The sequence below is a fragment of the Pseudomonas sp. RL_5y_Pfl2_73 genome (genome assembly GCF_963970515.1).
In the GTDB taxonomy this organism is placed as follows: Bacteria; Pseudomonadota; Gammaproteobacteria; order Pseudomonadales; family Pseudomonadaceae; genus Aquipseudomonas.
On record NZ_CAXAPD010000030.1, the window covers coordinates 1 to 56,461 of the forward strand.

53 protein-coding genes and 3 pseudogenes (1 of these 56 cut by a window edge) are annotated in these 56,461 nt (G+C 60.5%); 21 read left to right on the forward strand and 35 right to left on the reverse strand.

Annotated elements, in window-relative coordinates; translation table 11 throughout:
- Positions 1–165 precede the first annotated feature (165 nt).
- Positions 166–441 (forward strand): hypothetical protein, encoded by a 276-nt coding sequence (locus AACY42_RS23495; RefSeq protein ID WP_339482651.1) that lies wholly within the window; start codon positions 166–168, stop codon positions 439–441.
- 224 nt (positions 442–665) lie between these two features.
- Here the strand turns inward: AACY42_RS23495 and AACY42_RS23500 are convergent, their stop codons facing one another.
- Positions 666–2,012: a DEAD/DEAH box helicase gene (locus AACY42_RS23500; RefSeq protein WP_339482652.1), complete on the reverse strand. Its 1,347-nt coding sequence runs from the start codon at positions 2,010–2,012 to the stop codon at positions 666–668.
- Positions 2,013–2,205: 193 nt separating this feature from the next.
- On the opposite strand from AACY42_RS23500, the gene AACY42_RS23505 reads away from it, so the two are divergent.
- On the forward strand, positions 2,206–3,504 hold the full coding sequence (locus tag AACY42_RS23505) for a mechanosensitive ion channel family protein (RefSeq protein WP_339482653.1): 1,299 nt from the start codon (positions 2,206–2,208) through the stop codon (positions 3,502–3,504).
- 140 nt (positions 3,505–3,644) lie between these two features.
- Here AACY42_RS23505 and AACY42_RS23510 read toward each other — a convergent pair whose 3' ends face one another.
- From AACY42_RS23510 to AACY42_RS23525, 4 genes are all read right to left on the reverse strand, one after another.
- Positions 3,645–4,511 carry a carboxylate/amino acid/amine transporter gene (locus AACY42_RS23510; RefSeq protein WP_339482654.1) on the reverse strand — a complete coding sequence of 289 codons (867 nt, stop codon included), beginning with the start codon at positions 4,509–4,511 and terminating at the stop codon, positions 3,645–3,647.
- Positions 4,512–4,591: 80 nt separating this feature from the next.
- Positions 4,592–6,460: an ATP-binding protein gene (locus tag AACY42_RS23515; protein ID WP_339482655.1), complete on the reverse strand. Its 1,869-nt coding sequence runs from the start codon at positions 6,458–6,460 to the stop codon at positions 4,592–4,594.
- Positions 6,461–6,759: 299 nt separating this feature from the next.
- Positions 6,760–7,359, reverse strand: coding sequence for an FMN-dependent NADH-azoreductase (locus AACY42_RS23520; protein ID WP_339482656.1), 600 nt, complete (start codon positions 7,357–7,359; stop codon positions 6,760–6,762).
- Between the two features lie 150 nt (positions 7,360–7,509).
- Positions 7,510–7,824, reverse strand: coding sequence for a 3-phosphoglycerate kinase (locus tag AACY42_RS23525; RefSeq protein ID WP_339482657.1), 315 nt, complete (start codon positions 7,822–7,824; stop codon positions 7,510–7,512).
- 50 nt (positions 7,825–7,874) lie between these two features.
- Here AACY42_RS23525 and AACY42_RS23530 point away from each other — a divergent pair, with 50 nt between their 5' ends.
- The 5 genes from AACY42_RS23530 (at position 7,875) to aqpZ (ending at position 13,207) form a co-directional block, all read left to right on the forward strand.
- Positions 7,875–8,798, forward strand: coding sequence for a LysR family transcriptional regulator (locus AACY42_RS23530; RefSeq protein WP_339482658.1), 924 nt, complete (start codon positions 7,875–7,877; stop codon positions 8,796–8,798).
- A 14-nt stretch (positions 8,799–8,812) separates the two neighbouring features.
- Positions 8,813–9,616 (forward strand): alpha/beta fold hydrolase, encoded by an 804-nt coding sequence (locus AACY42_RS23535; protein WP_339482659.1) that lies wholly within the window; start codon positions 8,813–8,815, stop codon positions 9,614–9,616.
- Positions 9,617–9,620: 4 nt separating this feature from the next.
- A complete protein-coding gene (locus AACY42_RS23540) occupies positions 9,621–10,184 on the forward strand; it encodes a peptidylprolyl isomerase (protein ID WP_339482660.1) in 564 nt (187 codons plus the stop codon).
- An 83-nt stretch (positions 10,185–10,267) separates the two neighbouring features.
- Positions 10,268–12,100 (forward strand): ABC transporter ATP-binding protein, encoded by a 1,833-nt coding sequence (locus tag AACY42_RS23545; protein WP_339482662.1) that lies wholly within the window; start codon positions 10,268–10,270, stop codon positions 12,098–12,100.
- Positions 12,101–12,517: 417 nt separating this feature from the next.
- Positions 12,518–13,207 (forward strand): aquaporin Z, encoded by a 690-nt coding sequence (gene aqpZ, locus AACY42_RS23550; RefSeq protein ID WP_339482664.1) that lies wholly within the window; start codon positions 12,518–12,520, stop codon positions 13,205–13,207.
- A gap of 16 nt (positions 13,208–13,223) precedes the next feature.
- Here aqpZ and AACY42_RS23555 read toward each other — a convergent pair whose 3' ends face one another.
- The 7 genes from AACY42_RS23555 to aceK all read right to left on the reverse strand — a co-directional run bounded on the left by AACY42_RS23555 (position 13,224) and on the right by aceK (position 24,335).
- Entirely contained in the window at positions 13,224–14,348 is a 1,125-nt protein-coding gene (locus tag AACY42_RS23555; protein ID WP_339482666.1) for a GNAT family N-acetyltransferase, read from the reverse strand.
- A 143-nt stretch (positions 14,349–14,491) separates the two neighbouring features.
- Positions 14,492–15,802, reverse strand: coding sequence for an OprO/OprP family phosphate-selective porin (locus AACY42_RS23560; protein WP_339482668.1), 1,311 nt, complete (start codon positions 15,800–15,802; stop codon positions 14,492–14,494).
- Positions 15,803–16,062: 260 nt separating this feature from the next.
- The gene (locus AACY42_RS23565; RefSeq protein WP_339482670.1) at positions 16,063–16,308 is read right to left on the reverse strand and encodes an anti-sigma factor family protein; all 246 of its coding nucleotides are present in this window, start codon (positions 16,306–16,308) and stop codon (positions 16,063–16,065) included.
- Entirely contained in the window at positions 16,302–16,913 is a 612-nt protein-coding gene (locus AACY42_RS23570) for an RNA polymerase sigma factor (protein ID WP_339482671.1), read from the reverse strand. The genes AACY42_RS23565 and AACY42_RS23570 overlap by 7 nt, the downstream gene beginning before the upstream one ends.
- Positions 16,914–17,094: 181 nt before the next feature.
- Positions 17,095–18,216 (reverse strand): beta-ketoacyl-ACP synthase III, encoded by a 1,122-nt coding sequence (locus AACY42_RS23575; RefSeq protein WP_339482673.1) that lies wholly within the window; start codon positions 18,214–18,216, stop codon positions 17,095–17,097.
- Between the two features lie 337 nt (positions 18,217–18,553).
- Positions 18,554–22,465 (reverse strand): ATP-dependent RNA helicase HrpA, encoded by a 3,912-nt coding sequence (hrpA, locus tag AACY42_RS23580; protein ID WP_339482675.1) that lies wholly within the window; start codon positions 22,463–22,465, stop codon positions 18,554–18,556.
- A 148-nt stretch (positions 22,466–22,613) separates the two neighbouring features.
- Positions 22,614–24,335 carry a bifunctional isocitrate dehydrogenase kinase/phosphatase gene (gene aceK / locus AACY42_RS23585; protein WP_339482677.1) on the reverse strand — a complete coding sequence of 574 codons (1,722 nt, stop codon included), beginning with the start codon at positions 24,333–24,335 and terminating at the stop codon, positions 22,614–22,616.
- A gap of 130 nt (positions 24,336–24,465) precedes the next feature.
- Here aceK and AACY42_RS23590 point away from each other — a divergent pair, with 130 nt between their 5' ends.
- A complete protein-coding gene (locus tag AACY42_RS23590) occupies positions 24,466–25,374 on the forward strand; it encodes a DMT family transporter (protein ID WP_339482678.1) in 909 nt (302 codons plus the stop codon).
- Between the two features lie 118 nt (positions 25,375–25,492).
- Here AACY42_RS23590 and AACY42_RS23595 read toward each other — a convergent pair whose 3' ends face one another.
- The 4 genes from AACY42_RS23595 to cysK all read right to left on the reverse strand — a co-directional run bounded on the left by AACY42_RS23595 (position 25,493) and on the right by cysK (position 29,033).
- Complete coding sequence (locus tag AACY42_RS23595; protein ID WP_339482680.1) at positions 25,493–26,356, reverse strand: DMT family transporter; 864 nt, start codon at positions 26,354–26,356, stop codon at positions 25,493–25,495.
- A 95-nt stretch (positions 26,357–26,451) separates the two neighbouring features.
- On the reverse strand, positions 26,452–26,616 hold the full coding sequence (locus tag AACY42_RS23600; protein WP_339482681.1) for a hypothetical protein: 165 nt from the start codon (positions 26,614–26,616) through the stop codon (positions 26,452–26,454).
- 79 nt (positions 26,617–26,695) lie between these two features.
- Positions 26,696–27,634 carry an aspartyl/asparaginyl beta-hydroxylase domain-containing protein gene (locus tag AACY42_RS23605; RefSeq protein ID WP_339482682.1) on the reverse strand — a complete coding sequence of 313 codons (939 nt, stop codon included), beginning with the start codon at positions 27,632–27,634 and terminating at the stop codon, positions 26,696–26,698.
- Between the two features lie 424 nt (positions 27,635–28,058).
- Complete coding sequence (cysK, locus tag AACY42_RS23610) at positions 28,059–29,033, reverse strand: cysteine synthase A (RefSeq protein ID WP_339482683.1); 975 nt, start codon at positions 29,031–29,033, stop codon at positions 28,059–28,061.
- A gap of 147 nt (positions 29,034–29,180) precedes the next feature.
- Here cysK and AACY42_RS23615 point away from each other — a divergent pair, with 147 nt between their 5' ends.
- From AACY42_RS23615 to AACY42_RS23625, 3 genes are all read left to right on the forward strand, one after another.
- Entirely contained in the window at positions 29,181–30,257 is a 1,077-nt protein-coding gene (locus AACY42_RS23615) for a DUF748 domain-containing protein (RefSeq protein WP_339482684.1), read from the forward strand.
- Between the two features lie 396 nt (positions 30,258–30,653).
- Entirely contained in the window at positions 30,654–31,499 is an 846-nt protein-coding gene (locus AACY42_RS23620; protein ID WP_003184225.1) for an AAA family ATPase, read from the forward strand.
- Between the two features lie 34 nt (positions 31,500–31,533).
- Positions 31,534–32,712 (forward strand): vWA domain-containing protein, encoded by a 1,179-nt coding sequence (locus AACY42_RS23625; RefSeq protein WP_003198888.1) that lies wholly within the window; start codon positions 31,534–31,536, stop codon positions 32,710–32,712.
- Between the two features lie 105 nt (positions 32,713–32,817).
- Here AACY42_RS23625 and AACY42_RS23630 read toward each other — a convergent pair whose 3' ends face one another.
- From AACY42_RS23630 to AACY42_RS23660, 7 genes are all read right to left on the reverse strand, one after another.
- Positions 32,818–33,738: a 5-oxoprolinase subunit C family protein gene (locus AACY42_RS23630; RefSeq protein ID WP_339482687.1), complete on the reverse strand. Its 921-nt coding sequence runs from the start codon at positions 33,736–33,738 to the stop codon at positions 32,818–32,820.
- On the reverse strand, positions 33,735–34,439 hold the full coding sequence (gene pxpB, locus AACY42_RS23635; protein WP_339482688.1) for a 5-oxoprolinase subunit PxpB: 705 nt from the start codon (positions 34,437–34,439) through the stop codon (positions 33,735–33,737). Before pxpB ends, AACY42_RS23630 begins: the two co-directional genes overlap by 4 nt.
- Positions 34,436–35,188 carry a 5-oxoprolinase subunit PxpA gene (locus AACY42_RS23640; protein ID WP_339482690.1) on the reverse strand — a complete coding sequence of 251 codons (753 nt, stop codon included), beginning with the start codon at positions 35,186–35,188 and terminating at the stop codon, positions 34,436–34,438. Before AACY42_RS23640 ends, pxpB begins: the two co-directional genes overlap by 4 nt.
- Positions 35,189–35,251: 63 nt before the next feature.
- A complete protein-coding gene (locus AACY42_RS23645) occupies positions 35,252–36,538 on the reverse strand; it encodes an MFS transporter (RefSeq protein ID WP_339482691.1) in 1,287 nt (428 codons plus the stop codon).
- Positions 36,539–36,895: 357 nt separating this feature from the next.
- Entirely contained in the window at positions 36,896–37,438 is a 543-nt protein-coding gene (locus AACY42_RS23650) for a DUF2937 family protein (RefSeq protein WP_339482693.1), read from the reverse strand.
- A 12-nt stretch (positions 37,439–37,450) separates the two neighbouring features.
- Positions 37,451–38,227 (reverse strand): class II glutamine amidotransferase, encoded by a 777-nt coding sequence (locus tag AACY42_RS23655; RefSeq protein WP_339482694.1) that lies wholly within the window; start codon positions 38,225–38,227, stop codon positions 37,451–37,453.
- Positions 38,228–38,259: 32 nt separating this feature from the next.
- Complete coding sequence (locus AACY42_RS23660; protein WP_339482695.1) at positions 38,260–38,757, reverse strand: MFS transporter; 498 nt, start codon at positions 38,755–38,757, stop codon at positions 38,260–38,262.
- A 135-nt stretch (positions 38,758–38,892) separates the two neighbouring features.
- On the opposite strand from AACY42_RS23660, the gene AACY42_RS23665 reads away from it, so the two are divergent.
- Together AACY42_RS23665 and AACY42_RS23670 are read left to right on the forward strand one after the other, a co-directional pair.
- Entirely contained in the window at positions 38,893–40,947 is a 2,055-nt protein-coding gene (locus AACY42_RS23665) for a S9 family peptidase (RefSeq protein WP_339482697.1), read from the forward strand.
- Between the two features lie 246 nt (positions 40,948–41,193).
- On the forward strand, positions 41,194–41,667 hold the full coding sequence (locus AACY42_RS23670; protein WP_014337065.1) for a cyclic nucleotide-binding domain-containing protein: 474 nt from the start codon (positions 41,194–41,196) through the stop codon (positions 41,665–41,667).
- Between the two features lie 108 nt (positions 41,668–41,775).
- Here the strand turns inward: AACY42_RS23670 and AACY42_RS23675 are convergent.
- Positions 41,776–42,060: pseudogene (locus AACY42_RS23675) on the reverse strand (hypothetical protein); the annotation flags it as partial.
- 72 nt (positions 42,061–42,132) lie between these two features.
- On the opposite strand from AACY42_RS23675, the gene AACY42_RS23680 reads away from it, so the two are divergent.
- The 4 genes from AACY42_RS23680 to AACY42_RS23695 all read left to right on the forward strand — a co-directional run bounded on the left by AACY42_RS23680 (position 42,133) and on the right by AACY42_RS23695 (position 44,365).
- Complete coding sequence (locus AACY42_RS23680; RefSeq protein WP_339482699.1) at positions 42,133–42,819, forward strand: spermidine synthase; 687 nt, start codon at positions 42,133–42,135, stop codon at positions 42,817–42,819.
- Between the two features lie 48 nt (positions 42,820–42,867).
- Positions 42,868–43,242 (forward strand): YajD family HNH nuclease, encoded by a 375-nt coding sequence (locus AACY42_RS23685; protein ID WP_003184246.1) that lies wholly within the window; start codon positions 42,868–42,870, stop codon positions 43,240–43,242.
- 197 nt (positions 43,243–43,439) lie between these two features.
- Positions 43,440–43,910 (forward strand): RNA methyltransferase, encoded by a 471-nt coding sequence (locus AACY42_RS23690; protein WP_339482700.1) that lies wholly within the window; start codon positions 43,440–43,442, stop codon positions 43,908–43,910.
- Between the two features lie 77 nt (positions 43,911–43,987).
- The gene (locus AACY42_RS23695; RefSeq protein ID WP_339482701.1) at positions 43,988–44,365 is read left to right on the forward strand and encodes a YgaP family membrane protein; all 378 of its coding nucleotides are present in this window, start codon (positions 43,988–43,990) and stop codon (positions 44,363–44,365) included.
- A gap of 123 nt (positions 44,366–44,488) precedes the next feature.
- Here the strand turns inward: AACY42_RS23695 and AACY42_RS23700 are convergent, their stop codons facing one another.
- Together AACY42_RS23700 and AACY42_RS23705 are read right to left on the reverse strand one after the other, a co-directional pair.
- Positions 44,489–45,718, reverse strand: a complete 1,230-nt coding sequence (locus AACY42_RS23700; protein ID WP_339482702.1) for a hypothetical protein — start codon at positions 45,716–45,718, stop codon at positions 44,489–44,491.
- Between the two features lie 31 nt (positions 45,719–45,749).
- Positions 45,750–46,199: a YcgN family cysteine cluster protein gene (locus AACY42_RS23705; RefSeq protein ID WP_339482703.1), complete on the reverse strand. Its 450-nt coding sequence runs from the start codon at positions 46,197–46,199 to the stop codon at positions 45,750–45,752.
- A 160-nt stretch (positions 46,200–46,359) separates the two neighbouring features.
- Here AACY42_RS23705 and AACY42_RS23710 point away from each other — a divergent pair, with 160 nt between their 5' ends.
- Entirely contained in the window at positions 46,360–46,953 is a 594-nt protein-coding gene (locus AACY42_RS23710) for a nitroreductase family protein (protein ID WP_339482704.1), read from the forward strand.
- A gap of 206 nt (positions 46,954–47,159) precedes the next feature.
- Here the strand turns inward: AACY42_RS23710 and AACY42_RS23715 are convergent, their stop codons facing one another.
- From AACY42_RS23715 to AACY42_RS28825, 7 genes and pseudogenes are all read right to left on the reverse strand, one after another.
- Positions 47,160–48,092, reverse strand: coding sequence for a D-2-hydroxyacid dehydrogenase (locus AACY42_RS23715; RefSeq protein WP_339482705.1), 933 nt, complete (start codon positions 48,090–48,092; stop codon positions 47,160–47,162).
- Positions 48,093–48,218: 126 nt separating this feature from the next.
- A complete protein-coding gene (locus AACY42_RS23720) occupies positions 48,219–48,512 on the reverse strand; it encodes a YcgL domain-containing protein (RefSeq protein ID WP_003198853.1) in 294 nt (97 codons plus the stop codon).
- Positions 48,509–49,642 carry a ribonuclease D gene (rnd, locus tag AACY42_RS23725; RefSeq protein WP_339482707.1) on the reverse strand — a complete coding sequence of 378 codons (1,134 nt, stop codon included), beginning with the start codon at positions 49,640–49,642 and terminating at the stop codon, positions 48,509–48,511. Before rnd ends, AACY42_RS23720 begins: the two co-directional genes overlap by 4 nt.
- 121 nt (positions 49,643–49,763) lie before the next feature.
- Positions 49,764–50,405 (reverse strand): class I SAM-dependent methyltransferase, encoded by a 642-nt coding sequence (locus tag AACY42_RS23730; RefSeq protein ID WP_339482708.1) that lies wholly within the window; start codon positions 50,403–50,405, stop codon positions 49,764–49,766.
- 68 nt (positions 50,406–50,473) lie between these two features.
- Complete coding sequence (locus tag AACY42_RS23735) at positions 50,474–52,123, reverse strand: phosphoethanolamine transferase (protein WP_339482709.1); 1,650 nt, start codon at positions 52,121–52,123, stop codon at positions 50,474–50,476.
- Positions 52,124–52,312: 189 nt separating this feature from the next.
- Positions 52,313–52,420 (reverse strand): annotated as a pseudogene (locus AACY42_RS28820) (hypothetical protein); the annotation flags it as partial.
- A pseudogene (locus AACY42_RS28825) lies at positions 52,420–52,542 on the reverse strand (hypothetical protein); the annotation flags it as partial. The pseudogenes AACY42_RS28825 and AACY42_RS28820, both read right to left, overlap by 1 nt.
- A gap of 139 nt (positions 52,543–52,681) precedes the next feature.
- Between AACY42_RS28825 and AACY42_RS23740 the strand changes: the two are divergent.
- Complete coding sequence (locus AACY42_RS23740; protein ID WP_339482710.1) at positions 52,682–53,614, forward strand: LysR family transcriptional regulator; 933 nt, start codon at positions 52,682–52,684, stop codon at positions 53,612–53,614.
- 3 nt (positions 53,615–53,617) lie between these two features.
- Here the strand turns inward: AACY42_RS23740 and AACY42_RS23745 are convergent, their stop codons facing one another.
- On the reverse strand, positions 53,618–53,983 hold the full coding sequence (locus AACY42_RS23745) for a 5-carboxymethyl-2-hydroxymuconate Delta-isomerase (protein WP_339482711.1): 366 nt from the start codon (positions 53,981–53,983) through the stop codon (positions 53,618–53,620).
- A gap of 102 nt (positions 53,984–54,085) precedes the next feature.
- Entirely contained in the window at positions 54,086–55,009 is a 924-nt protein-coding gene (locus AACY42_RS23750) for a LysR family transcriptional regulator (RefSeq protein WP_339482712.1), read from the reverse strand.
- Positions 55,010–55,292: 283 nt separating this feature from the next.
- Here AACY42_RS23750 and AACY42_RS23755 point away from each other — a divergent pair, with 283 nt between their 5' ends.
- Together AACY42_RS23755 and AACY42_RS23760 are read left to right on the forward strand one after the other, a co-directional pair.
- Positions 55,293–55,484 (forward strand): YegP family protein, encoded by a 192-nt coding sequence (locus tag AACY42_RS23755; protein WP_339482713.1) that lies wholly within the window; start codon positions 55,293–55,295, stop codon positions 55,482–55,484.
- A 190-nt stretch (positions 55,485–55,674) separates the two neighbouring features.
- Positions 55,675–56,461 carry the 5' portion of an AraC family transcriptional regulator gene (locus tag AACY42_RS23760; RefSeq protein ID WP_339482714.1) on the forward strand. Its footprint extends 23 nt past the window's final position, so 787 of the gene's 810 nt are visible here — the first part of the coding sequence; its start codon is at positions 55,675–55,677; its stop codon lies off the right edge, out of view.

Sequence of the window (56,461 nt, forward strand, 5' to 3'; positions counted from 1 at the left end):
GAGTACGAGGTCAGCAGCCTCGCGTTTGAATTCAGCAGAAAAGGAACGGCGTTGTTTGGTCATGAGACACCTCTATCTGGCGAGCATTCTCGCCTAAATGGGTGTCCGGATTCATTAAACCACTACAACCCATTACCTGCCCAACAAGGAATATGAGGCTCTGCCATGAAAACCCTCTTGAAACTCACCCTTGCAGCCACCCTCACCTGTGCCCTACCCGCCTGGGCCACTTGCACGCCAGAGGAAGCGACCGCCAAGCGCGAACAATTGGCAAATGAAGTGACCAAGCTCACCGAACAGAACCCGGCCAAGGCCAAGGAAATGAACGACGAGTTGCAGGCCATGGACCTGGAGACTGCCAGCAAGGATGTGCCGGACAAGTGCCAGTTGATCGATAAGCGTTTGGAAGAGCTGAAGAAGGCAGAAAAGAAAGCCGGTTGACTGCACAAGGCCGAGCACAACCCGCTTTTGTGGGAGGGGATCTGTGGGAGCAAGGCTTGCCCGCGATGAAGGTGATGCGGTCTTTCAGAAACCGAGGCGTCTGTGTCGCGAGCAAGCTTTGCTCCCACAAATCCCCCTCGCCACAGGGCTTTGCGTCAGATTCAGTTGCCCATAAAAAAACCGGGCTCAAGGTCCGGTTCTTTTTATAAAACGCTAACGCTGACTCACTCAGCCGCTGGCGCCTCTGGCTTGCGCCGCTTGAGCGGGGCCATGCCGTCCTTGCTGACCAGCGACGGAGTGTCGCTCTTCGGACGGTTGGCGGTCTTGCGCTTGGTCGGGGCCTTGGCGCCGGTTTTCTTCTTGTCGCCCTTGGCGTCGACCTTTTTCTTCTTCACTCCTACGGCCTTGCCCGAGGCCTTGACCTTCTTCGGCCCGCCGTAGGTGCCTTTGACTTCCTTGATGGTGCGGCGCTCGAAGCTCTGCTTGAGGTAGCGCTCGACGCTCGACATCAGGTTCCAGTCGCCGTGGCAGATCAGCGAGATCGCCAGGCCATCGTTGCCGGCCCGACCGGTACGACCGATGCGGTGCACGTACTCGTCGCCGCTGCGGGGCATGTCGAAATTGATGACCATGTCCAGGCCATCCACGTCCAGGCCGCGAGCGGCGACATCGGTGGCGACGAGGATTTTCACACCACCCTGCTTGAGGCGGTCGATGGCCAGCTTGCGGTCCTTCTGGTCCTTCTCGCCGTGCAGCACGAACGCCTTGTATTCCTGGGCCACCAGGCGACCGTAGATGCGGTCGGCCATGGCCCGGGTGTTGGTGAACACGATGGCTTTTTCGTAGGTCTCATTGGCCAGCAACCAGTTCACGATCTGCTCTTTGTGCTGGTTGTGGTCGGCAGTGATGATCTGCTGACGGGTGGTGGAGTTCAATTGGCTGACCGCGTTGAGCTGCAAGTGCTCTGGGTTGTTCAGCACCTTGGCGATCATCTCGCGCAGGCCCGAACCGCCGGTGGTGGCGGAGAACAGCATGGTCTGCTGGCGGTTGGTGCATTCATCCACCAGGCGTTGCACGTCTTCGGCAAAGCCCATGTCGAGCATACGGTCGGCTTCGTCCAGCACCAGCACTTCGACTTCCTTGAGGTCGAGGTTGCCGGCGTTCAACTGCTCGATCATCCGCCCGGGGGTGCCGATCAGGATGTCCGGCACCTTGCGCAGCATGGCGGCCTGGACCTTGAAGTCTTCGCCACCAGTGATCAGGCCGGACTTGATGAAGGTGAACTGCGAAAAGCGCTCCACTTCCTTCAAAGTCTGCTGGGCCAGTTCACGGGTCGGCAGCAGGATCAGGGTCTTGATGCTGACGCGGACCTTGGCCGGGCCGATCAGGCGGTTGAGGATCGGCAGCACGAACGCGGCGGTCTTGCCGCTGCCGGTTTGCGCCGTCACCCGCAGGTCACGCCCTTGGAGCGCGAGCGGAATAGCCGCTGCCTGCACCGGCGTTGGCTCGACAAATTTAAGCTCGGCCACGGCTTTGAGCAGGCGTTCGTGCAGGGCGAATTGGGAAAACACGGGTGCTACCTCGAAGAAATGCAAAAAAACAGCTGCATAGGGTAACGGTTTCGAGCGCGAAGGCCGAGTTTCTTTATACAAACGGCGGTAAATCAGTGCATTTTTATCAGCCGTTATTGCATCAACGGTCACTTGACCGGACTTAAATGCTCTAATCGCTCCGTCACGTCTTTAGAGAAGAACCGTTTCGTCCATGGACATCAAACAACTCTGGGTCAACATCCAAGACCTCTGGGGTGCCCTTGACCAGCACCCGATCCTGCATTCCAGCCTCACCCTGATGTTGCTGCTGGTCATCGCCCTGGTGCTCGGACGCGTAGCGCGCTACCTGATCCTCCACGCGGCCAAATTGCTCGGGCGGCAACCGGCCTTGAACTGGGTCAACGACCTGCGCCAGAACAAGGTCTTTCATCGCCTGGCGCAGATGACACCCTCGTTGATCATCCAGTTCGGCCTGCACCTGGTGCCGGAACTGAGCACCACCAGCATGACTTTCCTGAGCAATGTCGCCCTGGCTTTCACCATCCTGTTCATGGTGCTGAGCCTCAGTGCCCTGCTCAGCGCCATGCTGGATGTCTACGCCCGCACTGAGCATGCACGTACCCGCTCGATCAAAGGCTACGTGCAACTGGCGAAGATGATGCTGTATATCTTTGGCGCGATCATCATCGTTGCCACCCTGATCGACCGCTCGCCGCTGTTGCTGCTGTCAGGCCTGGGGGCGATGTCGGCAGTGATCCTGTTGGTCTACAAGGACACCCTGCTGTCGTTCGTCGCCAGCGTGCAACTGACCAGCAACGACATGCTGCGGGTCGGCGACTGGATCGAGATGCCCCAGGTCGGCGCCGACGGTGACGTGGTGGACATCACGCTGCACACCGTCAAGGTGCAGAACTTCGACAAGACCATTGTCTCGATCCCCACATGGCGCCTGATGTCCGAGTCGTTCAAGAACTGGCGCGGCATGCAGCAGTCCGGCGGGCGACGGATCAAGCGCAGCCTGTTCATCGACGCCGGCGGCGTACGTTTCCTGCACGACGAGGAAGAACAGCGCCTGACTCAGGTGCGCCTGTTGACCGACTACATCGGCCGCAAGCAGGCCGAACTCAAGGCCTGGAACGAGGCCCAAGGCAACGTCGCGGCGATGTCGGCCAACCGCAGGCGGATGACCAACCTGGGCACCTTCCGCGCCTATGCGCTGGCGTATTTGAAAAGCCACCCGGAGATCCAGCCGAACATGACCTGCATGGTCCGACAGATGCAGACCACCGCCCAGGGCATCCCGCTGGAAATCTACTGCTTCACCCGCACCACCGCATGGGCCGACTACGAGCGTATCCAAGGGGATATTTTCGATTACCTGCTGGCGGTGATGCCGGAGTTCGGGTTGAACCTGTACCAGCAGCCAAGCGGCACGGACCTGCGTTCGGGGCTGCTGCCGGCGGTGTTGGGGGCGAGCCAACTGCCGGAGCCGCAGAAGCAGCTGGTTTGAGGTGGTCTGCCCCCCCCCCCCTTCAAGTCTAAACATACAAGCGAGCTTGCTCGCGATGGCGGCGTATCAGTCAGCATCCCTGTTTCTGACACACCGCTATCGCGAGCAAGCTCGCTCCCACAGGGTTCAGGACTCAGGATTCAGGGTGAAGGCTGAGGTTGGCGTACCCCCAACCGACTGATCCACACCGCCGCCAATATCACCGACCCACCCAGCAGCAACCGCCCCAGTGCCTCGTGCTGGTTCCAGATCAGCAGGTTCACCAGTAGCCCCACCGGCACGTGCAGGTTGTTCATCACCGCCAGGGTCCCGCCATTGACCAGGCACGCGCCTTTGTTCCACCAGTACAGCCCCAGTGCGGTGGAGACCAGGCCCAGAAACACCAGCACGCCCCATTGCAGCGGCGCTTCGGGCCAGAAGTCGGCCTTACCGAACAGCAGGAATGCCGGCAACGCCACCATCAGCGCACCGAGATAGAAATAACCGAAACGCCGGTAATGCGGCAGGTCGCTCGGGTGGCGGGCCACCAGGTGTTTGTAGAGCACCTGCCCGGCCGCATAGGTGAAGTTGGCCAATTGCAGCAGCAAAAAACCCATGAAGAAATCCGGATTGATCCGGTCGATGCGAATCACCGCCGCACCGGCCACCGCCACCAGCGCCGCGATCAGCGCCCAGGGATTGAAGCGACGGTTCAGTGCGTCTTCGATCAAGGTCACGTGCAGGGGCGTCAGGATGGTGAAAAGCAGCACCTCGGGCACCGTCAGCACGCGAAAGCTCAGGTACAGGCAGACGTAGGTCACGCCAAACTGCAAAGCGCCGATCAACAGCATGCCGCGCATGAACGCCGGCTCCACCTGGCGCCAGCGCGTCAGCGGAATGAACACCAACCCGGCCAGCAGGACCCGCACCAGCACCGCGAAATAACTGTCCACATGCCCGGCCAGGTACTCGCCGATCAGGCTGAAGGAAAACGCCTGGATCAATGTCACAAAAAGTAGATAGCCCATGCCGCCCTCGTTTCGAATGGCGGCGAAGATAGCGGTTTTGAACGGTGGGAGCGAGCTTGCCCGCTCCCACCGTTATCCCATTAACTCGGAATTTCATCCACGACCCAAGAATTGGCCTGGCGCTGGTGCCGGTGGTTGGCGGCACGCTGGAGCACTCGGGTCAGCGCCTGGAAGTTGGCCGGTTTGGTCAAGATGTCATCGGCACCAGCGGCCCTGAAACGTTCTATCTCGCTGGAAAAAACACTCGCGGTGAAAGCAACGATGTAGCAAGTATCGCCCTGGGGTAACTCGCGGATTCTACGCACCGCCTCCATCCCATCCATCACGGGCATGTTGATATCCATCAGAATGATCTCTGGCGTCGAAACCATGCAACGATTGACCGCTTCCAGGCCATCTGACGCAAGGTCGGGTGCATAACCCAACTCGTGTAGCATCGCCATGGCCACTTTCTGGCTCACCGAATGGTTCTCCACCAGAAGGATATCGAGCGGATAATCCTCGGCAAAAGACGAGTCGAAGCCAACCGCCGCATGATCATCCCTGTCGGGTACTTCCGAGACTGAAAAAAGCGCCATGGGGAGAGAAAAGGAGAATGTCGAGCCGACACCTGGCTGGCTGGTGAACGATAAAGTCCCCTGCTGCGCCTCGAGCAGGTTCTTACAGATAGAAAGGCCCAGCCCACTCCCCGTGAAGCGTTGGCTAGCCGGCCCTTTGAACTGGGTAAAGGGCTTGAACAGATTGTCTTGCCGTTCGGCGGGGATACCGATGCCGGTATCACGTATGGAGAAGTCGAGCCACGCTTGAGCGCCGTAACCGCTGGTGGTGACCAGGAGCGATATTTTTCCGACTTCGGTAAATTTGACCGCATTGCCCAGCAAGTTGATCAATATCTGGCGAAGGCAGTCCATATCGGTTTTGACCAAAGGCGGTACGTCCGGGGAAAACTGCGCCTCCAGCACTATGAGTTTGTCCTGGATATTTTGCCGGATTAGCTCCATACAGGATGAAACCAGTGCTCTCACTTCGAAAACACGAGGTTTCAATTCAAGTTTGCCCGCTTCGATTTTTGCCAGGTCGAGAATGTTATCGATAAGAGACAGCAGGGTCCGTCCACTGGAATGAATCGTTGTGAGAAGACGGCGTTGCTCGGGATCGAGGGCGGACCGGGCCAATAACTCGGTCGCGCCAATGACACCGTACATCGGGGTGCGAATTTCATGACTCATGGTTGCCAGAAAGCTGGTTTTTGAACGATCAGCGTCTTCGGCGGCATTTTTTGCCTGATTCAATACCTGCTCATTGACTCGCAGGTGCTGGAGATGAGCGCGCATGCGTAACAGGAGGAAAGCGAGAAATACCAGGATGGCCAGGATGATGTGGTACAGGGAGTCATGATTAAGTTGTTGATAGTAGTCCGCCAAGGTAACTTCCGCCCCGACAACATACACCGTACCGTCTTGTGATTTTATTGGGACAAAGACTGCGCGAAAATCCCCCCAATGATCCGAATAATCAATCCAGGTTGGCTCGGTGCGCTCAAAACTGTCGAGTAAAGCCTGGCTGGCATCGGGATAAGGGTCGAAAAAACGCACGAAATTCTGCTCTTGAATTTCTTTTTTCGATGCGCTGGAACTGACCAAGTAGGCCTTTGCACCTCGCTTGATCACGCTATAGACAAACGCAGTGCCCATGGACTCGTTGAAGCCGGAGAGCCGCTGAATGGTATCCCAGTCCTGCGCTTGCGATTTGGATTGTTTATCGAGCAGGTTGTCATGGTAACGGTCGCCGAGGATGGCCGAAGCGCCCAGCGCGGCATGCAGCAATTTATTATTGATATTGTCGGTGAGGACGCTTTGCGTTTCGACATAGAGGTAGTAGATATAGCTACTCGCCCCCATGAGGTAGGCCAAAAATAAAACCCATGTTTTCCGTTTGACTTTGAACATATCACAGTCTCCCTACTGTAATTGCGCGCATAAATTACCACAGCAGGCGTCGGAAGACTTGCCCAATCCGGGTGAAGCTAGGGCCTGCACATTTTCCAGCCCTCAAGACTTGAAAGGCCGTCCATCTAAAAGGGCCGTTGTTTCCATTTCCCCAAAAAAAAGCCCGATTTCGCTAAAGCGTTCAATCGGGCTGATGCACTCAGGAGCAATAAGTGCAAAGGGAGGTTCGATGCGCAAAACGGTTTGAAGGGAAGCGCCAAGCCACTAGACCACTTGGCGATTACCTGAAGATTAACGGATCAGGCGACCTGGGACAGTTTGGCGTTGGCCTGATTCAAACCCTTCTCCTGGAAGTCGCCGCCCAGGTTCATGCCCTCGGCATGGATGAAGGTCACGTCGTGGATCCCGATAAAGCCCATAACCTGGCGCAGGTAGGGTTCCTGATGGTCAGTGCTGCCGCCGGCATGAATGCCACCACGGGCGGTCAGCACGAATGCGCGTTTGTCGGCCAGCAGGCCTTGGGGGCCGGTGGGGGTGTATTTGAACGTCACGCCGGCACGCAGCACGTGGTCGAGCCAGGCTTTCAGGGTGCTGGGGATGGCGAAGTTGTACATCGGTGCCGCCATTACCAGCACGTCGGCGGCCAGCAATTCATCGGTCAGTTGGTTGGAGCGTTCCAGCGAGGTGGTTTCAACGTCGTTGCGCTGCTCGGCAGGCTTCATCCAGCCACCCAGCAGATTGGCATCCAAGTGCGGCACCGGATCGATGGCCAGGTCGCGAACGCTGATTTCGTCGGCCGGGTGCGCCGCTTTCCACTGGCTGATAAAGGTCTGGGTCAGTTGACGGGACACCGAGTCTTGCTGGCGGGCACTGCTTTCGATGATCAGAACGCGGGACATGGCTTGTAGGCTCCATCTGAGAATGTTGTCAGTCGATGGAGTGAAGGTTAAACGCGAGCATATCGATGAAAAAGCGCAAATAACTGCTGCAAAGCATCGATAAATTCGTTTATAAGCAGGGCAAGCAATATTGCCTGCCCCACTGTCGGGCTATTTCGGCTGACAGGTCAGTTTGATGCGCAGCTTGATGATGTTGCGGTTGAACTTGGCCGTGGCGTTCTTGAACTTGCCGGCGGCGACTTCCAGCTTGCGGGTACGAGGTGCTTCAGGGCCATTTCTGAAGACCACGGTACAAGCTGCATCGGTGCTGCCGTAGTTGTTGACACGGATGGAACCGATATCGGCATCGGTGTCATAGGCGTTGTAGTCGATGCTCAGGCCATTGAGGTGTTTTTCCACATCAATCGGGTAGGCAAACGCAGTCAGTGGCAGCAAGGCCAGCACCGCACAACAGATTTTCTTCATTCGGCAGTCTCCACCAAGGGACTGTCAGCTTAGGACAAGAGGAGCCCGATATGAAAGCGCCCCGCGTGACCCTTGATCAATGGCGCACCTTGCAGGCCGTGGTGGACCACGGCGGTTTCGCCCAGGCCGCTGAAGTGCTGCATCGCTCCCAGTCGTCAGTGAGCTACACCGTGGCCCGCATGCAGGATCAGCTCGGCGTGCCGTTGCTGCGCATCGATGGGCGCAAGGCCGTGTTGACCGAAGCCGGTGGCGTGCTGCTGCGCCGCTCCCGGCAACTGGTGAAACAGGCCAGCCAACTGGAAGACCTGGCCCACCACATGGAGCAAGGCTGGGAAGCGGAAGTGCGCCTGGTGGTCGACGCGGCCTACCCCAACGCCCGCCTCGTTCGCGCCTTGACCGCGTTCATGCCGCAAAGCCGTGGCTGCCGGGTGCGGCTGCGCGAAGAAGTGCTGTCGGGGGTCGAAGAGGTGCTGCTCGAAGGCGTGGCCGACCTGGCCATCAGTAGCTTCAGCATTCCTGGTTATCTGGGGGCAGAGTTGAGCGACGTTGAATTCGTCGCGGTGGCGCATCCCGAACATGCCCTGCATCGCCTCAACCGCGAGCTGACTTTCCAGGATCTGGAAAGCCAGTTGCAAGTGGTGATCCGCGACTCCGGACGCCAGCAACCTCGCGACGTGGGTTGGCTCGGTGCCGAGCAACGCTGGACCGTCGGCAGTCTGGCCACCGCAGCGACTTTCGTGGGTAGCGGCCTGGGCTTCGCCTGGCTGCCCCGGCACATGATCGAGCGGGAAATCAAGGAAGGCACGCTTAAACAGCTACCCTTGGACCAGGGTGGCAGCCGCAACCCGAGCTTCTATTTGTATTCGAACAAGGAAAAAAACCTGGGCCCGGCCACGCAAATCCTGATCGAATTGCTGCGCACCTTCGATACTGCGCCGCTGGATGCACCGTTCGCCGCCCCTGAACAAGCCTGACAAGGACTTCGCTGATGGCCTATTTCGAACATGAAGGTTGCAACCTGCACTACGAGGAATACGGCCACGGCGCGCCCTTGCTGCTGGTCCACGGGCTGGGTTCCAGCACCCGGGACTGGGAAAAGCAGATCCCGGTGCTCTGCGCCCATTACCACCTGATCGTGGTGGATGTGCGCGGCCACGGTCGCTCCGACAAGCCGCAGGAGCGCTACAGCATCGAAGGTTTCAGCGCCGATCTGATCGCCTTGATCGAACACCTGGGCCTGGGCCCGGTGCATCTGGTGGGTTGGTCCATGGGGGGCATGATCGCTTTTCAGTTGGCGGTGGATGAGCCCCATAGGGTCAAGAGCTTGTGTATCGTCAACAGCGCGCCAGAGGTCAAGATCCGCACGCCCGACGATTGCTGGCAGTGGTTCAAGCGCTGGAGCCTGATGCGCCTGCTCAGCCTGGCGACCATCGGCAAAGCCCTCGGCGCCAAGTTATTCCCCAAGGCCGAGCAAACCGAGTTACGCCTGGAAATGGCCCGGCGCTGGGCAAAGAACGACAAACGTGCTTATCTCGCCAGCTTCGATGCGATCGTGGGCTGGGGCGTGCAGGAACGACTTTCGCAGGTTGCCTGTCCAACCCTCGTCATCTGCGCCGACCACGACTACACCCCCGTGGCGCTGAAAGAAGCCTATGTAAAACGGCTGCCCGATGCACGGCTGGTGGTCATCGCCGATTCACGGCACGCGACCCCGCTGGATCAACCCGAACGCTTCAACCAAACCCTGCTCGACTTTTTGACCGCAACCGACTCCACCACTCAGGATCACTGACCCCATGTTGAAAAAATTCGCCCTCGCCGCCGGCACCGTACTGTTTGCCGCCAACCTGATGGCCGCCACGCCAGCCAAGGCACCCCATGTATTGCTCGACACCACCAACGGTCAGATCGAAATCGAACTGGACCCGGTCAAGGCCCCCATCAGTACCAAGAACTTCCTTGAGTACGTAGACAGCGGTTTCTACACCAACACGATTTTTCACCGGGTGATCCCGGGCTTCATGGCCCAGGGCGGCGGGTTCACTCAAGCCATGCAACAAAAAGAAACCAAGGCGCCGATCAAGAACGAAGCCAGCAATGGCCTGCACAACGTTCGCGGCACCTTGTCGATGGCGCGCACCTCCAACCCGAACTCGGCCACCAGCCAGTTCTTCATCAACGTGGCCGACAACGCCTTCCTCGATCCGGGCCGTGACGCCGGTTACGCGGTGTTCGCCAAGGTGGTCAAGGGCATGGACGTGGTGGACATCATCGTCAACTCGCCAACCACCCAACGCGGCGGCATGAAAGACGTGCCGGCCGATCCTGTGATCATCAAGTCGGCCAAGCGCATCGACTGAAGAGGCACACGGCAAGCCTGGGCGGTGCGGTCATCCCGCGCCGCTCATAGCAATAAGGAGAGCCCCTGCCAGGGCATTGAGTGATGGTTTATCGCCGCTTCGAAACACTGATCGATATTTTCCGCGACGCTCCTTCGTCGGCCCCGCCGAATCGCGTCCTGCCCTTCTACACCTATTACCTGAAACAGGTCTGGCCCAGCTTCGCCGTATTGCTGGTGGTGGGTCTGATCGGCGCGCTGATCGAAGTGGCGCTGTTCAGCTACCTGAGCCGCATCATCGACCTGACCCAGGGCACGCCCAATGTTGACTTCTTCAGGGTCCATGGCCTGGAGCTGGCCTGGATGGCCGTGGTGGCGCTGATTTTCCGGCCCATCTTCGTGGCCCTGCATGACCTGCTGGTGCACCAGACCCTGAGCCCTGGCATGACCAGCCTGATCCGCTGGCAAAATCACAGCTACGTGCTCAAGCAGAGCCTGAATTTCTTCCAGAACGACTTCGCCGGGCGCATCGCCCAGCGCATCATGCAGACCGGCAACTCCCTGCGCGACTCGGCCGTGCAGGCCGTGGATGCCCTTTGGCACGTGCTGATCTACGCCATCAGCTCCCTGGTGCTGTTCGCCGAAGCCGACTGGCGCCTGATGATCCCGTTGCTGATATGGATTGCCGCCTACATCGGTGCACTTTGTTATTTCGTGCCACGGGTCAAGGAGCGCTCGGTGGTATCGTCCGATGCCCGCTCCAAGCTCATGGGCCGGATCGTCGACGGCTACACCAACATCACCACCCTGAAGCTGTTCGCCCACACCAATTTCGAACAGCAGTACGCCCGCGAAGCCATCCAGGAGCAGACCGAAAAAGCCCAGTTGGCCGGCCGCGTGGTCACCAGCATGGACCTGGTCATCACCACCATGAACGGGCTGCTGATCGTCGGCACCACGGCATTGGCGTTGTGGCTCTGGACCCAGTCGCTGATCAGCGTGGGTGCCATTGCCCTGGCGACCGGGCTGGTGATCCGCATCGTTAACATGTCCGGCTGGATCATGTGGGTGGTCAACGGCATCTTCGAAAACATCGGCATGGTCCAGGACGGTTTGCAGACCATTGCCCAACCGGTCAGCGTCACCGACCACGACCAGGCCAAGCCCCTGACGGTGAGCCGGGGCGAGGTGCGTTTCGAGCATGTGGATTTCCACTACGGCAAGAAAAGTGGTGTCATCGGCGATCTGAACCTAACCATCAAGCCCGGCGAAAAAATTGGCCTGATCGGTCCTTCCGGCGCCGGTAAATCCACGTTGGTCAATCTGCTGCTGCGCCTCTATGACGTGCAAGGCGGGCGCATTCTCATCGATGACCAGAACATCGCCGAAGTCGGCCAGGAAAGCCTGCGCGAGCGCATCGGCATGATCACCCAGGACACATCGCTGCTGCATCGCTCGATTCGCGACAACCTGCTCTATGGCAAGCCCGACGCCACCGATGCGCAACTCTGGGAAGCCGTGCGCAAGGCCCGTGCCGATGAGTTCATCCCACTGCTGTCAGACGCCGAAGGCCGCACCGGCTTCGATGCCCATGTGGGTGAGCGCGGCGTGAAACTGTCCGGCGGCCAGCGCCAGCGCATCGCTATCGCGCGGGTGCTGCTCAAGGACGCGCCGATCCTGATCATGGACGAAGCGACGTCAGCGCTGGACTCGGAAGTCGAGGCGGCGATCCAGGAAAGCCTAGAGACCTTGATGCAAGGCAAGACCGTGATCGCCATTGCCCACCGCCTCTCCACCATCGCCCGAATGGACCGGTTGGTGGTGCTGGAGAATGGCCGCATCGCCGAAACCGGCAGCCATGCCGAACTGCTGGCCCATGGCGGGCTGTATGCGCGATTGTGGCAGCATCAGACAGGTGGGTTTGTGGGGATCGATTGATACACCTCTGACTCAGATGTTCCCTGTGTAGGAACTGTCGAGTGCAACGAGGCTGCGATCTTTCCCCAAACACTTGAATCTCAAGCAAAAGATCAAGATCAAAAGATCGCAGGCTTCGCCAGCTCCTACAGGGCCCATGCGCCTTTGCCACAGGGTTCGGATTGAATCAGCGCGGTCAGGGCAACATCCAAGGTATTTCTGAAAAAATCTGTCCAGGATCCATTTAGCCCACACCGCAACCACATACTCCCCACCGACCACGGCCAAAACCACCACCGCCCATGACTCTGGCGGTTTTTTTGTCGCTGGATTTGTCGCAAAGCTCTGCTGTACTCAGCCCAGGTTCTGGAGATGAACCTGTCGTAATACTGCTGGATGCATAACCGATGATCACGACTGTTTTATCAAGGATTGCTTATGTCTTTACTCAAACGTTCAACGACTGAGTTGTTGGGTACGTTCTGGCTGGTATTGGGCGGCTGCGGCAGCGCAGTATTGGCCGCCTCCGGGATTGGCGTGCTGGGGGTGGCCCTGGCGTTCGGCTTGACGGTGTTGACCATGGCCTTCGCCATCGGGCACATCTCCGGTTGCCATTTGAACCCGGCCGTTTCGTTGGGTTTGTACGTGGGCGGGCGGTTTCCGGCCAGGGAGTTGCCTACCTACATCATTGCCCAAGTCATAGGGGGCGCGTTGGCCGCCGCGTTGATCTACTTCATCGCCAGCGGCAAGGAAGGCTTTGACCTGGCCGCGTCCGGCCTGGCAGCGAACGGTTATGGCGAACATTCGCCTGGTGGGTATTCAATGGCAGTCGGTTTTGTCACCGAACTGGTCATGACGGCGATGTTCATCCTGATCATCCTCGGCGCCACCGATAAACGTGCGCCGGCCGGGCTGGCACCGATTGCCATCGGCCTGGCCCTGACGCTCATTCACCTGATCTCGATTCCGGTCACCAACACGTCCGTCAACCCGGCCCGCAGTACCGGTCCGGCGCTGATTGTCGGTGGTTGGGCCATCGAGCAACTGTGGCTGTTCTGGGTGGCGCCGCTGCTGGGCGCCGTCATCGGCGGTGTTTCGTACCGCTGGCTGGGCCAGGAAAACCGCTGAGTCACACCCGCGAAAATCAGCACTGCCGATAAGGCAGTGCTGTCTTCGCCTCTTCGGCATACGCCAGCACACCCTCCTGTTCCCTCATGAGAAAATCCGCCACTGCCGCCTTCAAGCCTGGATGGCGCAGGTAGTGCCATGAGCGAGTAATCACCGGCTCAAACCCGCGAATCAATTTGTGCTCACCCTGGGCGCCGGCGTCGAAACGCTGCAAGCCGTGGGCAATCGCGTAGTCCATGCCTTGATAGAAACAGGTCTCGAAGTGCAGGCGGTCAAACTCCGCCAGGCAGCCCCAGTAGCGTCCGTAGAAACTGTCGCCGCCCACCAGGCTGAACGCCATCGCCACCGGCCGTGAACCTTGCTTGGCCAGCACCACGCGAATGGTCTCGGGCATGCGTTCGGCCAGCAGACTGAAGAACGCTCGGGTCAGGTATGGCGCCTGGCGTCGTATCGCGTAGGTGTTGGCGTAACAAGCGTAGACAAAATCCCACTGCGCCTCGTCCAACTGATGACCTTCGAGCCATTCGAACGCGATGCCCTGCCCCGCCACTTGTTCACGCTCCTTGCGCATCTGCTTGCGCTTGCGGGAACTGAGGGCATCGAGAAAGTCCTGGAAGTCGCGATAACCGCGATTTTGCCAGTGATACTGGCAGCCGATCCGCTGCAGCCAGCCTTCTTGCCCGGCGAGCGCCGCGTCGGTGAAGGCATCGGTGAAGTTGATGTGGGCGCTGGAAAGTCCTTCGATTTCCAGATACCCCGGCAAGCTGCCCAGCAGCTCCAGGCCATCTTCCCCGCGCGCCGCCAGCAACCGCGGGCCACTGACCGGGCTGAACGGCACCGCTGTCAACAGCTTGGGGTAATAGTCGATGCCGGCGCGGGCGCAAGCGTCGGCCCAGGCGTGGTCGAACACGTATTCGCCGTAGGAATGCCACTTGCGGTAACAGGGCAAGGCCGCCAGCAGATGATCGTCTTCAATGTGCAGCAAATGCTCGGCTTGCCAACCGGAATTCGGCCCCAGGCTGGCGCTGTCTTCCAGGGCGCTGAGAAAGGCGTGGCGCAGGAAAGGCTGGTTGGCGGGCACCAGCGCGTCCCACTCGTGCGGCGCGATGGCGGACAGGCTGTCCAAGACGTGAAGCGGCATGCGATTCCTCGATAGCCAGACGACGGATGGAGCGAGTATCGCCGATCCTGACCAGGCGCACATAAAAAAACCCCGCCAGAGGCGGGGTTCAAAGGAGCGCTTTAACGGATGAAGTCAGAGCGGTTGTATCGAGTCAGCGCGATTTAGAACACGTACTGGGCACGCATCACAAAACCGTCGCCATCGTCGTCGCCATTGGCGTTGGTGACTTTGTCGGTCTTGGCCTTGACGTAGGTAGCGGAAATTTTCACCGCTTCGTTGGCGTACCAGTTCACGCCCAGGTTGTGCACCTTGGCTTCGGCATCGCCCACGTCACGAGTCGCCGAGGCGGTGGTGATGTTGTCGTCTTCGACGGTCATGCTGTCAAAGCGATAGAACACTTCCCAGGCGCCGATGGATTTGTTCTGGGGCTTGATTGCATCAAATTTGCCGACTTTATAGCCGCGGGACTCACCAGTGAGGGTGTAGGCACCCTGGACATAGAAGCCGTGGCCTTTGATGTCTTCGAAGGCGTCGCTGTCAGCCTTGGTCTTACGGGAGATGTATTCACCCTGGATCGAAGCAGGCCCCATGGCGAAAGCAGCTTCCAGGCCGAAGGCGGTGTCACGGTCGTACGAACCGGCCGGCGAGTTGTTGGCGCCGCCTAGAAGCGGACGGTTGCCGTTAGGGCCGGCATCGTTGCCGCCCTGGGTTTCAACACCACGCATGCCCAGGCGGGAGCGATAACGTGCGTCGAATACGGTGTCCGAAACGTCACGCGAGGCCACGTTCAAACCCAAGTGCAGCACGTTGCCGGAATCGTGCATCGGCGCGAATACGAAGCGACCATTGACTTGTTTGACGCTGTCGCCGTCGGTGTCGTTGTTGTCCTTGGCGAATACGCCGGCGGAGGCATAGAACGAATCGGCAAAGGTGCTGGAAGCTTGCAGGCCCAGACCGTTCTGGTGGCCGTTGGCCCAGTCGATCAAATCGTAGGCGGCGTTACGCTCTGGTGCGGTAACCCACTTGGAACTGGTGGCTTTTTCCAGGCCGAAGTCCGGGTCGAAACGACCGAACTTGATCGAAACGGGCTTGAAGCCGTTGTAGGCCATGGACGCTTCGTCGAAGTAACCGTCGTCCGAGTTGCCGGCGTTGTGAGAGAAGTCGTAGCTGATGACGTAGGCCCAATCCGTGTACAGCACGCCGGACAGTTCCAAGAAGGCGCGACGGAAGTAAGCGGCATCGGCCGAATTGCCATTATCGGTGTAGATACCGTCGAACTGGCTGTAGTCAGCCTGCAAACGACCACCGAGCTTGAAGCTGAACTCTTTGTCAGTGGTAGCGACCTCAAGGCCGCCCTTGGTTTTGACCACGATATCGGCGCCATCGGTGGTGACGGTGCCGGCGAAAGCCTGGGCGGTTACTGCCATTGCCAGTGCGCTGGCGGCAACACCTGCGAAGTGCTTGCGGATCATCGAAGAATTCCCCTGTTGGTAGTCTATGCCGTTAGAAAACACGCGGAACTGGGCCCGCTGGTGTTGGGAGGGGATCTTGGCGATGGGTTGTGTCAGCGCAGTTGCTATCAGATAAAGATTTTATGACAGCGGAACTTTTTACTTCTAATAGGAATAACCGTAGGCGCTGGCGAAGCCTGCGATCTTTTGATCGTTCGCTTGAGATTCAATTGGCGGGGGAAAGATCGCAGCCTCGTTGCACTCGACAGCTCCTACAGCTCCTACAGCGCTTGGCGGATGTTTTTGCGGCGCTCGGCGGCGAGTTTCTCGGCGAGGTGATCCAGGTCGGGAATCGGCGGTTGCGGCAGTTTCCTGAGGGTCGCCTGCATCAGGCGCATCTGGCGGATAAAACGCCGGCAGTTGGGGCAGAACATCAAGTGATGACGCACCATCAAGCGTTCACGAAAACTTAACTGGCCATCGAGATAATCGCCCGAGTGCACCATTTGTTCCTTGCAGGTCAGCATTCGCCAGTTTCCTCGAAATGTTCAATGGTCGCGAAGACTTTCAGCCGGGCGCGATGCAACAGCACTCGCACATTGGAGAGCGAGATATCCAGAAGATTACAAATTTCTTCCAGCTCCAAGCCCTGGCGTTCCCGCAGGGTCAGCACGCTGCCTTGCAGTTCCGACAGGCTGAGCAATGTGTGCTCCAGACAATCGCGTAACTCGTCCATCGTGAGCAGCGCCTCAGGCGTGTCCTGATGCCAGGCGAACGGCCCCTGCAGCCAATGACCATCAGCGGCGAAACGATCATCGCCCAGGGTGCCATGGGGCGACGGCAGATCGTCGAGCAACACCTCCCGACGGTTCTGTTTGTAGCGCCCTTTGGCGGCGTTGGCGGTGATGGTCAGTAGCCAGGTCTTGAGGCTGGAACGGCCCTGAAAACCGCTGAGATTGCGCACCACCGACAGCCACGCGTCCTGTACCACTTCGTCGGCATGGCGGCTGCCGACGATGGCATAGGCCACGGCGCGCATCGGGCTCTGGTAGGCACTGACCAGTTCCCTGTAGGCCTGCTGCTCACCGGCCAGGAGACGTTGGAGCAGGAGGGTGTCGTCGGTGACCGTCATTCAAGTCCTATTTCTCGATAGATCGCGGTGGTTGCAGCTTGTGGGAACAAGGCTTGCCCGCGCCTTGGTCTCCCGGGAAACCGAGGCGTCTGCATCGCGAGCAAGCGTTGCTCCCACAGGTCACATAAGTCACAGGCAGGCCACAGCCCAGCCGGAGTAAGTCCTCTGGGCTAAAAGTGGATCAACGCTTGCGCAAAATCACGCTGCCAATCGAATAACCGGCGCCGAACGAACTGAGCACGGCAACCGAGCCGCTGGGCAGGTCATCCTGGTATTTGTGGAACGCAATCACCGAACCGGCCGAACTGGTGTTGGCGTAGCGGTCGAGGATCACCGGAGCTTCCTCTTCGGTGGCTTCGCGCCCCAGCAGTTTGCGCACGATCAGATGGTTCATGCTCAGGTTGGCCTGGTGCAGCCAGAAGCGCTTCACCTCGCCGACGTTCAGCTGATTTTCTTCCAGGTGGGCGCCGATCAGCTCGGCCACCATCGGGCAAACGTCGCGGAACACCTTACGGCCTTCCTGGACGAACAACTTGTCGCGGCTACTCACGCCCTCTTCTGCGGCGCGGTTGAGGAAGCCGAAGTTGTTGCGAATGTTGTTGGAGAACTTGGTCAGCAGCTTGGTGCTGACCACGTCGAACTGGTACGGCGAGGTCGCCAGGTCCGCGCGCTCGATGATCACGGCAGTGGCCGCGTCGCCGAAAATGAAGTGGCTGTCGCGATCACGGAAGTTCAGGTGGCCGGTGCACACTTCCGGGTTGACCATCAGGATCGCCCGGGCCTGGCCCAGTTGCACGCTGTTGGCGGCGGCCTGAATGCCGAAAGTTGCCGAGGAACAAGCCACGTTCATGTCGAAACCGAACCCTTCGATGCCCAGGGCTTCCTGGACTTCGATGGCGATGGCCGGGTACGGACGCTGCAGGTTGGAACAGGCGACGATCACCCCGTCGATATCGGCGACGGTGCGGCCGGCGCGCTCCAGGGCCTGTTTCGCGGCGCCGATGGCCATTTCGCACAGCACCGACCACTCGTCGTTCGAGCGCTCGGGCAAGCGTGGGGTCATGCGCTGTGGATCGAGAATGCCGTCCTTGTCCATGACAAAGCGGCTCTTGATGCCGGAGGCCTTTTCGATGAATGCGGCGTTGGATTCGGTCAAGGCCTCGACTTCACCGCGCGCGATGGCATCGGCGTTGTCAGCGTTGAATTGCGCGACATAGGTATTGAAAGATTGCACCAGCTCTTCGTTGGAGATGCTGTTGGCCGGGGTGTACAGGCCGGTGCCGCTGATGACGACGTTATGCATGGTCGTGTCTCTGATCTGTTCAGGCAGAAAGCATTGGCACCGACGTACCAATACACAAGGGGACTTTTCCCATCCGGGGAAGCAGCCCTGGCATCGCTTTATTCCGATCCGCCCGGGACATTGAAGCTCAAAACCCCGGGACCGGCATTTATAACCGCGAAGTTTGCCATAAACGCTGGCGTTTGGCCCATTCTCCCTTACTTACGACAAAAACCCTGTGGGAGCGGGCTTGCTCGCGAAAGCGGTGGTTCAGCCCGCATTGATGGTGACTGGTACATCGCTTTCGCGAGCAGGCTCGCTCCCACAAGGAAACTGGTGCATACCCGGCCTTGTACGATCACCCCTCCACCTGCCCCCACTGCTTGCCCAGGCGCTTATCCGAGATCGGCGCCTTGGTCCCCAGTTGCTGGGCGAACAGCGACACCCGGTATTCCTCCAGCCACCAGCGGTACAGCTCCAATTGCGGGTCGCGCTTGCCTTCCTGGGCGTGTTTGCTGGCGCGGGCCTGGTATTGGGCCCAGAGGTTCGACAGCTCGCCGCTCCAGACCCGATCTTTCTGCACCTGGCTACCGAGCTTCTCGAAGCGTTGTTCGATGGCCTTGAGGTAACGCGGCAGTTCCTTGAGCCACTGATGCGGGGTTTCGCGCACGAACCCCGCGTACACCAAGTGACTGAGCTGTTGCTTGATGTCGTTCAGTGCCACGGCCTGGGCCAGGTCGATCTTGCCCTTGAAGCGTTTTTGCAGGCCATGCCAGAGCTTGAGGATGTCCAGGGTCAGCTTCGCCAGGCGTTCGGCGTGCTCGGTCCAGCCGCCGCGCTTGCGCTCGGCCAGGGAGGCCAGCGCGGCGCCGTCACGGGGCAGGCTCGCTTCGCCTTCGAGCACACAACTGTCGAGGCTGGCCAGCAGGATGTCTTCCACCAGGCTGTCGATTCGGCCCAAGTCGCGGTACAGCAGGCCCAGTTCCGTCAGCCCCGGCAGCTTGCCGCGCAGGAACTTGGCCGACTCGGCCAATTGCTGCATCAGCAAGCGCTGCAAGGCGCGGCGATGCTGGAATTCGGCTTCGGCCGGCGTCGGAAAACGCCCTTCCTTGACCACGCCGCCCTCTTCCACCAGCGCCGGGTAAACCGTCATCGACAGCCCGGCGATCTTCTGTTGGGTTTTCTCGGCCACCAGCGCGAAGACCTTCGCCTCCACCGGTGCCTGGCTTTTCGCTGTTTGCGGTACGGCCAGGGCGGCCTGACTGGCTTCGGCAAAGCGTGCCGTCAACTCGGCCAGGTCGCGGCCCTCGCCGAGGAACTTGCCTTGGCCGTCGACGATTTCCAGGTTCATGCGCAGGTGGCTCTCCACCTGCTGGGCCGCTTCGGCCCAGGCTTCGTCACTGACTCGCGCCCCGGTCATGCGCAGCAGCTCACGGCCCAGGGACTGCGGCAACGAGTCCTCGGCGAAGGTGATGCGCTGCAGCGCCGCCTTGACGAAATCCGGCACCGGCACGAAATTCTTGCGCAAGGCCTTGGGCAGGTTGCGCACCAGGGCGATGCACTTGGCTTCGATCACCCCCGGCACCAGCCATTCCAGGCGTTCCGGCGGCAGCATCGGTAGCAGTGGCGCCGGCACTCGCAGTGTCACGCCGTCACGCCGGTGGTTGGGCTCGAAGTGATAGCTCAGCGGCAAGGTCAGGTCACCGACACGCAAGGTGTCGGGGTAATGCGCGGCGGTGACTTCGCTGGCTTCGCGGGCCAGCACGTCTTCTTCACGCATGATCAGCAGTTGCGGGTCTTTCTGGCTGTTGATCCGGTACCAGCTGTCGAATGTCGCGGTCTGGTGGATCTCGGCTGGCAAGCGCGCATCGTAGAAGGCGAACAGGGTTTCCTCGTCCGCCAGGATGTCGCGGCGACGGGCCTTGGCTTCCAGCTCGTCGAGCTGTTCCAGCAACCGGGTATTGGCGCTCAGGCACTTGGCCTTGGACTGGATCTCGCCGCGCACCAGCGCCTCGCGGATGAACAGTTCACGGGAGACCACCGGGTCCACCGGCCCGTAATGCACTGGCCGCCGGCCAACGACGATGAGCCCGAACAGGGTGATTTGCTCATAGGCCACCACTTGCCCGCGCTTCTTCTCCCAATGAGGTTCGAAGTGGTTTTTCTTGATCAGGTGCCCGGCCAGCGGTTCGATCCAGTCCGGTTCGATCTTGGCCACCATGCGCGCATACAGCTTGGTGGTTTCCACCAACTCGGCCGTCATCAGCCATTGCGGACGCTTCTTGCCCAGGCCCGACGACGGGTGGACCCAGAACCGCCGCTGGCGAGCGCCGAGGTAATCGCCGTCTTCGGTTTTCTGACCGATCTGGCTCAACAGGCCCGAGAGCACCGCCTTGTGCAGTTTCGGGAAGTCGGCCGGTTCTTTGTTGAGGCTCAACTGCATGTCGCGGCAGATGAGACTCAACTGGCGATGGGAATCACGCCACTCGCGCAGACGCAGGTAATTGAGGAAGTTCTTGCGGCACCAATTACGCAGCGGGCTGGCGGTCAGGGCCTGGCGCTGTTCTTCGAAACCGCGCCACAGGTTGACCAGCCCGGCGAAGTCCGAGTCTGCGTCCTTCCACTGGGCGTGGGCCTGGTCCGCCGCCTGTTGGCGCTCCGGCGGACGCTCGCGCGGGTCCTGGATCGACATGGCGCTGGCGACGATCAACACTTCCTGCAAGCTGCCCAGTTTTGCCGCTTCCAACAGCATGCGGCCCATGCGCGGGTCTACCGGTAGGCGCGCCAACTGGCGACCGAGCGGGGTCAACTGGCTGTTGCGGTCCACCGCCGACAATTCTTGCAGCAGGTTGAAACCGTCACTGATGGCCTTGCCATCCGGCGGTTCGATGAACGGGAAATCGGTGATCTCGCCGAGACGCAAGTGCAGCATCTGCAGGATCACCGCCGCGAGGTTAGTACGCAGGATCTCCGGGTCGGTGAATTCCGGCCGTCCAAGAAAGTCTTCTTCGCTGTACAGCCGCACGCAGATCCCCGGCTCGACCCGCCCGCAACGGCCCTTGCGCTGGTTGGCGCTGGCCTGGGAAATGGCTTCGATGGGCAGGCGCTGGACCTTGGCCCGATAGCTGTAGCGGCTGATGCGCGCGGTGCCGCTGTCGATCACGTAGCGGATGCCCGGCACGGTCAGCGAGGTTTCGGCGACGTTGGTCGCCAGCACCACGCGACGGCCCGGGTGGGACTGGAAAATCCGCTGCTGTTCGGCCGGCGACAGTCGCGCATACAGCGGCAGAATCTCGGTGTGTTTGAGTTGCGCCTTGCGCAGCATCTCCGCCGCGTCGCGAATCTCCCGCTCACCCGGCAGGAACACCAGCACGTCCCCAGGGCTGCGGCGCTCGCTGCGCTCGTAGGCGGCGATTTCGTCGAGGGTGGCGAGGATCGCCTGGTCCACGGTCAAGTCGTCTTCGACCCGGTTGCCCTCCTCGTCCTGCTCCAGGGTCAGCGGGCGATACCAGGTTTCTACCGCAAAGGTGCGGCCCGAGACTTCTACGATCGGCGCGTCATCGAAGTGCTTGGAAAAACGCTCCAGGTCGATGGTCGCCGAGGTGATGATGACTTTCAGGTCCGGGCGGCGTGGCAGCAGGGTCTTGAGGTAGCCAAGCAGGAAGTCGATGTTCAGGCTGCGTTCGTGGGCTTCGTCGACGATGATCGTATCGTAGCGCTCGAGGTAGCGGTCATTCTGGGTCTCGGCCAGCAGGATGCCGTCGGTCATCAGCTTGATCAGGGTGTTGGCATCGCTCTGGTCCTCGAACCGCACCTGATAGCCCACCAGCGCCCCCAAGGGCGTGGCCAGTTCCTCGGCCACCCGGCTCGCGACACTGCGCGCGGCGATCCGGCGTGGCTGGGTGTGGCCGATCAAGCCATGCTGGCCGCGACCGATTTCCAGACAGATCTTCGGCAACTGCGTGGTTTTTCCCGAGCCGGTTTCGCCAGCAATGATCAACACCTGGTGCTTGAGCAGCGCCTCCTTGATTTCGTCGCGCTTGGCGGCAATCGGCAAATTATCGTCGTAGCGGATCACCGGCAGGCTCGCCTTGCGCGCCAGCACCTGATCGCACGACGCCTGCATGCGTGTCACCCACTGGGCCAGCTTGGCCTCGTCGGGCTTCTTGCGCAGATCGAGCAACTGGCGCCGCAACCGGTGACGGTCGGCGAGCATGGCGTGGTCGAGGTTCTTCAGCAGCTTGTCGATAGCGGGGGCTTGATCAGTCATCAGGTACGCAAGGGTCGTCGGTTTGAGCAGGGCGCGATTGTCGCAGATTTGCGCACATGTGGGAGCAAGGCTTGCCCGCGATGAAGACGACGCGATCTCCCGGGGGACCGAAGCGTCCGCATCGCGAGCAAGCTTGGCTGCCCCTGGGTTATTTGTTGTTCGGGTCCTTGCGCCGATACGGGAACACGTCAATCACCTTCCCCGCCCGGATCGCGTCCTGCAGGCCTTTCCAGTAATCGGCGTTGTACAACTCGCCGTGCAACTGGTCGAACAGCTTGCGCTGACCCGCATCGGCAAACAGGAACGGGGGAAATTCTTCGGGGAACACGTCCAGCGGGCCGATGGAATACCAGGGCTCGGAGGCCATTTCGTCTTCTGGTGTACGGGGCTGGGGGATGTGGCGGAAGTTGGCCTCGGTCAGGAAGCAGATTTCATCGTAGTCGTAGAACACCACGCGGCCGTGGCGGGTCACGCCGAAGTTCTTGAGCAGCATGTCGCCGGGGAAGATATTGGCCGCCGCCAGCTGCTTGATGGCCAGGCCGTAATCTTCCAGCGCCTCGCGTACCTGGTCAGGGTTGGCGTTTTCCAGATAGAGGTTCAGTGGCGTCATCCGGCGCTCGGTCCAGCAGTGACGAATCAGCACCGTGTCGCCTTCCACCGACACCGTGGACGGCGCCACTTCCAGCAGTTCCTCCAGGCACGTCGGCTCGAACTTGCTCAGGGGAAAACGAAAATCGGCGAACTCCTGGGTATCAGCCATGCGTCCAACCCGGTCGACACTTTTCACCAGCCGGTACTTCTCGATCACCGTGGCCCGGTCGACGTTTTTCGACGGCGAGAAGCGGTCCTTGATGATCTTGAACACCGTGTTGAAGCCCGGCAGGGTGAACACGCTCATGACCATGCCGCGCACGCCCGGGGCCATGATGAACTGGTCGTCGGTGTTCGCCAGGTGGTTGATCAACGCTCGGTAGAACTCGGACTTGCCGTGCTTGTAGAAACCGATGGAGGTGTACAACTCGGCGATGTGCTTGCCTGGCAGAATACGCTTGAGAAAGCCGATGAATTCCGCCGGCACCGGCACGTCCACCATGAAGTAGGAGCGGGTGAACGAGAAGATGATCGACACCTGTGCCTCGTCGGTGATCAGCGCATCGATCTGGATACCCTGGCCCTCGCGGTGCAACAGTGGGATCACCAGCGGCCATTGGTCGTCGCGGGTGTAGATCCGGCCCACCAGGTAGGCGCCCTTGTTGCGATAGAGCACTGAAGAAAACAACTCTACCGTCAGCTCCGGGTCCTTGCAGACCCAGTCCGGCAGGTTTTCCCGCAACTGCGCTTCGAGGCGCTGCAGGTCACCCGGAAAATCGACGTAGTCCTCGCTGAAACGGTAATCGGCGAACACGCTCGCCAGCATCCGGTCCAACTGCCCTTGGGGTTTGTAGGTGCGGGTCTGGGCGGCACGGGCCCGGCGCAGACTGGGCCGGGTGGTGTGGATGAACATGGTGCCGTCGCTGATCAGGTCGTGGCTGAACAGCCCGCAAAAGATCGAGTTGTACCAGGTTTCCGACAGCTCATCGTCGAAGCGCAGGTCGATCAGGCTGATGTAGGCGCTCTTGACCAGCGGCCAGCAGCTCACGTCCATCAGTGTTGGGTCATCGAAGGCCTTGTGCAGTTTGGCGACGGTCTCGAAGACTTTTTCTTCATACAAATTGATGCGCGCCGCCGAAGCCGCTTGCGCCTCCAGCCACAGCGCCTGCTCGAACCGGGCGCGGGCGCCGTCGGTGATCTGCCGGAAATGCTCACGATAATCGTCGAAGCCGTCGAGGATCGAACGGGCGATTTCGATGGCGGGCCATGGCTGCGGCATAGGGTAAACCTCGGCGGTTCATGCTTGTTATTGGCGACTGAGCTTAGAGGCCAATCACGCGGCAACGCAACCATTGCCATCGCTATTCAGGGCGGCGACACTTGCCACCCAATCAAGGAAGGAATGACTCGTGAACCTCGTTGATATCCTGCGTTTACTGTCACTGGCCGCTATCTGGGGCGCCAGTTTCCTGTTCATGCGCATTATCGCCCCCGTCATTGGCACAATCCCCACTGCCTTTTTTCGCGTGTCCATTGCCTTCGTCGGACTGCTGGTGATCCTGGCCCTGATGCGCGTCGACTGGAATTTTCGCGGCAAGCTCAAAGTCGTGATGGGGCTGGGCCTCATCAACTCGGGCATTCCGGCAACCTTCTATTCGTTAGCGGCCCAGGTGCTGCCGGCCGGCTACTCGGCGATCTTCAACGCCACCACGCCGTTGATGGGGGTGTTGATCGGCGGCTTGTTCTTTAGCGAAAAACTCACCCCTGCCAAGGTCAGCGGCGTCTGCCTGGGGTTGTTCGGCGTCGGCATCCTGACCCGCGCCGGCCCGGTGGCGTTCGACCTGCAATTGCTGATGGGGGCCCTCGCCTGCCTGCTGGCTACGACCTGCTATGGCTTTGCCGGTTTCCTCACCCGTCGCTGGCTCGACCAACAAGGTGGCTTGGACAGCCGTCTCTCGACCCTGGGCAGCATGTTCGGCGCCACGGTGTTCTTGCTGCCGCTGTTTGGCTACAGCGTCATTAGCCAGCCACCGGCCAGTTGGGGGGGCTGGAGCGTCTGGTTGTCACTGCTGGGGCTGGGGCTGGTGTGTACCGCGCTGGCGTACATTCTTTATTTCCGCTTGCTCAGTTCCATCGGCCCGGTCAAATCCATGACCGTGACCTTCCTGATTCCGCCGTTCGGCGTGTTGTGGGGGGCGTTGCTGTTGGATGAGCCGTTGGGAATGGCGCATCTGTATGGTGGGGTGTTGATTGCGGCGGCGTTGTGGCTGGTGTTGAAGCCTGGGGTGGTGAAGCAGGCTGAAGCGTCTGCCCGGTAATCCATCGGCGCGGAGCAAGATGCCATCGCGGGCAAGCCTTGTTTCCACAGGTGATGTGTAGTCCTTGGAGCAAGGCTTGCCCGCGATGGCGGTTGTTCAGTCAGCGAGCAGCCAACGCTCAGCCACTTTTACGAAACACAAACACCAACCCCACGATGATCAGCACCATCCCCAGCAAGCTCAACAACGCCAACCGGTTGCCAAACACCAGGTAGTCCATGATCGCCGTCACCGCCGGCACCAGGTAGAACAGGCTGGTGACATTCACCAGGTTGCCGCGGGCGATCAGTCGGTACAGCAACAACGTCGCCAGCACCGACACCACCAGCCCCATCCACAACACCGGCACGAAGAACCCCGTGCTGTACTCGAAATGGAACGGCTGGAACGGCACGAACACCGCGCACAACACCAGCCCTGCCAGGTACTGCACCGGCAGCGTACCCAGGGGGTTGTCGGTAATGTGCTTCTGCATGATGGAACCGGCCGTCATGCTCACCAGTGCCAGCAACCCGCAGAGCATCCCGGCCAGGGACATGCCGGCCAGGCCGATGCCCTGATACACCACCATCACCAGCCCGACCAAACCCAGCGCCAGGCCGAACATCCGCGACCAGGAACGCTGCCGCTCCATGAGCACCACGGTCAGGATCGGTTGCACACCCATCAGCGTTGCCATGACCCCCGGCGTGACATTCATTTGCAGCGCCAGCAGATAAAAGATCTGGTAGGCGCCCAGCAGCACCATCCCGGTGGTCGCCGCGTACAACATCGGCTTGCCGGTCTTGGGCAGCTTGAATTTGAGCAACGGAATCAACAGCACCAGCGCCGACAGCGCGATGGCAAAACGGATCAGCAAAAAGGCGAAGGGGGAAGCGTGGGCCAGGCCCAGCTTGGAAAAGATCGCCCCGCTGCTCCACAGTAAAACGAACAGGCTCGTGGAAGCCGCCGCCAACAAGGCGTTTTTAGAAAGGAAAAACATGGATACCACCTGTAGTCAGGCAAAAAGCCAACTCAGCCGAGGCTGAAGTCCAGTAGTTTTTTCAGGCGGGCACAGGGGACGGCAACCGTTGCCGATCAGCCCTGAATGCCAACACCCGGCGGTGATACGAAGGCGTACACCGATGAGCTACGGACAGGTGGGGGGTATTGACCGATCTGCGCAGGCTGCTGACTCCCACACGGCACGACGCCAGCGTTGAACGCTGGAACCACGACCGCGATGACAGGGGATGCAGGCATGAGCCGATCTCTTGAAGGAGGAGGTTCGAGAACCCGAAGAACGCTGACTATAACCAGCGCTCGACGGACTACGCAATGTTTAAACGAACAACCAATAGCCAAGCGCCGTCAGCACCAGCACGGCCAACACGGGCCGCATCACCCGGTAGGCCTTGGGATGCTTGCGTTTGAATTGCTTGACCCGGCCACTGATGCCGTCGCTGAACGATTTGCTCCAGGCATAGGCCCGGTTGATGCCACCGACGTGTTCATCATCCAGGTTCTGTGGTGCGGTGGCACGGCCGAGGAATGCGCTGATGGTGCGGTTGAGACGGGCCATCAACCGGCTCTTCAAGGGCCGTTCGACATCACAGAACAGGATCACGCGGGTCTGCGGGGTTTCGTTCTTGACCCAGTGCACATAGGTTTCATCGAACATGACGTCTTCGCCGTCGCGCCAGGCATAGATTTGACCGTCGACGAAGATCCGGCAGTCGTCGGAATTGGGGGTGGACAGCCCCAAGTGATAACGCAACGAACCGGCGAACGGGTCTCGGTGGGGATTCAGATGACTGTCACCTGGCAGCAGGGCAAACATTGCGCCCCGGACATTGGGAATCTGGTTGACCAGCTCGACCGTCCTGGGGCACAGCTGCTCAGCCGACGGCAGCGGTTTGTCGTACCACTTGAGGTAAAAGCGCTTCCAGCCCTTCTTGAAGAACGAGCCGAAACCCGCGTCGTTGTTCTTCTCGGCAGCACGAATGTAGCCCTCGTCGAACAGGTGCATGGCCTCATCGCGGATGACTTGCCAGTTGTCCTTGAGCACATCCAGTTCAGGGAACTTACTGCGCTCCAGGTAAGGTCTCGAGGGCACACCGGAGAACAGGTACATCAAGGTGTTATAGGGGGCGAACAGCGCCGAGTGGTTGACGAACTGACGCAACACCGGCAAACGCGCCTTGCCACGCAAATGCACATAAAGCGTACTGCCCAAAAACAGCAGCAACACCGAGGCCTTGGCGGCAAACGAAACGGTCATTTTAAAACTCCTTGTCCAAAACACCTTATGCAACACCATCAGCCCCGCGCAGCGGCCGGCCATGTTATAGGTCATGACCTGGCCAGGGAACCGTCTGGCGCAACATTCACTGTTGAGGATTTCGCAATAATTTCCTTCTTACCATGCGTGACCTGAACGTTGGCTGACGCCCGTCAACGACTTTCTCGAATGCGCTTGAACAGCCTCTTGTGGCGACCGCTGAGCCGTGTAGGCGCTCTGTAGAGCTGCGTAGGAGCTGCGTAGGAGCTGTCGAGTGCAACGAGGCTGCGATCTTTCCAAAGACACTTGAATCTCAAGCGAAAGATCAAGATCAAGATCAAGATCAAGATCAAAAGATCGCAGGCTTCGCCAGCTCCTACAGGGCCCAGCGAGAGCTGGCGGCCTTTCCATGTTCCGCAGGCAGTTACTGCTGAATCTCCTGCTCGGTAAACAGATCACTGAACAACATGCTCGACAAGTACCGCTCGCCCGAATCCGGCAGGATCACCACGATGGTCTTGCCCTGCATCTCCGACTTTTCCGCCAGGCGCACGGCCACGGCCATCGCCGCGCCACAAGAGATCCCGCAGAGGATGCCCTCCTCCTGCATCAAGCGCAGGGCCATGGCCTTGGACTCGTCGTCAGAGACCCGCTCGACCAGGTCAACGATCGACAGGTCAAGGTTCTTCGGCACGAACCCGGCACCGATCCCCTGGATCTTGTGGGGGCTGGGTTTGATCTCCTGGCCCGACATTGCCTGGGTAATCACCGGCGAAACCTCGGGCTCGACCGCCACCGACAGGATCGGTTTGCCACAAGTGTTCTTGATGTACCGCGAGATCCCGGTGATGGTGCCACCGGTGCCCACGCCGGCCACCAGCACATCCACCGCGCCACCGGTGTCGTTCCAGATTTCCGGACCGGTGGTTTTTTCGTGGATCGCCGGGTTCGCCGGGTTATCGAACTGCTGCGGCATGAAGTATTTGGCTGGATCGCTGGCCATGATCTCGGCGGCTTTGTCGATGGCCCCTTTCATCCCCTTCGCCGGTTCGGTGAGCACCAGCTCCGCGCCCAGGGCCTTGAGCACCTTGCGTCGCTCGATGCTCATGGAGGCGGGCATGGTCAGCATCAGCTTGTAGCCACGGGCGGCGGCGACGAACGCCAGGCCAATCCCGGTGTTGCCCGAAGTCGGTTCGACGATGGTCATGCCCGGCTTGAGTTTGCCCGAGCTTTCAGCGTCCCAGATCATGTTCGCGCCGATCCGGCACTTGACCGAATACCCTGGGTTACGCCCCTCGATCTTGGCCAGGATGGTCACACCGCGCGGGGCAATGCGGTTGATCTGCACCAGCGGCGTATTACCGATGGAATGGGCGTTGTCAGCGAATATACGGCTCATGGCTGGGTCCTTGATGCAGCGGGAATGTAAGCCTTTAAAGGTATGCCTGTTGCCCATGGGCGTCCAGTTGCACCGAACGTTCCCGTTGTTGCGACAGTCAATGGCATTAGAAGGCGCTCCCTCAACAAACGCTGGAGACTGACTGACATGAAGCGTCGATACCGTTGGCCATTGTGGGTTCTCGCCGCCATCGCCGCAGTGCTGGTGGCCCTGCATTTCACCTTGCCTTATCTGGTACGCGACTACCTGAACGACAAACTGGCCGACATGGGCGATTATCGCGGCCAGATCACCGACGTGGACCTGGCGCTGTGGCGCGGTGCCTACCGGATCAACGGCCTGGAAATCGTCAAGGTCGATGGCAAGGTCCCGGTGCCGTTCGTCAGCGCGCCGCTGGTGGACCTGTCTGTGAGCTGGCATTCGCTTTGGTATGACCATGCGGTGGTCGCCGAGGTTGAATTCGACCGCCCGGAAGTGAACTTCGTCGACGGCGGCGCCGACCGCCAGAACTCCCAGACCGGCCGGGGCACCAACTGGCGCGAGCAACTGGAAAAACTGCTGCCCATCACCTTCAACGAAGTGCGCATCAGGGATGGCAAGGTCAGCTTTCGCAACTTCAACTCCAAGCCACCGGTCAACCTGCGGGCCACCGACGTCAACGCCAGCTTCTACAACCTGACCAACGTGGTCGACACTAAAGGCAAGCGCGACGCCCGTTTCGAGGGCAAGGCCCGGGTGGCCGAACATGCGCCGTTGGAAATGCAGGCCACCTTCGACCCGTTGAGCAACTTCGAGGATTTCGACTTCCGCCTGCGGGCCAGGAACATCGAGCTCAAGCGCCTGAACGATTTTGCCGCGGCTTATGGCAAATTCGATTTCAATGCCGGCCATGGCGATCTGGTGATCGAGGCCGAAGCCGATAACGCCAAGCTCAGCGGCTACATCAAGCCATTGCTGCACGATGTCGATGTGTTCGACTGGCAGCAGGACGTGGAAAACCAGAACAAGAACATTTTCCGCTCGGTCTGGGAAGCGCTGGTCGGCACAGGCGAAACGGCCCTCAAGAACCAGCGCAAGAACCAGTTCGCCACACGGGTGGAGCTCAGCGGCAATGTTCACCAGCAGGACATCAGCGCCTTCGAAGCCTTCCTGCAGATCCTGCGCAACGGTTTCATCCAGGCCTTCAATGCCCGTTATGAACAACCGCCGCCGTCGTCGGACTAGGGCTTGCGCGTGACGATGTAACGGCTGGGCGCTTCTGCCGCCGCTATTCCCGCTCCAGGCTGCAATGAGTCCCAGCCCAGGCATGCCACGACTCGCCTTTGACGAGGGCATCGCATGCAACAAAGGTATGTTGACGGAAGAGCTCAGGGCGTGAAGCGGCCCCAAAAGCCTGCGAGCGCTGCGCACTCGAGCGCGAGCAAGCTCCCTCGCCACAAGAGCGGCTGACCGCAATACTGGCAAGGCGCCGAGACTGGAGTCAGCATGTGACGCTCCATTCAGAGACTGAATACAGCGTCTGCGTTCACAGTCGGCGGGGCGCCGCGTTATAGTCGGGCACGATATATATTTCGCGCGCCCCGCCTCGCCGGGCCGGCGACACCGTTCGAGGAATTGCAGATGAAGTTCGAAGGCACCAGCGCCTACGTGGCCACCGATGACCTGAAACTGGCCGTGAACGCCGCCATCACGCTGGAGCGGCCATTGCTGGTCAAGGGCGAACCGGGCACCGGCAAGACCATGCTGGCCGAACAATTGGCCGAGTCCTTTGGCGCGCGCCTGATCACCTGGCACATCAAGTCCACCACCAAGGCCCACCAGGGCCTCTATGAGTACGACGCGGTCAGCCGCCTGCGGGACTCGCAGTTGGGCGTGGACAAGGTCCACGACGTGCGCAACTACCTGAAGAAAGGCAAGCTCTGGGAAGCGTTCGAGTCCGAGGAGCGGGTGATCCTGCTGATCGACGAAATCGACAAGGCCGACATCGAGTTCCCCAACGACCTGCTGCAGGAACTCGACAAGATGGAGTTCTATGTCTACGAGACCGATGAAACCATCAAGGCCAAGCAACGGCCGATCATCATCATTACCTCCAACAACGAAAAGGAACTGCCGGACGCGTTCCTGCGCCGCTGCTTCTTCCACTACATCGCCTTCCCCGACCGCGTCACCCTGCAGAAAATCGTCGACGTGCATTACCCAGACATCAAGAAAGACCTGGTCAGCGAAGCGCTGGACGTGTTCTTCGACGTGCGCAAGGTGCCGGGCCTGAAGAAAAAACCTTCCACCTCCGAACTGGTGGACTGGCTCAAGCTGCTGATGGCCGACAACATCGGCGAAGCGGTCCTGCGCGAACGTGATCCGACCAAGGCCATCCCGCCGCTGGCCGGCGCCCTGGTCAAGAACGAACAGGATGTGCAATTGCTCGAGCGCCTGGCGTTCATGAGCCGTCGCGGCACTCGCTGATCCTCTTCGTCCAACAAGAGCGAGGGCGATTGCCATGTTGCTTAACCTGTTCAATGAGATGCGCGCCGCCAAGGTGCCCGTGTCGGTACGCGAACTGCTGGACCTGATCAACGCGCTGAAACAGCGGGTGATCTTCGCCGACATGGACGAGTTCTATTACCTGTCGCGGGCGATCCTGGTGAAGGACGAACGGCATTTCGACAAGTTCGACCGGGCGTTCGCCGCCTACTTCAACGGCCTGGAGAAACTCGACGATCACCTCCAGGCGCTGATTCCCGAGGACTGGCTGCGCAAAGAGTTCGAGCGTTCGCTGACCGATGAAGAGCGGGCGCAGATCCAGTCCCTGGGTGGCCTGGACAAGCTGATCGAAGAGTTCAAGAAACGCCTGGAAGAACAGAAGGAACGCCATGCCGGCGGCAACAAGTGGATCGGCACCGGCGGCACCAGCCCGTTTGGCTCCGGCGGCTTCAACCCCGAAGGCATCCGCGTCGGCGACGCCGGCAAGCGCCAGGGCAAGGCCGTGAAGGTCTGGGACCAACGCGAGTACAAGAACCTCGACGACCAGGTGGAATTGGGCACCCGCAACATCAAGATCGCCCTGCGCCGCCTGCGCAAGTTCGCCCGCCAGGGGGCGGCCGAAGAACTGGACATCGACGGCACCATCGACCACACCGCCCGGGACGCCGGCCTTTTGAACATCCAGATGCGTCCGGAACGACGCAACACCGTCAAGTTGTTGCTGCTGTTCGACATCGGCGGCTCGATGGATGCCCACGTGAAGATCTGCGAAGAATTGTTCTCGGCCTGCAAGACCGAGTTCAAGCACCTGGAGTATTTCTACTTCCACAACTTCGTCTATGAATCAGTGTGGAAGAACAACCTGCGCCGTACTTCGGAGCGCACTTCGACCCAGGATTTGCTGCACAAGTACGGCGCCGACTACAAAGTGATCTTCATCGGTGACGCCGCCATGGCGCCCTATGAAATCACCCAGGCCGGCGGCAGCGTCGAACACTGGAACGAAGAAGCCGGTTATGTGTGGATGCAGCGCTTCATGGAGAAGTACAAAAAACTCATCTGGATCAACCCGTACCCCAAGGACACCTGGGGTTACACCGCCTCGACCAACATCGTGCGTGAGTTGGTGGAAGACCGGATGTATCCGCTGACCTTGCGGGGGTTGGAGGAAGGGATGCGGTTTCTTTCCAAGTAGGTTTTTTTGTTGTCTGACAGGACCTCTCCGCGTACAGGCTCGCTCCCATACTGGATCTCTGGCACATAGGGGATACTTGTGGGAGCGAGCCTGCTCGCGAAGCTTCTAGCGGTGATGAAAATACCGCAGGCACTCAACCTGCTGCCGATGCGCAACCGCCTGCACCACCGGCCGCAACCGCACCTGCGCCCCCGGCAAGCATTGCGCCAGCCGGGCCAGGGCCAACGGGGTCAAGGCGCCCAGGCGTGGATAACCACCGATGGTTTGCCGGTCGTTGAGCAACACAATCGGCTGGCCGTCCGGCGGCACCTGCACGGCACCAAGCGGAATACCTTCGGAAATCATCGCCGGCCCCTGATAGTCCAACGCCGTGCCCAGCAAGCGGATGCCCATGCGGTCGGCACGACTGTCCAGCGTCCACGGGGTGTTGAACGCATCGAACAGGCTCCGTCCACTGAACGCACCGTTCTGCGCACCCAGGATCAAGTCCAGCGGCTGCGCTTGTTGAAAGTCCGGAATCCGCGTGTGCGGCATGGGCCGAGCCATCGCCGAGCCTGAATAGCTTAGGTGCGCGCCACGACTCAGCGCCCGCCCTCGCCCATCCAGGCCACCGAGTTCCTCACGCACCACCGTCGCCCGGCTGCCCAGCACCGCAGGCGCATTGAAACCGCCGGGAGCTGCCAGGTAGGCCCGGGCACCGAGCACGGGCTGGGTGAGCGCCAGCACCTGGCCCTTGCGTAAGCTGAAGAAACGCCACGACGCCACCTCCTGGCCGTCTATCCGTGCGCCCAGGTCCGCACCGGCCAGCGCCAGCACGCAGTCCTCTTCGGCCACCACGGTGAAACCGCCGAGAGTAATCTCCACCGCCGCCGCCCCCAGGGCATTGCCGAGCATCCAGTTGGCCCAGGCCATCGACAACCAGTCTGCCGCGCCACCTTGGGTCACACCCAGATGCCTCACGCCGAAACGGCCAGCGTCCTGCAACAGGCACAGCGGGGTGCTGGCCTCGATCAACAACCGGCTCATGCCTGGGCCTCCAACGGTGTGTCGTCGCCACCCAGCGCGATGAATTGGGTATGGTCCACGGGGGCAAAACGCACCGTGTCCCCCGGCTGCATCAGGCTGTAGCCGTCGCGCTCGCGATCAAACAGCTTGGTCGGGGTGCGACCGATCAGGTTCCAGCCACCGGGCGATACCACCGGATACGCCGCGGTCTGGCGCTCGGCAATGCCGACGCTGCCCGCTGCCACGCGCTTGCGTGGCGTGTCGAGACGCGGTGCGGCCAGTTCCTCGTCCACCAACCCCATGAAGGCGAAGCCGGGAGCGAAGCCCAGGGCAAACACCTGGTACTCGCGCTCGCTGTGGCGGCGGATCACCTGGGCGACCGTCAGCCCGCTGCGGCCCGCCAGCAACTCCAGCTCCGGCCCGACGCGGAGGTCGTACCACACCGGCAGGACGTGGCATTGGCCGGCGGACCGGGCATCCGGTGAAAGGTTTTTCAACGCCTCGTCGATCAATTCACGAGCCTGCACCGGGTTCAGGGCGAGCAAATCGTAATGCACCATCAACGTGGTATAGGACGGCACCAGGTCAATCAGATGCTCGGCAAATACCGCTCGCAGGCGTTCGCTGGCGGCGAGCATCCAGGGCATGTTGGCCTCGGCGATCTCATCGAACAGGCGCACCATCAAACAGTCCACCGCCACCACTTCCAAACGTGGTCTCATGGCCCACTCTGCCGGTCCAGGGCTTCGCGGATGCGTTGCACGGCTGCCACGGAACTGGCGTTGTCGCCGTGAACGCACAAGGTGTTGGCCATAAGGAGCAAGGCACTGCCATCACTGGCGGCCAACGCATCGCCGCGGGCGATGGTCAGGGCCTGCCCGATAATGACCTCAGGGTCGTGGTGCACCGCGCCCGGCACTTGCCGCGAAACCAGGCGACCGGCACTGTCATAGGCGCGGTCGGCGAAGGCTTCGAACCACAGGGTCAGGCCGTACTCGTCACCCAAGGCCTGGGCGATGCTGTTGTCCCGGGTCGCCATGAGCATCAGCGGCAGTTGCCGATCATAGGCCGCGACGGCCTGGATCACCGCGCGCAATTGCGCCGGGTTGGCCATCATGTCGTTGTACATTGCGCCATGGGGTTTGACGTAGCTGACCCGCCCGCCCTGGGCCCGGCAGATGCCGTCGAGAGCGCCGATCTGGTAGTGCAGCAAGTCCTGCAATTCCTGGGCACCATAGGCCATGGAACGGCGGCCGAAGCCCGCCAGGTCCTGATAGGCCGGGTGCGCGCCGATTCGCACGCCGTGGCTCAAGGCCAGGCCAACCGTCTTGCGCATGATGCTCGGGTCGCCGGCATGAAAGCCGCAGGCGATGTTGGCGCAGTCGATGAAGGGCATCACCTCGGCGTCCAGACCCATGGTCCAGCTGCCGAAGCTTTCGCCAATGTCGCAGTTCAATAGCAGGCGGCTCACGGTGAACGCTCCTGTAGGTTCTTTCTTAGTTTAACTGTGGGACATGTGTCCGCAGGTTATCAGTTACTCAGCGTCCAACTGCTTGCCTTTGGTTTCCGGCAGGCTCAGGGCCGCCAGGATCACCACGCCATAGGACACGGCGGCGAACGCCCCAATGCCCACGCTCAGCGGCACTTTCTGGCTCAGCAGGCCAATCAACAGCGGGAACAATGCCGCCACCGCCCGGCCAATGTTGTAGCAAAAACCCTGCCCCGAACCACGGATGCGCGTAGGAAACAGTTCGGTGAGGAACGAGCCCATGCCGCTGAACATCCCCGAAGCGAAGAACCCCAAGGGAAAGCCCAGCCAGAGCATCACGTTATTGCTCACCGGCACCTGGGTGTACAGCAAGACGATGGTGAACGAGCCGACGGCGTACAGAACGAAGTTCTTCTTGCGCCCCAGGATATCTGACAGGTACGCGCTGATGACGTAACCCACATAGGAACCGACAATCACCATCGCCAGGTAGCCACCGGTGCTCAACACGCTCAAGCCACGCTCATTTTTCAGGAACGTTGGCAACCAGGAGGTGATGGCGTAGTAACCGCCCAAGGCACCGGTGGTCAGCAACGAGGCACGAATGGTGGTGAAGCGTATGCCGGGGGCGAAGATCTCGTAGAACTTCGCCGGATTGCTCGGTGTTTGCCGGGCCTTGGCCTGATTATAGACTTGCGGGTCCTTGACCAGGCGCCGGACGAATATCACGAATACCGCCGGGACAATGCCCAGGATAAACAAGGCGCGCCAGGCGTCTTCCCGCGGCAATACCGAGAACAGCAGCGCATACAGAATCGCCGTCATGCCCCAGCCCAGGGCCCAACCTGACTGCACCATGCCCACCGCCTTGCCGCGATCCTTGGCGCGGATCACCTCGCCCATCAACACCGCGCCGGCCGTCCACTCGCCGCCGAAGCCAAAGCCCATCAATGTGCGGGCGATCAACAGTTGTTCGTAGTTCTGGGCAAAACCGCACAGGAACGTGAAGAAGGCGAACCACAGCACCGTCAGTTGCAGGGTGCGCACCCGCCCGATGCGGTCCGAGAGAATACCCGCCACCCAGCCGCCAATGGCCGAAGCGATCAAGGTACTGGTGTGAATCAGGCCTGCCTGCCCGGTGGTAATGCCCCACATCGCGATCAGGGTCGGCACCACGAAACTGAGCATCTGCGTGTCCATGCCATCCAGGGCGTAGCCGATCTTGCAGCTCCAGAAGGTGCGACGTTCCTGCTGATTGATGTTGCGATACCAATCGAATGGGCCGGAACGGGCCCGGGGTTGGGGGACGCCGAGCGTGTCGGGTGCACTCATGGTGGTTCTCCGCAGTTTTATTGTTGTAAGTCTCGACGACGCTGACGTGGAGACCGATGCGCCGATTCTTGAGCGCGCGGCCGATCCCGTCCAACGAATAAAACCTTGGCTGGGTCATAAGAAAAACTTGATTGGATGAATACCCAGATGGCGAATCTGATCGCGGAGGCCGGCGGAACGGCTGGGGCGCGTTGTAGGAGCTGTCGAGTGCAACGAGGCTGCGATCTTCCCCCAAACACTTGAGTCTCAAGCGAAGGAGCAAAAGAGCAAAAGATCGTCCGAACGCGGCCCGAGCCTTCGCCAGCGCCTACAGAATCCAGCGGGAGCAAGCCCTCTCGCCACAAAAGCCCTGCGGTGTCAGAGCCCGCGCAAATCCCGCTCTTCAATCGGCCGGCCCTGGCGCAGGCGCTTGCCGCCCAGCACCACCCAGTCGATCAGGCGGAACAGGCATTCCAGGCCGAACGACAGCAACAACGCACCGCTGATGCCCCAGATCATGGCCTCGGGGGTCAACAGGATCTGGTAGCTGTAGCCGTTCCAGGTTTCCTTGCGGATGTCCGGATCGGCGGCCAGTGCCACTTGCAGCAAGCGGATGTACCACGGGCCTTGCATCGCCTGGAATTGCTTGTCCAGGGCCTGCTGGCGCACGAGCAAGGTGTTCAGGCTGTCGGCGTCGCTGCGAAAAATCGGGTCTTCGCTGGCGCGGTAATGGGCCACCAGGGCTTGCATGTCACCTTTGAAAAACTGGTTGGCGGTGCCCTGGAAACCTTGCAGGCCGGCCTGCGCCTCGATCAGGTGCGCCTCGACCCGCTTGGCGTAATCATTGATAAAACCCGGCACCTGGACCCCAACCAACAGGCCCACCGCGAACAACACCAGCCGTAGATAACTGAGCAACATAGCGTGACGTCCTTATTCGGTCCGGCCGTGGCTGACGCATTCGCCGCGTCGCCACAGGCTCCATTGGCCCGGTTCGTAGCGGGTCCAGGTTTCGTTTTCGGTCAAGGGCTCGGTGGCGATCAGCGTGACCACGTCGTTGGGCGTGGTTTCAGCCTGGAAATCGACAATCACATCCACATCCTTGAGCCGCGCCGGGCCGAACGGCGCGCGACGGGTGATCTGAGCCAGTTTGGTCGAGCAATAGCAGAACAGCCAGTCGCCATCGCTGAGCAAACAGTTGAACACGCCTTTACTGCGGTATTCAGCGCAGGCCTCGATCAACGCCGGTAACAGCTGTTCCGCCTCCACCGGTTCAGGGAAGGCCTGGCGCACGCGGTTGAGCAAATCGCAGAAGGCCGCTTCGCTGTCGGTATCGCCCACCGGACGGTAGAAGCTCACGCCCGGCTGGAATTCGGCGAGCTGGCCGTTGTGGGCAAAACACCAGTTGCGGCCCCACAACTCACGCACGAATGGGTGGGTGTTGGACAGGCAGACCTTGCCGACATTCGCTTGGCGAATGTGCCCGATCACCACTTCGCTCTTGATCGGATAGCGTTGCACCAGGTTCGCCACTTCCGATTCGCTGCTGGCGGCCGGGTCCTGGAACAGGCGCAGGCCACGGCCCTCATAGAAGGCGATGCCCCAACCGTCCCGATGCGGCCCGGTCTTGCCGCCGCGCTGCATCAGCCCAGTGAAGCTGAACACGATGTCGGTCGGCACATTGGCGCTCATGCCCAATAACTCACACATGCTCGAACTCTCGTTTCAAAGGGCAGGCCCGGTTACAGGCGTGGGTCGATACGCGAACGCTGGGGGTTGCTTGGCACGGGCGGGCGACCGTAACGGTCATCACCGGCCACGCCAAACGGTGGCTCGTCCTCCGGCTCATCGGCCGCGGCGGCGGCTTTTGCGGCGGCGGCCCGCTCCTTGCGAGCGTTGGCGGCCCGCTCGATGGGGAAGCGAATCAGCACCAAAATGAAGTAGAGGCCGAAGGCGATCATGCCGTACATGAGCAGATCGGAAGCCGCCCGCCAGACGTTGTTGCCAACTTTGAACAGCACGTCCAGGGCAGCAATGGCCAGGGCTGGGGCGACCTTGTCCTTCACCGGATCAACGATGGTAGGGCAAAACAGCAACACCGCCATCAGCAACCGCAGCGGTTCGCGCAACCAGCGCCACATCCAGCGGGTCAAGCGCATCCACACCAGCAGGCAGCCCAAGGCGGCGAAGGCGTAGAGGCCCCAGGCAATCAGATAGTCATTCTCGGTCATGGTGTCCATGGCAAGGCAGGCAAAGAGGCGCTTATAGTAACGGCTTTTCGCTCGTCAGGCTGCCCCGGCGTCTGGCGAATGGCCTGCGTGGTTGGTTCTGTCCAGGCCATGCGTCCCTTTTCGTACAACGTTCGAGAGCCTTTCATGTCCCTATCTGCCCACGTTTCCAACGCCCCGATTGCCCGCAGGGACGCCGGTGTTGACCCATACGCCTGGCTGCAGGAACGCGACACCGACGCCGTGCTCGACTACCTCAAGGCGGAAAACAGCTACCAGGAGGCGCAACTCGCCGAGCAGGCCGAACTGCGCGAAACCCTGTTCCAGGAGATCAAGGGCCGGATCCTCGAGACCGACCTGTCGCTGCCCTCACCCTGGGGCCCGTACCTGTACTACACCCGCACCACGGCCGGTGACGAATACCCGCGCCACTACCGCTGCCCGCGTCCGGCCGATGACAGCCTGAGCGTGGATGAAAGCCGTGAACAGCTGTTACTGGACCCAAACGCTCTGGCCGGCGGTGGCTTCTTTTCCCTGGGCGCCTTCAGCATCAGCCCCGACCACCAGCGCCTGGCTTACAGCCTGGATACCACAGGCGACGAGATCTACACCCTGTTCGTGAAGGAATTGTCCAACGACAAGGTCAGCGAACTGTCCTTCGCCGATTGCGACGGCAGCATGACCTGGGCCAATGACAGCCTGACGCTGTTTTATGGCGAGCTGGACGACACCCATCGCCCCCACAAGCTCTGGCGCTATCGCCTGGACGGCACTGCCGCCGAAGAAGTGTTCCATGAGCCGGACGGGCGTTTCTTCCTACATTGCTATCGTTCGAGCTCGGAAAAGCAGCTGATCCTGTCCCTGGGCAGCAAGACCACCAGTGAAGTCTGGGTGCTGGACGCTGCGCAACCGCAGCGCCCCTTTACCTGCCTGGCGCCCCGTGTGGAAAACCATGAATACGACGTCGACCACGGCCTGCTCGATGGCCAATGGACCTGGTTGATCCGCAGCAACCGCGACGGGATCAACTTCGCCCTGTACCAGGCCGCCGACACGGGCGTAGCGCCGACCGAGGCCGACTGGCAGAACCTGATCCCCCACAGTGACACGGTGATGATCGACGGCCTGACCCTGAACGCAGGGGCCATGACCTTGAGCCTGCGTGAGGGCGGCTTGCCAATCATCGAGGTTCACCCACAGGGCTTGCCGGCGTATCGGGTGCAACTGCCGGATGCAGCCTACAGCCTGCATGTGCAGAACAGCCTGGAGTTCGTCAGCGATCGCATTCGCCTGCGCTACGAGGCCCTGAACCGTCCGGCGCAGATCCGCCAGTTGGACCTGGCCAGCGGCGCACAGGTCGTGCTCAAGCAAACACCGGTCCTGGGCCCGTTCGACGCCGATGCCTACGTCAGCCAGCGGCTCTGGGCGACGGCGCCGGACGGCACCCAGGTGCCCATCAGCCTGGTGGTCAAGCGCGAAGCCCTCGGCCAGCCGGTACCGCTGTACCTGTACGGCTACGGTGCCTATGGTGAAAGCCTCGACCCGTGGTTTTCCCATTCGCGGCTGAGCCTGCTTGACCGCGGCGTAGCGTTTGCCATCGCCCATGTGCGCGGCGGCGGCGAGCTGGGGGAAGCCTGGTATCGCGCCGGCAAGCAGGAACACAAGCACAACACGTTCAGCGATTTCATCGCCTGCGCCGAACATTTGATCAGCAAGGGTTTCACCACCGCCGAGCAACTGGCAATCAGCGGCGGCAGCGCCGGTGGCCTGCTGATCGGCGCGGTGCTCAATCAACGCCCAGAGCTGTTCAAGGTTGCGATTGCCGAGGTGCCGTTCGTCGACGTGCTCAACACTATGCTCGACCCGGACTTGCCGCTGACCGTCACCGAATACGACGAATGGGGCAATCCAGAGGTACCGGACGTTTATGATCGGATCCGAGCCTACGCCCCGTACGAAAACGTCAGCGCCCAGGCCTACCCGGCGCTGCTGGTGATCGCCGGTTACAACGACAGCCGTGTGCAGTACTGGGAAGCGGCCAAATGGGTGGCGAAATTGCGGGCCACTAAGACCGACGACACCCCCCTGCTGCTCAAGACCGAACTGGGCGCCGGTCACGGTGGTATGAGTGGGCGCTACCAGGGATTACGTGACGTAGCGCTCGAATATGCATTTGTCTTGAAGATTTTGAGGGTGGTCTGAGGAACTCTGTGGGATGACCGGGTCTTAGCTCCATGCGCCGGGCCCAGATAAACCCCAGTCCAATGTAGGAGCAAGGCTTTGTGGGAGCAAGGCTTGCCCGCGATACAGGCAACTTAGTTCTGTCTGTCAGATCAAGCTGATGCCATCGCGGACAAGCCTTGCTCCCACAACCGTCTGTCCCAGAGATCTGCTTACACCCGGGCCAAACTGAACCTGCAACAAACACAAGAAAAAGACCGTGCCAACATGTCAGAACCGACCTTACTGAACAAAGAAATTCGCGACTGGTTGATGGACTGCGGTCTGTTTGACCAGTTGCTGCCCGTCGACTTCGCCGCGGCGTCGGGTTATTTCAGCATCAGCGCCATCGCCGAGGGCGAAGCGATTTTCCGCGAGGGCGATGCCGGCAGTTTCATGTGCATCATCCACACCGGCCAGGTGGCCGTGCAGAAAACCGGCCCCGACGGCCAACCCGTGACCATCGCCACGCTGCGCAGTGGCCGGGCATTCGGCGAAATGGCCGTGCTCGACGGCGAGCGACGCTCGGCCAGTTGCATCGCCGCCAGCGATTGCCAGTTGCTGAACCTGGGCAAGGACTCCCTGGAAAAAATGCTCAACGACGCCCCCAAGATCGCCGCCAAGATCATCCGCGCCCTCGCCGTCTCCCTGTCCAAGCGCCTGCGCATGGCCGATGGGCAGTTGTTGTCGCAGCAGGTCTGACCCCCTCTGTCAGTTGAAACACAGAACCTGTGGGAGCAAGCCTGTGGGAGCAAAGCCCGAACCACAGGTTTTACCATTCAGTTGTTTCATCGAATGACTTCCGGTCTCCCCCCCCGGCGACTTGGCCTTCACCGGTTTCGGCGCCATGCCCGGTATCGGCTGGTCCTTGGGTGGATTGGGCATTTCGATGGGGGGCAGCAAGGGTGGCCCGCCGCTTCCGGGGCCAGCCTTGGGCACACCGTTGGGTGTGACCGGCGGATAGGGCATGGGAGTGGCGGTGCCTGGCGACCCGGGGATGCTAGGTGGGTTGACTGGAATCGTCGGTTGTTGAGCCTGCGCGCAACTTATTGAGAGCGCCGCCAGGGCAATGGCCGTTAGAATGACGCACTTCATCAATGGCTCCGTGGCTATTGTCTGCTTTAAGGCTAGTCGTTACCGCGCGGTTTGCCCTCCTACGAGATTTCCATGAAACGTTTCGTTCTGCTCGACACCACGCCCATCCCTGATAACGGCGGTGCCTTGTGCCTGTTCGAGTATGGCGAAGACTTCGTCATCAAGATCCAGGGCGGTGACGGCGGGCAGTTGATGAACACCCGCATGCACGGCTCCGAAGATGCCCTGGCAGAGATTCCTTGCCGCAAGGTGGCCGGTCGCCCTGGCTCGCGCGTGCTGATCGGTGGCCTCGGCATGGGATTTACCCTCGCCTCGGCCCTCAAGTACCTGGGCAAGACCGCCGAAGTGGTGGTGGCCGAACTGGTGCCCGGCGTGGTGGAGTGGAACCGTGGCCCCTTGAGTGAAAAGGCCGGGCGACCGCTGTCGGACCCGCGCACAGTGATCCGCATGGAAGACGTGGCCAAGGTGCTGCAAGCCGAACCTCAAGGTTTCGACGCAATCATGCTCGACGTCGACAACGGCCCGGAAGGCCTGACCCAAAAAGCCAACAGTTGGCTGTATTCGGCTGGAGGCCTGGCCGCCTGCGCCAAGGCCCTGCGGCCCAAGGGCGTGCTGGCGGTCTGGTCGGCCAGCGCTGACCGGCAGTTTTCCGACAAACTGAAGAAGGCCGGCTTCAAGGCCGAAGAGGTGCAAGTGTTCGCCCACGGCAACAAAGGCACCCGCCACACCATCTGGATTGCCGAGAAGCTCAAGGGCTGAGCTAAACTCTGTCCAACCGTCATCCGTCTTGTTTACAAAGGTGAACCCATGAGTTCGTCAACGCCACCGTCCAACACCGCCAAGCTGGACCGCATCCTCGCCGATGCCCAGCGCGATCGGGAGATGGGCTACCGCGACAAAGCCCTGAAAATGTACCCCCATGTCTGCGGCCGCTGCGCCCGTGAGTTTTCCGGCAAGCGCCTGAGCGAACTGACCGTTCACCACCGCGACCACAACCACGACAACAACCCGCAGGACGGTTCCAACTGGGAACTGCTGTGCCTGTACTGCCACGACAACGAACACTCGCGCTATACCGACCAGCAATATTTCGGCGATGGCTCCCTGAGCACCCCGAAAATTGCCAAGGCAACCCACAACCCCTTCGCCGCACTGGCCGGGTTGATGAAGAAAGACGAGTAATCCAGCCATAGGGTGAGCCCCGTTTTGTGGGAGCAAGGCTTGCCCGCGATGAAGCCGATGCGGTCTTTCAAAAACCGAGGTGCCTATTTCGCGAGCAAGCTTTGCTCCCACAGGATTTGTGAACCTCACACCTCGGAACTGACCACCCTCCCCCATTCCCCGTATAATCGCGCCTTTTCCCCAAAGGCACCCCGCCCGTGGCCAACAAACGCTATAGCTGCATCGGTCTGTTCAACCCCAAGTCACCGGAAAACGTCGGTTCGGTCATGCGTGCCGCCGGCTGCTACGGCGTGGCGTCGGTGTTCTACACCGGCAAGCGCTATGAGCGCGCCGCCGACTTCGTCACCGACACCAAGAAAGTCCACTACGACATTCCGCTGATCGGTATCGACGACCTGAAGAAAATCCTGCCCCTGGGCTGTGTGCCAGTGGCCGTGGAACTGGTGGAAGGCGCTCGCCCACTGCCCGAATACACCCACCCGGACCGGGCGCTGTACATTTTTGGCCCGGAAGACGGCTCGCTGGACAAGGACATCCGCGATTGGTGCGAGGACGTGGTGTACATCCCCACCAGCGGCTGCATGAACCTGGCCGCCACCGTCAACGTCGTGTTGTATGACCGCATGGCCAAAGGCAACAACACCCGTTCGGGGCCGCAATTCCGCTGATCGGCGCAACATTCGATTGAACAAGGCAATCGCTCGGGCAGTCAGCTTTATACCAATCCCCACACTGGAGACAGATCATGAGCGACAACAATCCGTTCGAGCCGATTGAGAGCCCCCCTTTCCAATCCCATCCGCCACAAAACGTGCATGGCTGGGAACGCATTGGCTCACTGGCCGGCGGTGTGCTGATGATGGGCAAGGGTTTGCGTCGCGGCGGTGTGATCGGGCTGGCGCAACTGGCGATCGGCGGCATGGCGTTGGCGCGGGGGATCACCGGGCATTGTTCTGCCAAGGCCTTGTTGGAAAAGAACCGACAGAACCTCAGCAACGCCCGCGCCCGCATCGAACAGGCCGGTGATGAGCTGAGCCGCCTGAAGGCCAATGCCGAGGCGGCGACTGGCACGGCTACGGTGACGGGAAATGATTCGTTGGATTCGCCGAAGGTTGGGCTCTGACTTTTGCAGTGCCGCTGATGGCCTCATCGCGGACAAGCCTTACCCCCACACTGGATCTTCGCCGGATGAGATATTGGGTACGACTCGATCCAGTGGGAGCAAGGCTTGACCGCGATAGCGGTATTACTGAAGTAACCGGCTTTCGAGCACAGTAGAAGCCCCGCCCAGGACACTTTCACTGAGTTGCACAAACTCCTCGGTATCAACCGTCTCCAGCCGCATCGCCCCCTGCAACACATCATCCAGCGAACGCTTGTTACGGGTTCTCACGCGAATCTCGCGGTCCAGTTCCTGCAATAGCAACACCGCCTTGGCCACTGCCGCAGGGCTGATCTGTTCGCCGCGCAAGGTGGTGACACCCTTGCTCTCGCGGGCGAGCCGGTCATTGAAGGTCTGATAGCGCTCATCACTCAGGCCGCCGGCGCGGCGCAGCAGTTCGATGGCGTAGTACTCGGTCAGCCCCTCGCTGATCCAGTCACTACGATCATGATCATTGACCCGGGCCAGCGCCTGCACCAACTCCCGCAACAACGGGCTACTGCCCCGCTCGCTGACCAGCGGCGGACGGCTGTGCAGGTAGATCGAGTCATGGCCGGCCTGGGCGCCACGCCACAACGGATCACCGGCGCCGACAATCAACAACTTGGCAGGATGGCGCGGCACCAGCGCTTGGACCTGCGGCCAGACGAATGTCAGCAGCGTCAACACATCCATCCGGCGCATGCCCTGGCCCTGGGGCGAGGCCACCGTCACCTCAGTTTCGCCCAGGCGGGTGCGGCGGCTGCCCAGTTTGCCGGCGAGCATCCAGCCCGTGGGGCGGTCGAACAGGCGCGAGGGGTTGTCGATGCGAAAGCGTTGCTTGCCGATGCGCGGCCAGGGCGTCTCGATGCTTTTCCAGCCTTCAGGCAATTCAACCTCAAGACGAGCCACCAGTTCGACGCCCTCCTGCTGGTCGAGCTTGGCCGACGGCACCAGGTCGTCGCCGCGCAGCAACGCCCACGTCGCAGTCATGCAAGTTTCGAAGGTGGCGTTCTTGCGCGCATGGCTGATGCGCACGCGGTAGCTCAGGCTGGCCTTGTCGGCTGCCGGCCGCCAGACACCTCGCGCCGCCTTGCCGGGGATGAGTTGCCACTGGCCGTCGGCCTTGAAATCGCTGTAGCGACTGCCGTCGCCGAGGTCGAAATCCAGGCTGCGCACCGCCCCCCCCCGGGCCAGCGTCAGGCGCACCTCGGCCTGATCGCTCTGTGGCAATAGGTGCACGTGATAATCCAGGTCGACTTTCTGCGCCGCCCACAGCGGCCCACACACCGCCAGCAGCCCGGCCACCAGCATCCGTTTCAATCCTGCAGCCATGGGTTCTCCCTGGGGCGCGCCGCGCAGCGGCTCAGCCGGCGCGAAAAATCAGATGATCTTCCCAATCGTCTTCCGGCACGCTGCCTTCGGCCAGCATGCGCCCTGCCTGGGAAATGCGCTCGTGGTGCACGGCATCACGATCTCCGCAGACCAGATGGTGCCACAACGGCAAGTCCTTGCCCTCGCTGACCAGCCGATAACCGCAAGTCGGCGGCAGCCACTTGAACTCATCGGCCTTGCCCGGCGTGAGCTGGATGCAGTCGGGGACAAAGTCGCGGCGGTTGGGATAGTCGGTGCACTGGCAGGTTTTCAGGTCCAGCAGTTTGCAGGCGATGCGCGTGTAGTAGACGCTGTTGTCGTCTTCGTCTTCGAGTTTTTGCAGGCAACACAGGCCACAGCCGTCGCACAGCGATTCCCACTCCTGCGGATCGAGCTGATCGAGGGTTTTGCGTATCCAGAACGGTTCGACTTTGGCGGCCATGGCTCAAGCATCAATATCAGGTGGTGAAAAGGCCGACAGTCTAGTGCCCGGACCTCTTCAGGCCAAGCATTGGCGACTGTCGGTAGCCAGGGGCTTGTCAGGTCGGGCGGCGGGACGTAGGTTGCTTGATTGACTTCCCCAACTCCAGCCAGGTAAGCCCATGAGTGCCAATCCCCGCATTGCCGATTACGCGATTCACCCTCAATTCATCGAACGCTGGTCGCCCCGCGCCTTTACCGGCGAGACCATTGCAGAAGAAACCCTGCTGGGCTTCTTCGAAGCTGCACGCTGGGCGCCGTCGGCGTACAACTCCCAGCCGTGGCGTTTCCTGTATGCGCGCCGCGACACGCCAAATTGGCAGCGTTTCCTGGGCCTGCTCAATGAATTCAACCGCGGCTGGGCCCAACACGCCTCGGCACTGGTGATCATTGTTTCAAAAACCACCTTCGCCGTGCCTGGCGCCACCGAGGAAACCCCTGCGCAGTCCCACACCTTCGACACGGGTGCGGCCTGGGGCCACCTGGCGCTGCAAGCCAGCCTCAACGGCTGGCACACTCACGGCATGGCCGGTTTCGACCAGGCGTTGACCCGCAAGGAACTGAAGATCCCGGAAGGTTACGCCCTGCACGCCGCCTTGGCGATTGGCAAGCTAGGGGACAAATCGACACTGGCCGAGTACCTCCAGGCCCGTGAAACCCCAAGCCCACGCCGACCATTGAGCGAACTGGTGGCAGAAGGCGATTTCACCCTGTAACCCTGTTTTGTGATCACTTAAGGTCCACTGTGGGAGCGAGCTGCTCCCGCCGGGCTACAGCTGTGAGCTGTGTAGGAGCTGTCGAGTGCAACGAGGCTGCGATCTTTCCCAATACACTTGAATCTCAAGCGAAAGATCAAAAGATCAAAAGATCGCAGGCTTCGCCAGCGCCTACAGGTCCGGGCGGAGCACGCTCCCTCGCCAACTCAGTAGCCCCGGCTGAAGTCCACTTCCCCGCGCAGCGCGTCGCCCGCCTGGTAGGCCCGCAGGTTTTCCAGGAACAACTGCACCATCATCGATGGCGAGGTCGGTGCCGAGCTGTGACCGGTCAGCAGCAGGCCCCAGGCCGTCCAGAAGGGGTGGCGCTGCGGCAGCGGTTCCTGGCGGCAGACGTCAATCACCGCACCGGCCAGATGCCCTTCTTTCAAGGCTTGCACCAGGTCCGCATCCACCACTGCCACGCCGCGGCCGACGTTGATGAACAACCCGGTCGGCTTGAACTGCTTGAACAGCGCCGCGTCGTACACATCATGGGTATCGGGCGTGTTGGGCAGCAGATTGATCACGTAATCCACCTCACCCACCAGGCGTGGCAGATCCTTCAGCGCCCCGACCTCGATGAACGGCGCCAACGCCCGGGCTTCGCGGGCAACGCCATACAACTGCACACCGAACGGCACGAGGAACTGCGCCACACGCAGGCCGATATCCCCCGTCCCGACGATCAACACCTTGCGCCCGGCCAGACCGTGCCCCTGGCGGTTGTCCCACTTGCGCTCGACCTGGCTGACCAAGCGTGCCAATACCTCGCGCTCATGGCCGAGCATGTAGGTCAGCACGTACTCGGCCATCACCTGGCCGAAAATGCCCACCGCACGGGTCAGGCGGTAATTGCGCGTCAAGCCCTCGGCCAGCAACGGCGTGATACCCGCCCAGGTCGATTGCAGCCAGCTGGGTCTATGGCCCTGACGCAACAGGGTGGCCAGCAGATCAGGTTGGCCGAGCCAGACCGGGCAATCGGTGGCCAGTCGCGACAATTCGGCGGAGTCGCCGCTGGTCAGGACTTCAATATCGGGGGCCGCCTGACGCAGAAGCTGGGCGTACATCGGGTGGTCGTGTTCGGCAATCAGAACGCGCATGAATCAAACCTTTCAAAAACAGTGCAGACAACCGCTGATAGAGTGTCGCTCCATCCATACGATCGTCGTCAATAAACCATTCCAGTGTTTTTCCAGAGGCACCCAGGACAGGTGCCTCAGAGAGCGTCAGACCGGGTCGTTGCGGCGCAACAACTCTTCGGGCAAATGCTCGATGTACTCGTCTTCGGCCGGCGGCATTTGCAAGTGATAGCCCTGGGTGTCGAGGTTTTCCAGCACCTTGTTGATGTCCTCCCGGGACAGCGCCCGCTCGGGACTCAGCACCAGGTCAAAGGCATGGATCGCCTTGCCAAAGGCGGCCATCAACGGCTCAGGTACGCGCTCCAAGGCATCGCTCTTGAGCACATACAGGTACATCTCGTTTTTCTTCGAGCTTCGGTAGATGGAGCAGATACGTTTCAAGGCTGTTCTCCGGCAGTGGCCAGGCTGTCGAGCAGCGCCTGGCCCATCAATTCGCGACGCCAGCCACGCAGCGAATCAGGCAATTGGTAAGGCCCCTCGGGGAAGCCGCTCTTGATCAGCGCTTCGAGGGTTTTCTTGCGCAGCATCAGCTCCGGAGCAATTTCCAAGCGCTCGGCTTCAGCCTGTCCCAGCGCTCGCAGACGCTTGACCAGGGCCGAGGCCTCGATGGGCAGTGGCTCGGCCACGGCCGGCGGCCACTGCTCGGGCGACACGCTGGCGGCGCGCTGGATCAAGTCCAGCAGAAACTGGCCGTCCTGGCGCACGGTGCGCGGGTGCATGTCTTCGATCTTGGCCAACGCGCCGAGGTTATCCGGCTGGGTACGGGCCAGGGGCCACAGCGAATGCTCGCGAATGATGCGATTGCGCGGCAGGTCACGGGCCCGCGCCTCGCGTTCGCGCCAGGCGCACAGCTCACGCAGCACGACCAATTGGGCGCGAGACAGTTTCCAGGCGAGCTTGGCCTCGCGGTAGACCTCGTACGGGTCGACTTCGCGACGCAGGTTGGCCACCAGTTCGGCGCCGTCTTCCAGGACCCAACGGTATTTTTCGTCGGAAAGTTTTGGACGCAGCAGTACGAAAACTTCTGCCAGGTGCACGGCATCCTCTGCCGCGTAGCTGATCTGCGTCTCGGACAGGGGCCGTTGCAACCAGTCGGAACGGGTTTCGCCCTTGGGCAGCTCGATACCCAGCACTTCCTGCACCAGCCGCGAATAGCCCATGGAGAAACCCAGGTTCAGGTAGGCGGCGGCCAATTGAGTATCGAACAGCGGCGCAGGCAGGCTGCCGGTCAAGCGCAATAGCACTTCAAGGTCTTCGCTGCAGGCGTGCAACACCTTGAGCACCGCCGGGTTTTCCAGCAGTGCGGCCAAGGGTTGCCAATTGTCGATGGTCAAGGGGTCGATCAGGTAGGCACGCTTGCCGTCGCCGATCTGCAATAAACCGGCAATAGGGTAAAAGGTGTCGACCCGCATGAATTCGGTGTCGAGGGCGACGAATGGCAACTGTTGCCACTCGGCGCAAAACTGGCCGAGGCTATCGTTGTCGCGAATCCAGTGAATATCGATGGCCACACGGCTCTCCCTTGAAGAATGGCGCGCAGTATATATCGCCGCCGGCGATTGCGAGCACCCATCGAGCAGCAGCCTAAGAGAAATCGCCTGCGAAAAAGCAAGAATAGTCCTACATCAGGACTTAACCGGTCTTACGCAACACATAAACACGCGTCAGCGAGAAACCGGGCAGGAAATCCTGATACCAGAGCACGCTAAAACCGGCCTGGCGAAACTCGGCTTCGAGATTGGCCTTGTCGGCCAGGCTTCGTCGCGGCGCCTGGCCAATCTTGAGGCGTCCTTCGATGTGCACCGAAACGATCACCGTGTCGCGACTGACCCGATGAAATTCGCGCAACAGCGCCAGGCGATGCTCGCAGGCGCTGACGTGGCGAAACAGTTGCAGACAACAAATACAATCCACCGCGTTGGCCGACAGCCCGATCGTGAACGCCGAACTTGGGAAAGTCTTGACCCGTTGGAGCAACGCGCCGCCATGGTGGGTGAGCGCATGTTCGAGCATGTCCGGCGACGGGTCCGCCGCCAGGATAACCCGGTTGGCGTGCTCGGCCAGCACCGGCCAGAACCGCCCCGCGCCACAGGCCACATCCAGCACTAGCCCTGGCTCGCCCGCCACCTTCAGGGCGTTGCGCACCATGTGCTCGTCGCGCCAGAACGCCAGGCGCAAGCGTCGAGGCGCCGGCCGACAGCAGACCTGCGCATGTTCCTGGTCATGCTGCCTGGCGAACTCAAGCTCGACGGTGGATGGGGGTAGCCCGGACATACGAACGGCTCTTGGAAAAGATTGAATGACAGGTTAACCAACGCTGCGTGAAAAAAAAGTCCAGGCCATCACTTGCGCGCCAGGACACCGTCAATCACCGCGCCGCGACAATTAGCGAACAGGTCCAGGTCCCGGTTGTAGACCTGGCTGTTGACTTCCAGCAGCCCGAGCATCGAGTGGAACAGGTTGTCCTGGCTCAAGGGTTTTTCCCGACTCAGTTGCAGACAATGGGTGTCGACCGAGAAAGACTTCTGATAGCTGTCGGAAAACCAGGCAAGCATCGCCACGTGTTTCTGTTGCTCCGGGGCGAGCATGTAGGGCGTGCCATGGAGAAACAGGTTGTATTCGCCCAAGGACTCGCCATGGTCCGACAAGTACAGCATGGCCGTGTCAACCTTGTCCTGGTTGGCCCGCAGCAGATCGATCAGGGTCGAGAGCACATGATCGGTGTACACCAGCGTGTTGTCGTAGCCGTTGACGATGCTCTCGCGACTGCAATTATTCAGCGCGTTGCTTTCGCAGACCGGGGTGAAATGCTCGTACTCCTTGGGGTAGCGCTTGAAGTATTCCGGCCCGTGGCTGCCCATCTGGTGCAGCACCAGCACCGTGTCTTTGTCGAGCGCGTCGATGAAATGCTGCAGCCCCTGGAGCAGGATCTCGTCGCGGCACTCGCTGTTGGCGCACAGGGCCGGGTCCTTGAGATTGCTGACATCCTGCAGTGTGACCCGGTCGCAGGTGCCCTTGCAGCCGGACTGGTTGTCCCGCCAGATCACCTCCAGCCCGGCGCGCTTGAGCACATCCAGCAAACCCTCTTCATTCTTGGCGATGCTGGCGTCGTAGTTCTTGCGCCCCATGTTGGAAAACATGCAGGGCACCGACACGGCGGTTTCAGTGCCGCAGGAATGCACGTCGGTGAAGGCGATCAGGCCGGCCTCTTTGTTCAGTGTCGGTGTGGTATCGCGGTTATAGCCGAGGATGCCGAAGTTCTCGGCCCGGGCACTCTCGCCCACCACCAGTACGGTCAAGGACTTGCGGCCGTGGGTTTGCCAGGCGGGGTTACGGCTCGCGTCCTCGCCCAACTTGGTGAACGGCTGCTTGGCCGACGCGAGCTGCTCACGCAAGTAGCCGAGCGAAGCACCGATGTAATTGCTCGGCACGATCATCAAGCGCAACTCGTGGTGGTTGCGAAACAATGAAGACAGGCCTTGGTAATTGATCAGGGTGACCATGCCAATTACCGCGACCGAGGCCACACCGACCAGTAATTTACTTAATAGTTCTTTTGGCCAGCGACGGTAGTTGATCGGTGTCTTTAACAACAACCAGCAAGGCAACACCCCCAACAATCCGATATAAGCAAACAACTTCAGCGACAACAGATCGCGCACTTCCGTGGCATTGGTTTCAGCAAAGTTGCGCAACATGCCGGCGTCGATCAATACACCGTATTGGGCCATGAAATAGGCGACGCCAGCGCTGATCAGGAACAACAGTATCAACACAGGCTTGAGCAGCAGACGGAAGGCCACGAGCGTCAGCATCAGGTTGAACGCGCAGAAAATCATCAGGCCAAACGCCATGCACATCAGCAGACCCCGAGCGTCAGCCGTGGTGATCGCCAGTAAGTGTTGCCCGAGAACGACGTTGAAGCCCGCTAATAAAAAGGCACTGGCGGCCAGTGTCACCCACTCGGGGCGCACGGCTTTAATAGTCAGCATAATGGATGACGGTTTCCTGAAAGTTATTCTTTGAAAAAGAAGTACCGCAGAAAATGTGAAAAAATTCTTTTCCTACGGCAACGCAAACTTTAGGTAGCTCACCATCAATTTTTCGTGAAAAAATTGCCACTAAATAATTATTAAAAAACCACTGGCCAACCAGTTTCACGCCGGCTTCAGATACCTGCGTCAGTCCTGCTCCCCGACTTCCCCCATGAATTGACGGTATTCGACGCGCTTGACCGCCAGATAAACGCCAAGAAACTCATCGCCAAACGATTTCCGCGCCCTGGATGATAACGCGGATTGGCGATGGTCGTCGGCGCGCCCTCCCGGGGATGCAGGCTGACGTGCACGGCAGCCGTAGGAAGCAACCGCCACGGCATGCGCTGCAAGCTGCCACTGAGGGGATAGGCACGTCGTGTTCGCTACAGTATCTGTCCCGTTCCCGACCATGAAAGCGCCTGCCAGGCATTCTCTTGGCACGGTCGTTCCGCTAGGATCATCACCCTGGTTTGCGCAAAATCCGCGCAAGGAGCACAGCGAGAGACAGAACGGATGCTGAACAGTAACTCCCTCAGAAAGCTCGACATGCAGGACCTCATGGTGTTTAGCGCCGTGTACGAGCAAAGCAGTGTCACCGGCGTGTCCGAGGCATTGTGTGTCAGTCAGTCAACCGTCAGTTATTGCCTCAAGAAACTGCGAACCTGTTTCGAAGACGAGCTATTCACCAACACCCGCACCGGCATGCGCCCCACCCATAAGGCCGAGGGCATGTACGAGCATGTGCGCGCCATATTGCAAAGCATCAACCTGTGCCATGCCAGTACCCCCTCCTTCGATCCAACCCGGCAAGCCATTACCTTCAATATTTGCGCACCGGAATATTTCGAACAATTGATCCTGCCGCAGCTGCTGCAAGGCTTCGATTACGCCAATCTGCCGGTGGTGGTGAACGTGCACAAGCTCGAAGCCGACATTCCCGCCGAAGAGTTGCGCGACGGCAGCCTGGACCTGCTGATCTGCTTCGGCCCGAACTTCCACAGCAACCATGCCGATTTCAAATCCCGGCAGTTGTTGGAGGAGGACTTGGTTTGTGTCGTGGATAAACGGGCGACGCCACTTGAGCCGCAACTGAGCCTTCAGTCTTTCGTACGGCGCCGACACGTGTTTCCGACACCCTGGACGTCAGCGACCAACATGGTGGACGGCTGGCTGTCGCAGCAGGCGCATCAACGCCAGATCGCCGCCCGTGCTAACAGCTACAGTGCCGCACTGAAGATGATCACCGGCACCGACTTCATCCTGACCCTGCCCCGCCGCATCCAGAAACTGCTAGCCAACGAGGCGATCTTCAATCATCACGAAGCGCCCCAGGGCCTGCCGGGGTTCACCCTGAACATGCAGTGGAGCCTGGGCGTCGATCAGGACAGTGCCAACGCCTGGCTGCGCGAACAGATCATCAAGGCCTGCGCCGCCCACGACACCTGATCGTCATTGACCGATCAAGGCCTTGGCATACGGGCCTCGATCGATGTCGAGGATTTCCACGCACAGTTGCACGCTAACGTCGGCCGGCCATGGCCCCAGCTCCTGAATCACGACCAGCAGGCTCTCGGCCAGTTGTTTCTTGATTTCCGGCGAGCGACCGCTCAACAAGGCCAGCTTCACGTGCACGAAACCTCGCTCGCCCAGCCCCGTACCCACCCGGAAAGTCTCAAGCTTCACGGCCCGGCTCTTGATGTCCAGCTCGGCGGCGAATTGACCGGAGGCCACCAGCGCATTGTTCAGGCGCAGCAGTGCGACATCGGCCTTCAGCTCGGGCAGGTTGGCGGTGTACTCCATGTGCAGGTGAGGCATGTGTTCGACTCCGATTCGAAAATATGACAAGGGGATTTCAACCGTCACAACCTTACCCCGACTTTAAACTCTGGGGCAGGTTTGTTTCGTTGCGGGCCGGTGTCAGGGTTGCGCCAAGCCCCCACGCTCGCCCATGAAGACCTCCAACCGCGACCGCAACCAGCGCTCGGCCGGGTCACTGTCGACATGGCTAAACCAGACCATGGACAGATCCAGGGTCGGGGTCTTGAAAGGAAAGGGTTCGTTGAACAGTTGCCCCGAGGCCGCCATGGCGGCGGCGGTATAGTCCGGCAGGCTGGCGATCAGGTCAGTGCCGGCCAGCAACGCCGGTAATGCGCTGTATTGTGGCACCGACAGCACGACCTGGCGCGTGCGTCCAATCTCGGCCAGCCATTCGTCAGCGAACCCGGCGACGTTTGCCGTATGGGACACCAGCACATGAGGCCGCGCACAATACTCGTCCAGGGTCAGCGGCGTGTCCGACGCATCGGCGCGTAACACGCGGGGCTGGATGTGTCGCAACAATTTGCGCTTGGCGTTGGCCGGCAGACCGCGAGTCTGGCTGATGCCCACGGTGATGTCGCCCGATGCCAGCAAATCGGGGATGCGCCAGTAATCGACGTGCTGGACCACGAACACGATTTGCGGCGCCTCTTGCCGCAGGCTGCTCAACAGTGGCGGCAGCAGGCCGAACTCGACATCGTCCGACAGGCCGATGCGAAATGTCATGGTGCTGCTGGAAGGGTCGAAATCGTGGGTCAGGCTCAAAGCCACCGACAGCGAATCGAGCGCTGGTGATAGATGCTGGATGATTTCTTCGGCCCGGGCCGTCGGCTCCATGCGGTGGCCGACGCGAATGAACAGCGGGTCGTTGAACATCTTGCGCAAACGATTGAGGGCCGAACTGATGGTCGGTTGGCCCAGGAACAGTTTTTCCGCCACCCGTGTCACGTTACGCTCAAGCATCAGCGTTTCGAAAACCACCATCAGGTTGATATCGGCCTTGCGCAATTCGTTGCGGTTCATCCACAGCCCTCGCTCCTTGATGGGATGCAGTGTAGAAACGCCAGGGGCTGCGCGTCTATGCGCAAAAAGACTCACTTCACGGCCAGGGATCTCAGTCCCTGGGCTCTTTCGGTCAAGGCAAAGCAAGGACATAAAGGGTCACATGTTCGATCCAGACTCATGTCAGCAATATTTGATAACCAATGGAAACGAATTTCCTGTAGCCAAAACCACCTACTTGGCTAGGCTGGCAACCACATGTCCAACGCATGTCTTGACTGAATGAATCGCAGGGAGCGAACCGATGTATTTTGAAATCTATCGACAGACCCGAGGCACCCCGACCACCGGAAAAGGCCAATGGCGCTGGCGCTTGAGAGCCGGCAACCACGAAACGATCGCCAGTGGCGAATCCTATGTGAACAAGAGTGACTGCCTTCATGTCATCGGGCTGATCAAGAATGTTCAGGGCGAAACGCCCGTAAAGGAGATCTAACAGCGACGCGTGGGCTCTGTAGGAGCTGGCGAAGGCTTGGGCCGCGTTCGGACGATCTTTTGATCTTGATCTTTCACTTGAGATTCAAGCGTCAGGGGAAAGATCGCAGCCTCGTTGCACTCGACAGCTCCTACGTCAGTTCAGTTTTTTTTGCGGTAGGGTAGGCGGACAAAAGCAGGAGGCCGGTGCAATGACTCGATCCATCCATAATCGCGACTGGCTGGTGCGGGCGCCCGAATCGAGGAAAATGGAACGCATCGAGGCCTATTTCAGCGGGCATGGCTACACCACCCATCGCCATGACACCTACGCCATCGGGATTACGCTTTCCGGTGTGCAGAGCTTCAACTATCGCCACAACAAACGCCACAGCCAGCCCGGCGGCACCATCGTCCTGCACCCGGACGAGGTGCACGATGGCGAAGCCGGGACGAGCGAGGGTTTTCGCTACAGGATGTTCTACATAGAACCCTCGTTGATCCAGCAAGTGCTGGGGGGCAAGCCATTGCCCTTCATCGAAGGAGGATTGTCCAGCGACCCTCGCCTCAACATCGCGACCCGTCGACTATTGAACAGCCTGGATCATCCCCTCAATCCGCTGGAGGAAGAGGATGCCATCTACGACGTGGCCCAGGCACTCGACATCGCGGCCGGCAACAGGCGTGGACGGCGCCTGATCGACTACCCGGCGGCGGAGCGTGCCCGCCTGTTCATCCACGGCGCCCTCCTCGACCAGGTGATCACCCTGGATGACCTGGTACAGGCCAGCGGCCGGGATCGATGGAGCCTGTCCCGGGACTTCCGGGCGCTGTACGGCACCAGCCCCTATCGCTACATCACCCAGCGTCGCTTGAATGAAGCCCGGCGCCTGGCATTCCACGGCACGCCATTGAACGAAGCGGCCCTGGCCTGTGGTTTTTTCGATCAGAGCCACATGACCCGATTGCATACACAGGCCTTCGGTATTTCACCAGCAC

What these genes read in the sequence shown, in the direction of transcription:
- AACY42_RS23495 (WP_339482651.1), top strand. Translation starts at nt 166, where the DNA reads ATGAAAACCCTCTTGAAACTCACCCTTGCAGCCACCCTCACCTGTGCC.
- AACY42_RS23505 (WP_339482653.1), top strand. Translation starts at nt 2,206, where the DNA reads ATGGACATCAAACAACTCTGGGTCAACATCCAAGACCTCTGGGGTGCC.
- AACY42_RS23510 (WP_339482654.1), bottom strand. Translation starts at nt 4,511, where the DNA reads ATGGGCTATCTACTTTTTGTGACATTGATCCAGGCGTTTTCCTTCAGC.
- AACY42_RS23515 (WP_339482655.1), bottom strand. Translation starts at nt 6,460, where the DNA reads ATGTTCAAAGTCAAACGGAAAACATGGGTTTTATTTTTGGCCTACCTC.
- AACY42_RS23520 (WP_339482656.1), bottom strand. Translation starts at nt 7,359, where the DNA reads ATGTCCCGCGTTCTGATCATCGAAAGCAGTGCCCGCCAGCAAGACTCG.
- AACY42_RS23525 (WP_339482657.1), bottom strand. Translation starts at nt 7,824, where the DNA reads ATGAAGAAAATCTGTTGTGCGGTGCTGGCCTTGCTGCCACTGACTGCG.
- AACY42_RS23530 (WP_339482658.1), top strand. Translation starts at nt 7,875, where the DNA reads ATGAAAGCGCCCCGCGTGACCCTTGATCAATGGCGCACCTTGCAGGCC.
- AACY42_RS23535 (WP_339482659.1), top strand. Translation starts at nt 8,813, where the DNA reads ATGGCCTATTTCGAACATGAAGGTTGCAACCTGCACTACGAGGAATAC.
- AACY42_RS23540 (WP_339482660.1), top strand. Translation starts at nt 9,621, where the DNA reads ATGTTGAAAAAATTCGCCCTCGCCGCCGGCACCGTACTGTTTGCCGCC.
- AACY42_RS23545 (WP_339482662.1), top strand. Translation starts at nt 10,268, where the DNA reads ATGGTTTATCGCCGCTTCGAAACACTGATCGATATTTTCCGCGACGCT.
- aqpZ (WP_339482664.1), top strand. Translation starts at nt 12,518, where the DNA reads ATGTCTTTACTCAAACGTTCAACGACTGAGTTGTTGGGTACGTTCTGG.
- AACY42_RS23555 (WP_339482666.1), bottom strand. Translation starts at nt 14,348, where the DNA reads ATGCCGCTTCACGTCTTGGACAGCCTGTCCGCCATCGCGCCGCACGAG.
- AACY42_RS23560 (WP_339482668.1), bottom strand. Translation starts at nt 15,802, where the DNA reads ATGATCCGCAAGCACTTCGCAGGTGTTGCCGCCAGCGCACTGGCAATG.
- AACY42_RS23565 (WP_339482670.1), bottom strand. Translation starts at nt 16,308, where the DNA reads ATGCTGACCTGCAAGGAACAAATGGTGCACTCGGGCGATTATCTCGAT.
- AACY42_RS23570 (WP_339482671.1), bottom strand. Translation starts at nt 16,913, where the DNA reads ATGACGGTCACCGACGACACCCTCCTGCTCCAACGTCTCCTGGCCGGT.
- AACY42_RS23575 (WP_339482673.1), bottom strand. Translation starts at nt 18,216, where the DNA reads ATGCATAACGTCGTCATCAGCGGCACCGGCCTGTACACCCCGGCCAAC.
- hrpA (WP_339482675.1), bottom strand. Translation starts at nt 22,465, where the DNA reads ATGACTGATCAAGCCCCCGCTATCGACAAGCTGCTGAAGAACCTCGAC.
- aceK (WP_339482677.1), bottom strand. Translation starts at nt 24,335, where the DNA reads ATGCCGCAGCCATGGCCCGCCATCGAAATCGCCCGTTCGATCCTCGAC.
- AACY42_RS23595 (WP_339482680.1), bottom strand. Translation starts at nt 26,356, where the DNA reads ATGTTTTTCCTTTCTAAAAACGCCTTGTTGGCGGCGGCTTCCACGAGC.
- AACY42_RS23600 (WP_339482681.1), bottom strand. Translation starts at nt 26,616, where the DNA reads ATGCCTGCATCCCCTGTCATCGCGGTCGTGGTTCCAGCGTTCAACGCT.
- AACY42_RS23605 (WP_339482682.1), bottom strand. Translation starts at nt 27,634, where the DNA reads ATGACCGTTTCGTTTGCCGCCAAGGCCTCGGTGTTGCTGCTGTTTTTG.
- cysK (WP_339482683.1), bottom strand. Translation starts at nt 29,033, where the DNA reads ATGAGCCGTATATTCGCTGACAACGCCCATTCCATCGGTAATACGCCG.
- AACY42_RS23615 (WP_339482684.1), top strand. Translation starts at nt 29,181, where the DNA reads ATGAAGCGTCGATACCGTTGGCCATTGTGGGTTCTCGCCGCCATCGCC.
- AACY42_RS23620 (WP_003184225.1), top strand. Translation starts at nt 30,654, where the DNA reads ATGAAGTTCGAAGGCACCAGCGCCTACGTGGCCACCGATGACCTGAAA.
- AACY42_RS23625 (WP_003198888.1), top strand. Translation starts at nt 31,534, where the DNA reads ATGTTGCTTAACCTGTTCAATGAGATGCGCGCCGCCAAGGTGCCCGTG.
- AACY42_RS23630 (WP_339482687.1), bottom strand. Translation starts at nt 33,738, where the DNA reads ATGAGCCGGTTGTTGATCGAGGCCAGCACCCCGCTGTGCCTGTTGCAG.
- pxpB (WP_339482688.1), bottom strand. Translation starts at nt 34,439, where the DNA reads ATGAGACCACGTTTGGAAGTGGTGGCGGTGGACTGTTTGATGGTGCGC.
- AACY42_RS23645 (WP_339482691.1), bottom strand. Translation starts at nt 36,538, where the DNA reads ATGAGTGCACCCGACACGCTCGGCGTCCCCCAACCCCGGGCCCGTTCC.
- AACY42_RS23650 (WP_339482693.1), bottom strand. Translation starts at nt 37,438, where the DNA reads ATGTTGCTCAGTTATCTACGGCTGGTGTTGTTCGCGGTGGGCCTGTTG.
- AACY42_RS23655 (WP_339482694.1), bottom strand. Translation starts at nt 38,227, where the DNA reads ATGTGTGAGTTATTGGGCATGAGCGCCAATGTGCCGACCGACATCGTG.
- AACY42_RS23660 (WP_339482695.1), bottom strand. Translation starts at nt 38,757, where the DNA reads ATGGACACCATGACCGAGAATGACTATCTGATTGCCTGGGGCCTCTAC.
- AACY42_RS23665 (WP_339482697.1), top strand. Translation starts at nt 38,893, where the DNA reads ATGTCCCTATCTGCCCACGTTTCCAACGCCCCGATTGCCCGCAGGGAC.
- AACY42_RS23670 (WP_014337065.1), top strand. Translation starts at nt 41,194, where the DNA reads ATGTCAGAACCGACCTTACTGAACAAAGAAATTCGCGACTGGTTGATG.
- AACY42_RS23680 (WP_339482699.1), top strand. Translation starts at nt 42,133, where the DNA reads ATGAAACGTTTCGTTCTGCTCGACACCACGCCCATCCCTGATAACGGC.
- AACY42_RS23685 (WP_003184246.1), top strand. Translation starts at nt 42,868, where the DNA reads ATGAGTTCGTCAACGCCACCGTCCAACACCGCCAAGCTGGACCGCATC.
- AACY42_RS23695 (WP_339482701.1), top strand. Translation starts at nt 43,988, where the DNA reads ATGAGCGACAACAATCCGTTCGAGCCGATTGAGAGCCCCCCTTTCCAA.
- AACY42_RS23700 (WP_339482702.1), bottom strand. Translation starts at nt 45,718, where the DNA reads ATGGCTGCAGGATTGAAACGGATGCTGGTGGCCGGGCTGCTGGCGGTG.
- AACY42_RS23705 (WP_339482703.1), bottom strand. Translation starts at nt 46,199, where the DNA reads ATGGCCGCCAAAGTCGAACCGTTCTGGATACGCAAAACCCTCGATCAG.
- AACY42_RS23710 (WP_339482704.1), top strand. Translation starts at nt 46,360, where the DNA reads ATGAGTGCCAATCCCCGCATTGCCGATTACGCGATTCACCCTCAATTC.
- AACY42_RS23715 (WP_339482705.1), bottom strand. Translation starts at nt 48,092, where the DNA reads ATGCGCGTTCTGATTGCCGAACACGACCACCCGATGTACGCCCAGCTT.
- AACY42_RS23730 (WP_339482708.1), bottom strand. Translation starts at nt 50,405, where the DNA reads ATGTCCGGGCTACCCCCATCCACCGTCGAGCTTGAGTTCGCCAGGCAG.
- AACY42_RS23735 (WP_339482709.1), bottom strand. Translation starts at nt 52,123, where the DNA reads ATGCTGACTATTAAAGCCGTGCGCCCCGAGTGGGTGACACTGGCCGCC.
- AACY42_RS23740 (WP_339482710.1), top strand. Translation starts at nt 52,682, where the DNA reads ATGCTGAACAGTAACTCCCTCAGAAAGCTCGACATGCAGGACCTCATG.
- AACY42_RS23745 (WP_339482711.1), bottom strand. Translation starts at nt 53,983, where the DNA reads ATGCCTCACCTGCACATGGAGTACACCGCCAACCTGCCCGAGCTGAAG.
- AACY42_RS23750 (WP_339482712.1), bottom strand. Translation starts at nt 55,009, where the DNA reads ATGAACCGCAACGAATTGCGCAAGGCCGATATCAACCTGATGGTGGTT.
- AACY42_RS23755 (WP_339482713.1), top strand. Translation starts at nt 55,293, where the DNA reads ATGTATTTTGAAATCTATCGACAGACCCGAGGCACCCCGACCACCGGA.